This is a genomic window from Methylobacter sp. BBA5.1, assembly GCF_000746145.1.
Taxonomy (GTDB): domain Bacteria; phylum Pseudomonadota; class Gammaproteobacteria; order Methylococcales; family Methylomonadaceae; genus Methylobacter; species Methylobacter marinus.
Genome location: NZ_JQKS01000007.1, coordinates 115343 through 172082 on the forward strand (window position 1 = coordinate 115343; position 56740 = coordinate 172082).

Below are 56740 nucleotides of genomic sequence, written 5' to 3' on the forward strand. Positions count from 1 at the left end.
GCCTGCGGGGTCAGGCTTACTTTGAGCTGGTGGATAAATTCGTCAGCGCCGTGAGGAAAAAATGGCCGAAAGCCATTATTCAATGGGAAGACTTCGCCAAAAATGTCGCGTTTGACGTGCTGGAGAAATATCGGGATCAGGTCCCCTGCTTCAACGACGACATCCAGGGTACCGGGGCCGTGGCGCTCGCGGGACTGTTGTCGGCCTGCCGTAAAAAAGGCGAGTCGCTGGCCGACCAAAAGGTGGTTGTGGTCGGGGCCGGCGCGGGCGGCGTCGGCGTCGCCCGCGCGATTCAGGAAGGCATGGTGCGCGACGGCCTGAGCCGCGAGCAGGCGCGCCGGCAGATGTTCGTCATGGACGGGCGCGGACTGGTGGTCGAGGAAATCACGACCGATGCCTATAAACTACCGGTCGCGCAATTCAAAGACGTGTATGAAAACTGGGAGATCCGTGGCGAAATACCCGATCTCATGGAAGTCGTCAGCCACGCTCAGCCCACGGTACTGATCGGGCTTTCGGGCATCGCCGGGCTGTTTAACGAGCCCATCATCAAAGCCATGGCCAAAAGCACCCGGCAGCCGGTGATCTTTCCGCTGTCGAACCCGACCGCCAACTGCGAAGCGATTCCCGAAGACATCCTTGCCTGGACCCAAGGCCAGGCGATCGTCGCGACAGGCAGCCCGTTCGGCGACGTCGACTATAACGGTCACCGTTATCCTGTCGGCCAGGGCAATAACGCGTTTATCTTTCCCGGCCTGGGTTTTGCCGCGGTATTGGGGGAATGCTCACGCATCAGCGACGCCATGGTGCTGGAATCGGCCTATGCGCTGGCCGATTACACGGCGGAGCACTACCTTGCCGCCGGCCAGATTTATCCCCCCATTGCCGATCTGCGGAAAGTCAGCATCGTTGTCGCCACGCGTGTCCTTGCCAAAGCGCTGGAAGATGGCTCATCCAGTCGCCAGGAACTTAAAGGAACCGATCTTGAAGCCTATGTGCGCGCCAGATTCTGGAAAGCCGAACATCTGCCTTTCAAATACTCGCCTCCGAGCACACCGTCACGTGGCTGCCAGGAGGCGTCCTCACGTTGACCCCATTCTGTCAGGTTACCGTGAAACTGCAGGATGCCCGTGGCATCATCCTATTTATCATGCGCTTTCAGGGCGATGAAACCTTCATGGCGCTGTTACGGCATCGCCCTGCTGTTCCTGCTCGGCAGCGGGGTGCGGCGCGGCTGGCGCATCATCAAGCCGCGCGGCCGTTAGGCATCCTTGTGCAGGTCAAGCTCGATTCAATCGATCGCTCATGGGATCAAATAGAACAAATTTTTCCGCGCCCTGTCCAATTTTATATTTTCAAGACGAAGGTAACGGCTATGGCAACACATCACGCGGTTCCGGGGGAAATTGTCGACCTTGCCAGTTGGGCCAATGATCTGCCCAACGAAAAGACCAAGGTCATCATAAAAACAGATGAAATGGAACTGGCGCGCCTTGTCGTGCCCCAAAACAAGGAATTTCCCAATCACCACGTTCCAGGGGCCATCGTCGTTCATTGCGTGCAGGGAAAAATCGAGTTGACCGCCATGGGCAAGACGCAAGAATTACAAGAGGGCCAGTTGCTCTATCTCATGCCGGGAGAGCCGCATTCGCTCAAAGGCATTGAGGATGCGGTCATCGTCCTGACCGTCTTTCTTAAAAGAGTGGTTCACTAAGTAATGGGCATGGAATAAATTAGGGAATGTAGGTGCGAATGCACTTGTGCCCTTCAGGGTATTCGCACTGTGGGGATACCCTATAGGGCACAAGTACCCATAGGGTATAAATAAATCCGCACCTACAACGGAAATTCATCCGCGCACTTGTGGAAGTTATTTTATGCGCGTTCCTAAGCCTCATCCCTCCGGAACACAAGGGCATGAGGCGCACGAAAGGCCGGAACTTCAATCCCGGCTGCCGGACTCATCATCCATGGGATGACCATTGATAACCTTGCGTCCGGAGAACATCGCGGAAATAATGCCGCCCCCTTCCCTCAGCTCAGTGATGATTACCGCCGCCACGTGCAGAACAATGACCGCGATCAGCGTATAAAAACTGTAAAGATGCACCACTGCCACAGGTTTGCGGTAAGCGCGCATGGCTTCATAGGCGGCCGCATCGTACATTTCCGGCGCATAGGGCGCCAGTGTTTCCGGAGCGGTGCCGGGGGCCGCCACCCATTGCGCGACCCATTGGCCAAAGGGCGGATAAAACAGATCAGTGCCGGCCAGCACCAGGCCGGTGATCGCTTGCGCGGTCATGAGCAGCAGCATTAACGCTACCGACATCCGGCCTAGCGGATTGTGACCCACGTATTGTTCGGGCTGAGCGGAGAAGAAAGCCGCGGCATAGCGGCGCAACGCCCGGAAATAGCCCCTGCCGCCCGGAAGGATCGCGGACCACCGGGCATAACGGTTGCCGAGAAAAGCCCACAGGAAGCGCCAAAGCAGGTTGAATACGAAAACGTAGCCGATCCAGACGTGAACCGTCTTAAGGGTTATTTTGCCGGCCTTGTCGACTCCCAGATCGCCGGCATTGAGAATCACAACCCCGACAACCGCCAACGCCGTGACACAAAGCACATTAATCCAGTGAAACCAACGGGTGCCTGCGTCCCACACCATATAATATTTCAACTCAGACATAACCATTTCCTATCCTGCACCCGGGAAATACATTAACCACGGGCTGTTCGCAAATGAATGCCTGATTTACATTCATGACCTTATCCCACATCGATTCATATCCTCCAAACAATTAAATAACCAATACCGCATAGTTTATCTATCAATCATCGTTTATTGCCAATTAAAACCCTGCAAATCAAATTTTATGCCGCTGAAATTTAATATTGGCTGTTGCCGGGGAACGTGCAGTCGACAATAGAGACTGTGAAAGAATTAATGAAAACCTTATTCACCACGAAGATCACGGAGAATATTCATACGAATAAATTTGTAGAATACTCATAAAGTGCGAATGAATTCGCACCTACAAATTTCCGATAGCGAAACGGCATGAAAAGGCGCTTGTAAAATCGCCACTACAGCCTTATTTTGATCTATTCGAAAAAAACAGACTGGAGCATAAGCCAATGCTGGAGATCATTCAACTCCCCGCCCTGAACGATAATTATATTTACCTTGTCCACGACCCCGAATCGGGTGACACGGCGGCCGTGGACCCGGCCCTTGCCCGGCCGGTTCTGGATGTTCTGGAGGAAAAAGGCTGGCGCCTGAAATACATTCTCAATACCCATCATCATGGCGATCATGTCGGGGCCAACCTGGAATTGAAGAAAAAAACCGGCTGTACGATTATTGCCGGGCTTTCAGATCAGAATCGTATTCCCGGCATGGACATCGGTGTCAATGAAGGCGACCGGATTTCGCTCGGCCGCCACGCCGCCGAGGTGCTTTTTACGCCCGGCCATACCCGGGGGCATATCGTCTATTACTTCGCTGATAATAGCGCGCTGTTTTGCGGCGATACCTTATTCGTGATGGGATGCGGGCGCCTGTTTGAAGACACGGCCGAGCAAATGTGGCTTTCATTGCAGAAATTGAAAGCCTTGCCCGCGGCTACACGCATCTATTGCGCGCATGAGTACACGCAAGCCAATGCCCGCTTCGCGTTAAGCGTCGAACCTGATAACCGGCAGTTAGCGCAACGCATGGACGAAGTGAATCGATTGCGTGCCCAACATCTGCCGACCGTGCCGTCGACAATAGAGCAGGAGCTGGCGACCAATCCGTTTTTCAGGGAAAACAGCCCGGCATTGCAAAAGACCATCAACATGCATGGGGCAGCGCCGGTACAGGTGTTTGCAAAAATCCGGAGCCTGAAGGACCACTTTTAAAACGCAAAAATCGCGTATTCATGGCGGCTCTCAGGCTCAGCTGAATAGAGCATGGGGCCGATATATCCTATAGTCTCAGGCCGGTCGCCCTGAGACTCATCCCCTACTCCTCGGACCAGTAGAACGCCAATGAGGCTCTCTTTCCGCCGCTTATCCTGGCATTCTGGCGCACGACATGGCCGTCTTTTTCGGCCAGCACTGCATAACGACCGGGCTTGAGTCTGGCGAATAGAAACGGTCCGTCGGCAACGGTTTCTACAAGCGTGTTGCCTTGTGCATCGGCAATGCGCACATTGACATCGGCGACAAATTTGCCTGTTCCTTTAACGGCGAACAACAGGTCCAGATTGTAATCGCTTTTCATGGCCTCCATGGCATTACGCTCGGTTTCGCCAACGCCGCCGCTGACGAAAGTCACATCGTTTTGCGTCTGGGGTTCGGGCATGAACTCTTGTGCAAACGCCTGCACACTGATCAGATAACAGGAAAGCCCCAGGATATAAAGTAATCGTTTCATGAATAAATCTCCTTAATCACCGGAAGATGCAGGACGCAAAGGCGTTTTTAACGCTAAGGATTTGGCTAAAAACGACTTCCTGAAATTATCGTGAATGATGCGCCGCCTGTCGTCGGCGCATCCCATGTTTAAACAGGGAACTTATTTACGGCCAAATCCTAAGCATTAAAATTAACACCTATAGCGGATTTTCCCACGCTGGTCTGCTCGGTATCGTACAGACTTGACTGGCCGCTAGTGTATTTATAGTCACTAATAAAAGCACATCTGTGTTTACCGATAGACCCATCGCTTATGAATGACGAGTGAATAAATTCGATTCGAAAATCGGAGGCAAGTCATGGCTTTAACCGTACCCAATGTAATTTTCAAAACCCGCGTCCGCGATGAAAGTATCGGCGGCGACAACCCCTTCCGCTGGCAGGACGTCAGCACGGATGACATTTTCGCGGGTAAAAAAATCGTACTGTTCGCATTGCCGGGCGCGTTTACACCGACCTGCTCCAGCACGCATCTTCCCGGCTACGACGCCAAATACCAGGAACTGATCGATCAGGGCGTGAATGAAGTGTACTGTTTAAGCGTCAATGACGCCTTCACCATGTATCAGTGGAGCCGGCATCTGGGCATCAGGCATGTAAAAATGCTGCCTGACGGTAATGCGGATTTTACCCGGAGCATGGGCATGCTGGTCAAAAAAGAAAACCTGGGCTTCGGCTGCCGCTCCTGGCGTTATTCGATGCTGGTCGATGACAAAAAAATCGTCAAACTGTTCAGCGAACCGGGTCAAACCGATAACTGTCCGGATGACCCGTTCGGCATCAGCGGCGCCGATACCATGCTTGACTATTTGAAACAACGGCAACAGCGGCCCCGGGCCTGAATCAACGTCGGGTCTATCGCTTCTTCAGACTCAAGAGAAGGCAAATGAATCATTATGATATTGATCTGTTCGTAATTGGAGGGGGCTCGGGGGGCGTTCGCGCCGCACGCACGGCCGCCGGTCTCGGCGTACGTGTGGCCCTTGCCGAAAACCGTCATCTCGGAGGAACCTGCGTTAACCTCGGTTGTGTACCCAAAAAGCTGTTTGTTTACGCATCGCATTTTCGGGAAGACTTTCTGGCTGCAAAAGGATTCGGCTGGTTTATCAACCAGCCGCAATTCGATTGGCCTCGCCTGTTGGCGCAAAAAAACCATGAGATAGAACGGTTACGAGGCATTTACCAAGATTTGCTCAATGATTCCGGCGTCATGTTGCTGGAAGATCGGGCGCATTTGCTCGATGCCCATACCGTGCGCGCGGGCGAGCGGCAGTTCCGTTGCGAGCGCATCCTGATCGCCACCGGCGGCTGTCCGTTCATACCCGACATTCCCGGCAAGGAGCATGCCGTGACTTCGGACGAAATGTTCGCACTCGATCGACTTCCGAAGCGGATTCTGATTGTCGGCGGCGGCTATATCGCCGCTGAATTTGCCGGCATCATGCACGGTTTGGGCGTTGAAACGACTATTTGTCACCGCGGTGATAAATTATTGAAGGGATTCGATGAGGATGTCAGAACATTCGCTGCGCGGGAAATGTGCAAAAAAGGTATCGCCATCCGTTTCAATACCCAGATTGACGCAATCGAGAAAACCGGAAATGGCTTTGCCGCACATACTGATCAGGGACATCGGCTCGAATCCGGCCTGATTTTGTATGCAACCGGGAGGACACCGAATATTTCCGGTTTTGGACTGGAAGCCGTTGGCGTGGAACAGGATGACGTGGGCGCGATAAAAGTCGATGAGCATTACCAGACCAATATCCCTTCGATTTATGCGTTGGGCGACGTGACTCATCGCTTTAACCTGACTCCGGTAGCCACGGCTGAAGCGATGGCCCTGGTATACGGACTGTATACCGACAAACCCGCGCCGGTGGATTATGACAACATTCCAACCGCCGTCTTCAGTCAGCCGCCTGTCGGCATGGTGGGATTAACTGAAGCCGAGGCGAAAAACCGTTATCCGGATATCGATATTTACCAATCCGTATTCACGCCGATGAAACACACGCTGTCCGGTCTTGATGAGAAAACACTGATGAAAATGATCGTCAGGCGCAGTACCGACAGGGTACTTGGCGTCCATATGGTCGGGACCGATGCCGGAGAAATCATCCAGGGCATGGCCGTGGCGATTCGGGCCGGAGCGACAAAAGCAGTTTTTGACTCGACTATCGGCATTCACCCCACCGCCGCGGAAGAGTTTGTCACGATGCGGAAAGCGGAGCTGTAATGTACGCGGCCCGGCTTTTAGACTGTAGGATACGCAGTGCGTACCTTTTCAAAGCTGCGATGAGTCGGCAAATTTTGAAAAAGGTATGCAATGCATGCCCTACGGGCTAATCCTGCATCTTTCTCGACAAAAGTCGCCTGAGATCGTAATGATAAATGAAGCCCGGCAAAGCAAAGACTAAAAACAGGCACAGCGTCGTGACGTAAAACTCCCAGCCCTGATCATGCCGGGTTCCGGTCAGCTTATACTCCAGCGCGACGGACAGGGCGCCTGTCAGCGCATACATCACCAGCCATTCCAGCCAGCGCAACCAGGCGCTCTTGTCCCGTTTGAAGACCAGCAGGAACCGGTCGCTAACCCACGGCAGATTGGCCGCGAAGACGGCGGCCAATATCAGCAGGCTGTAGAGCCCTGATGGTGTCATCAGGCTTTCGGTCTCATGTGCGGGAACAGCAGGACATCGCGGATGGACGGCGCGTCCGTGAACAGCATGACCAGACGGTCGATTCCGATGCCCTCGCCCGCGGTCGGCGGCATGCCGTGTTCCAGCGCGATGATATAATCGGCGTCGAAATGCATGGCCTCGTCGTCACCGGCCTCTTTTTCCTCGACCTGTTTCTGGAAGCGCGCCGCCTGATCCTCTGCGTCATTGAGCTCGGTAAAGCCGTTGGCGATCTCGCGGCCGCCGACGAAGAACTCGAAGCGGTCCGTAACATGCGGGTCGTGGTCATTGCGGCGCGCCAAGGGCGACACCTCGACCGGGTAAGCGGTGATGAACGTCGGATTCATCAGGCGATGCTCGACGGTTTTCTCGAAGATCTCGATCTGTATCTTGCCCAACCCGTAACCGTCCTTGACCGGGATTTTCAACTTTTCCGCGACCTTAACGGCCGCCTCGCGGTTATCGATATCGGCCGGCGTCAAGTCGGGATTGAAATGCAGAATCGAGTCGAACACGGTCATGCGGTCGAACGGCTTGCCGAAATCGTACTGCTCGCCTTGATAGGTGATGACCGTCTTGCCTAGCACGTTTTCGGCCAGACCGCGCAGCATCTCCTCGGTCAAATCCATCAGATCGTGGTATTCGGCATAGGCCTGATAGAACTCCAGCATGGTGAACTCGGGATTGTGGCGCGTCGACAGGCCTTCATTACGGAAGTTGCGGTTGATTTCAAACACGCGCTCGAAGCCGCCGACCACCAGACGCTTCAGATACAGTTCCGGTGCGATACGCAGATACAGGCCCATGTCCAGCGCATTGTGATGAGTCATGAAAGGCCGCGCCGTGGCGCCGCCCGGGATGGCCTGCATCATCGGCGTTTCCACTTCCAGGAACTGTCGCTCGATCAGAAACTGGCGAATGTAGGCGACGATTTTGGAACGCATCAGGAAGGTCTGGCGCGATTCTTCGCTCATGATCAGGTCCAGATAGCGCTGACGGTATTTGACTTCCTGATCCGTAAGGCCATGGAATTTTTCCGGCAGCGGGCGCAGAGCCTTGGTCAGCAGACGGATATCATCGACCTTGACGCTGAGCTCATTGGTCTGGGTTTTGAATAGCACGCCTTCCGCGCCGACGATGTCGCCGATGTCCCACTTTTTGAACTGCTCGTTGTAAAACCCTTCCGGCAGCGCATCGCGGGTCACGTACAGCTGTATCCTGCCGGACATGTCCTGAATATGGCAGAAGCTGGCCTTGCCCATGATACGGCGCGTCATTATGCGGCCGGCGATCTTGATGCGAACAGGTTCCGCTTCGAGTTCTTCCTTTGATTTTTCGCCGTATTCCGCCAGCACTTCGCCGGCAACCACGTTGCGGCGGAAGTCGGTGGGGAATGCGACGCCGTTTTCACGCAGTTCATTCAGTTTGCTGCGGCGTTGTCTGATTTGTTCCTGTTCGTCCCGTTCAATTTCTGACATGTTTATTTTGACTCTTATCGTTATAGGATGAGCGCAGACTTCGCGCCCAGCCGGTGTATTTTCTGTTTGCTATAAATTTTTGATGACTTACAGTCCGCTTTTCAGGCTGGCTTCGATAAACTGATCCAGATCGCCGTCCAGGACCGCTTGCGGATTGCCGGTCTCGACGCCGGTGCGCAGGTCCTTGATACGCGACTGGTCGAGCACGTAAGAGCGAATCTGGCTGCCCCAGCCGATATCCGATTTGGTATCTTCCAGCGCCTGCTGGGTTTCGCTGCGCTTGCGCATTTCCAGTTCATACAGTTTGGCTTTCAACTGTTTCATGGCCGTATCACGGTTTTTATGCTGCGAGCGGTCGCTCTGGCACTGCACGACGATGCCGGTGGGGTTGTGCGTGATACGCACGGCCGACTCGGTACGGTTGACGTGCTGGCCGCCGGCGCCGCTGGCCCGGTAAACATCGACGCGCAGGTCCGCCGGATTGATGTCGATGTCGATATCGTCATCGATCTCGGGCGAAACGAACACCGATGCGAACGAGGTATGGCGGCGATTGCCCGAATCAAACGGCGATTTCCGGACCAGCCGGTGCACGCCCGTTTCAGTGCGCAGCCAGCCGAACGCATAGTCGCCTTCGAATTTGATCGTGGCGCTCTTGATGCCGGCGACATCGCCTGCCGACTCTTCGATCAGCTCGGTCTTGAAGCCCTTGCGCTCGCCCCAGCGCAAGAACATGCGTTCGATCATCGAAGCCCAATCCTGCGCCTCGGTGCCGCCGGAGCCGGCCTGAATATCCAGAAACGCGTTATTGGCGTCCATTTCGCCGGAGAACATGCGCCGGAATTCAAGGGCGGCGACTTTTTTTTCCAACTGCTCCAGATCGTCCGCGACCGTATCGACGGTTTCCTCATCATTTTCTTCGACAGCCATGGCCAGCAGTTCTTCCGCGTCGGCCAGGCCGTGTTCCAATTCGTTGATCGTATTGACGACCGCTTCCAGCTGGCCGCGCTCCTTGCCCATGGCTTGCGCCAGGTCCGGGTTATCCCAGATTTTCGGGTTTTCCAGTTCCCTTAAGACTTCGACCAGGCGCTCGCTTTTGGTTTCGAAGTCAAAGATACCCCCTAAGGGCTTCACCACGGCTTTTCAGGTCGGCTATTTTATGCTTAATCGGATTTATTTCTTGCATGGAATGTTTTTAACCAAGGCGTTCGAAACCGGAAGCTATCGACAAGCTCCGGCCAGTGAAAATTCAAATAAAAGGCGGAATTATAAACTATAACGCGGTTCTGTTCATGCAGAACTTAGCGGCTGACGTTATGCAGCTTCAGGCGAATGAATTCATTGTGATCGGCAGCATCAATCCCAGCGGTTATCCCTGACCTGCACTCTGCCGTTCTCGATGCGCACCGGAAAAGTGTCGATATCTTCATAAGCGGGCGGCGCCTTTACCGCGCCGGTCTTTACGCAAAAGCGCGCGCCGTGTCGCGGACAGACAATTTCGCAGCCGTCCAGCTCGCCGCTGGCGATTTCCGCGCCGTCATGCGTGCAGACATCTTCAATGGCATAAAACCGGCCTTCGATTTTGAAGACGGCCACATCCGTTCCGTCGACATCGACGACGATATGCTCGCCATCAGCCAGTGCGTTTTGATCGATTACATCTATCCAGTCGGACATTTTTCACCTTAATTGTTTATAAAGGCTATTAAGCAGATTGATTAATTAACCACGAAGAACACAAAGTTCACGAAGAAGAATATAAAAATTCGTGTCCTTCGTGTTTTTTGGCTTGTTGATACGTATTCAATCGGTCCTATTGAGATGCCCTATTTTAAATACACATCGAACCGGAGCAACTTGCCCTGAAAGCTCTCGCTCGGCTTGCCGCCCAAAGGCTCGGCATAATCCGGACTTTTCACCACGACACGTTTTCCAGCCACCTTCATGGCCGCCTCAAAAAGCTGTTCCTTGTCCTGATCGTCGCCCAGCAGATCGCGCAGCACCACCATCGATTTTTTCGCTAGCGCCGATTTTTTGCGCTTGGGCGGAAACATCGGGTCCAGATAAATACAGTCGGGCGGCGTTTCCAGAGCCGTCAGGATTTCAATGGCGTTGCCGGTCAACAAACGCGGCGGCTCCAGGTTCAGGCGCTGCATCCAGTCCAGTCCGGCCAATCGCCTGAAACCGTCAGCCAGCAATTCGGCCATGACCGGCGAGCGCTCTATGCACAACAGCTCATAGCCCATGCGGAAAATATGCAGGCTGTCCTGAGCCCACCCGGTCGTGGCATCGACAACGGTTCGGGTCTTGCGCCCGAGCGCGTGCGCCAGGGCGTCCTGTTTCGGCGCCGGCCACGAGCGCTGTTCGCCGTTGCGCGGTTCAATCTCGACGAACAAGCCGCCTTTTTTGAACAATTCCCTGTCGAGCAGTTTCAGTATGCCGTCGCGCCAGGTCAGCAGGAAGGCTTCGGGAATCTCTTTCGGAAGCCCCTGATAAAGCGGCACGCCCAGCCGCGCGGCCAGTTGCTGAAACGGCAGCGGATCGCCATGGCCTTCATAAAGAACGGCAAGCTGACCGACATAGAGCTGGTTGATTATATTCATGCCTTGCAAAGAACTGGTAGAGAGCACTTGGCCGGAAGGCGTATCCTCGATACATCCCAAAGCTGTAGGGTCGAATTAATTCGACCCTGGAACGCAACGGTCAGCCGACCGGTCGCACCCGAGGGTTGTCATGTGGCCAGGTCAGACGCTTCACATCCTGGCTTATTCCGTGGAAATCGATTTTTGCTCGTTCTTCAGCGCCGCATCGAGCGTGTGCCAGGCCAGCGTCGCGCACTTCACGCGCGCCGGATATTCGCGCACGCCGGCCAGCACGGCCAGCTTGCCGACCGCGGCCAGACTGGCCTGCTCGCCCTTGCCGGTGGTCATCTCATGGAACTGCTTGAACAACTCCTCGGCTTCCTGCTCGGTTTTGCCCTTGATGATTTCGGTCATCAGCGATACCGAAGCCGTGGAGATGGCGCATCCCGAGCCCTGGAAACTGGCATCCGCGATCACATCGCCGTCCATTTTCAGGAACAAGGTCAGGCGATCGCCGCACAGCGGATTAAAGCCTTCCACCTGCCGGTCCGCATTTTCAATGACACGGAAATTGCGCGGGTTTCTGTTGTGGTCAAAAATAACCTCTTGATAGAGGTCGCGTAAATCATCAAACATAGGTGTTCTCAGTTAAATTCGGTATATCAATCGGAATAAAGCGCTTCTGAACTAACGAGGGCGCGAACAAGCTTCAGCCAAATACCTCGATCAGGGATTTTATCCCCTGCATCAAGACATCGATTTCTTCTTTGGTATTGTACATGGCAAATGAGGCTCTTGCCGTGGCCGGAACCTCGAAGAAATCCATCACCGGCATGGCACAATGGTGCCCGGCCCTGACCGCGATGCCCAGACTGTCCAGCATGGTGCCGATATCGTGCGGGTGGATTTTATCGAGCACAAAAGACAGGATCGCGCCTTTGTGTTCGGCCTCGCCGATAATGCGCAGCCCCTTGATCTGCCTGGCCTGTTCAGTGGCATAATCCAACAGCTCGGCCTCGTAAGCGGCAATGGCATCCATGCCGATTTCATTCAGATAGTCGATGGCGGCGCCGAGACCGATCACATCGGCAATGCTGGGCGTGCCGGCTTCGAACTTGTACGGCAACACATTGTATTCGGTTTCTTCAAAGGTAACTTTGCGTATCATGTCGCCGCCGCCCTGGTATGGCGGCATGGCTTCCAGCAGCGCCTGTTTGCCGTACAGAACACCGATGCCGGACGGGCCGTACAGTTTATGACCCGAGAAAGCGTAAAAGTCGCAATCGAGTTCCTGCACGTCCACCGGCATGTGCGGAATGGCCTGCGCGCCGTCCAGTAATACCGGAATGCCCCTGCCGTGCGCCGCGGCAATGATCCTTTTGACCGGATTGACCGTGCCCAGGGCATTGGACATGTGCACGATGGAAACCAGCTTGGTTTTTTCGTTCAGCAGTTTCTCAAAGCCGTCGTAGATCAACTCGCCTTTATGATTGATCGGTGCGACTTTTAATACCGCGCCGGTCTGCTGGCACAGCATTTGCCAGGGTACGATATTGGAGTGATGCTCCATGCCGCTGATCATGATTTCGTCGCCGGCCTTGATATGGGTCCGGCCGAAGGTCTGGGCGACCAGGTTGATGGCTTCGGTCGTGCCTTTGACAAAAATAATCTCTTTGTCGCTGGCCGCATTGATAAATTCCTTGACCTTGATGCGCGCCGCTTCGAACTGATCGGTGGAACGCACGCTCAAGGTGTGCACGCCGCGGTGCACATTGGCGTAATCGTGGCGATACAGATGCGAGATGCTGTCGATCACCCTATTGGGCTTCTGGCATGTAGCGGCATTGTCCAGGTAAACCAAGGGCTTGTTGCGGATTTTCTGCTCCAGGATAGGAAAATCGGCCCGAATTTTTGCTACAGGGAAATTGGTCATAATATTAATGTTTCGAAAATTTACGCGTCGCTTAATCAGCAATGCCACATATTTAACTTAATCAACTGAATGCTGCTGTCTCTGCTTACAGCCATTCTTTCTTAACGCCTTCCTGAGGGAAGCGCGCCAATAACTGTTCCAGCAATCTATCGTGCAGGTCTTTGATTTTGACCTTATCGACCATCTCGTTGGCAAACGCGAAAGTCAGCATGTTACGGGCTGTTTCTTCATCGACGCAGCGCGATTGCAGATAAAAAATCGATTTTTCATCGAGCTGGCCTACCGTCACGCCATGGCCGCACTTGACGTCATCGGCATAGATTTCCAGCTGCGGCTTGGTGTCGATTTCGGCATCATCGGACAGCAGCAGATTACGGTTATTCATTTCAGAATCGGTATTCTGAGCATCCTGCGCTACAATCACGCGCCCCTGGAACACGCCGCGCGCCCTGTCATCGAGCACGCCTTTATAAACTTCGCGACTACTGCCGCGCGGCTCTAGATGATTGATGCGCGTATGGTTATCGATGTGCTGGCGTTTGCCGCCCACGAACAAGCCATTCAGCTCACATTCGGACGCATGGTCGAGATCGGCATGGATATCGTTGCGCGCCAACAAGCTGCCAAAAGCAAAGTTATGGTGCCTGAAACGGGCATCACGCGCCTGTTTAACGTAGATGCCGCCGAAATGGTAGGCTTTATCGGACTCGCTTTGCTGTTTATACAAGGTCAGCTCCGCGTTAGGCCCGACGAACACTTCGGTAACGGCTGCCGACAGATAAGCCTGACCCAGACCGACAAAGGTCTCTATGACTTGCGCTTCAGCCGAGTCATAGAGAATGATGACATGGCGCGTTGCCGCCAGCGTCTCGGCCTGCGTGACGACATGCAGCAACTGCACCGGCTTCGCCAATGCCTGTCCGGCCGGCACATGCACAAACAGCCCATCGGTAAACCAGGCGGTATTGAAGGCGATGAAACTGTTGTCTTCGCCCGCCACGGCACGACCCAGATACCGCTCCAGCAGCGCAGATTGCGCATTCAGCGCCTCGGCCATGCTCATCACCGAAACCGATTCCGGCAGACCGTCCAGCACTGACAGTTCAGCTGAAAAATGCCCGTCAACCAGCACGATCGACCAGGCGTCTTCCAGCTGATGCTGTCTCAGCCAGTCCGCGTCAACCGTACCCGCCGTTAAACCGGCAACCGGTTTGAATAGCTTTTTCTCGATCGCGGACACGTTCGTATAGCGCCAGTCCTCTTCGCGCAGCGAAGGGAAACCATGCACTGAAAAACTGGCCAACGCCTCGCTTCTTAACTGTTGCAGCCAGGTCAACGACTGACCCGGCAAGGCTGGCGCTATGCTTTGATATTCAGCCGTATAACGGCTTGCTGTTGCCGTAGTCATTACGCAGCTCCGCCAGCAACCGCTCCCTGCATTGCTTTATCTCCGGCATCCATGCGGTCGACCCAACTGTAACCTTTCTCTTCCAGCTCCAATGCCAGCTCGGGACCGCCGGATTTGACGATTTGCCCGTGCGCCAGTACATGCACGAAGTCCGGTTTGATGTAACTCAGCAAGCGCTGATAATGCGTCACCATGACAAACGAGCGGTCCGGCGAACGCAAGGAGTTGACGCCGTCTGCGACGATTCTCAGCGCGTCGATGTCCAGACCCGAATCGGTTTCATCGAGGATGCACAATTTAGGTTCCAGTATCGCCATCTGCAGGATCTCGTTGCGTTTCTTTTCACCGCCCGAGAAGCCTTCGTTGACGGCGCGGTACAGAAACCGTTCGTCCATTTCCAGCAGGCGCACCTTGTCCTTGACCAGGGTCAGAAAATCCATCGCGTCGACTTCCGGCTGGCCGTGATGCTTGCGGATGGCGTTCAGCGCCGCTTTCAGCAAGTAAATATTGCTGACGCCGGGAATTTCGACCGGATATTGGAAAGCCAGAAACACACCTTCGCGCGCGCGGATTTCTGGCGCCATGTCCACCAGATTCTTGTTCTGATACGTGATGGAGCCTTCCGTCACGGTGTAGCCGCTCTTGCCTGACAATACATGCGATAACGTGCTTTTGCCGGAGCCGTTCGGCCCCATGATGGCATGAATCTCGCCGGCATTGATCTGCAGATTGATGCCTTTAAGAATGGGCTTGTCGCCTACGTTGACGTGAAGATTTTCTATGCTGAGCATATTTGTTTTACCTAACTATAAAAATTATTTGAATGGTTTACGCCAAAGCTATGCAAATCATTGATTCGCGCTGATTACGCATACAATAAGCGCCCTTTCGGTTCCGGAATAGAACGCCCTAACTCCCTGGCCGTTTCTATCCATTCATTGATCACTTGTTCAGCATTCCGGACGGCCTCTTGGTAACTATTGCCGTCCGCCATACAGCCCGGCAATTCAGGAACCTCAACAAGATAAGACTGATCTTGCTCACTCCAGTAGATAATCATTTCGTACTTACTGGTCATATTCCAATCCCAAATGATAATTCACAATAATTTGCCTCACTTGTTTGACCTGATAGGCTTTCGCCATTGCGCCTCTAGGTTGTAAATTCAGAATTTCAGCAATACCGTCACGAGTAAATATATGATGATCGCCGTGTATCCTGACATCAAACTGTAACCGTTGCAGCAACTGCGTAAGTTCCAAAAACGAGATATTATTATCGGAACGTCCGTTCAATATCCTGGTGAGTAATTTATCGTATTTACCCACTAGCCAACCGAGCCTTCCAGACTCAACCCCAGCAAAGCTTGCGCCTCAACCGCAAACTCCATCGGCAGTTCCTTGAACACTTCCTTACAAAAACCGTTCACTATCATGGACACGGCGTCTTCCGCCGATAGGCCGCGCTGCTGACAGAAGAACAGCTGATCTTCGCTGATCTTGGACGTCGTCGCTTCATGCTCGACCTGCGCCGAAGGCTGTTTGACCTCGACATACGGGAACGTATGCGCGCCGCATTTATCGCCGATCAGCAAGGAGTCGCACTGGGTGTAGTTGCGCGCGTTCTCGGCGCTTTTCAACACCTTGACCAGGCCGCGATAGGTATTCTGCGCGCGGCCTGCCGAAATGCCCTTCGAAACAATCGTGCTGCGGGTGTTTTTGCCGATATGGATCATCTTGGTGCCGGTATCGGCCTGCTGGAAATTATTGGTCAGCGCCACCGAGTAAAACTCGCCGACGGAATTGTCGCCGCTCAGAATGCAGCTCGGGTATTTCCAGGTGATCGCCGAACCGGTCTCCACCTGCGTCCAGGACACTTTGGCATTTTCGCCGCGGCAGTCGGCCCGCTTGGTGACGAAATTGTAGATGCCGCCTTTGCCTTCCTTGTCGCCCGGATACCAGTTCTGCACGGTGGAATATTTAATCGTCGCGTCCTTCAAGGCGACCAGCTCGACCACGGCCGCATGCAGCTGGTTTTCGTCGCGCATGGGCGCCGTACAGCCTTCCAGATAGCTGACATGGCTGCCTTCGTCGGCAATGATCAGCGTTCTTTCAAACTGCCCGGTATTGGCGGCATTGATGCGGAAATAGGTCGACAATTCCATCGGGCAGCGCACGCCTTTCGGAATGTAGACGAATGAGCCGTCGGTAAACACGGCCGCATTGAGCGCGGCAAAGAAATTGTCGGTATGCGGCACGACCGAGCCCAGATATTGCTGGACCAGTTCCGGATAGTCGCGCAAGGCTTCCGAAATCGGACAAAAAATAATACCGGCCTCTTTCAACTTGCCCTTAAACGTCGTCGCCACCGATACGCTGTCAAACACCGCATCGACCGCCACACCGGCCAGCCGTTCCTGTTCGTCCAGCGGAATGCCCAGCTTTTTGTAGGCTTCCAGCACTTGCGGATCGACTTCGTCCAGGCTTTTCGGACCGTCTTCCTTGCGTTTGGGCGCCGAATAGTAGCTGATCGACTGATAGTCAACCGGCTCAAACTTGACGAACGCCCAGGTCGGCGACTGCATGGTCTGCCAGTGGCGAAACGCTTTCAGCCGATATTCGAGCATAAACTCGGGCTCGTTCTTGACCTTGGACAGCTTGTGAATAACATCTTCATTCAATCCGGGCGGAAACGTGGTGGCTTCCAGTTCGGTCACAAAGCCCTGCTTGTATTCACGACTGATCAGGTTCTCGATTTCTTTCGCACTTGTTGACATAAACAACTCTAATTTAACGATATAAACTGGCAACCGGAATAAAAACCTCTTCCGGCACGACGGCAGGTCTGATCATATCCGCCAGAGTCACGGACTCCAGGGCGTTATGAATCGTCCGGTTAATCAAGCTCCAATTACCGCGAATATCGCAGCCCGAAGCCTGTTCACAGCCCTGATGGGAAATACTGCATTCGGTCAGCGCAATCGGCCCTTCCAAAGCGCTGATAACCGTCGCCACACTGATTTTCTCAGGCACCCGGGCTAATGCATAACCGCCCTTGGCGCCGCGCGTGGATATCAGCACCCCCGCTTTCACCAGCGACTTCAGGATTTTGCTGACCGTAGGCAAAGCTATTCCTGTGGCTGCCGCTATTTCCATAGCCGCATGCACATGCGTTTCATCCTTCGCCATAAAACTCAGAATGACCGTTGCATAATCAGTTAATTTGCTCAACCGTAACATACCTACCTCTTTAATTGAGGACCATTTTAGTCCTATTTAATTCCGTAGTAAAGAACTTGGTTATTACTAAAACGAAAATCTTGCATCAGCGACTGTTCCAATATCGGCTTTCGCGCCCCCGCATGGTTTGCACGGCCAGCGAATCGGTTTCGGCATCGACAAAAATCGCGCCTTGCTCGGCAATATTCAGCCATTGCGCAATGACAGCCTGATAGCGCTGCAACACGGACTGATGAGGAAATCCAAACTGATTGCGGTAGCCGGCCGGAATCAGCACATAATCAGGCTGAACGTTTTGCAGAAACGGCCGGGTCGATGAAGTTTTGCTGCCATGATGAGGCGCAATCAGCACATCCGCCTTCAGTTGCCCGCCATAAGCCTCGACCAGCCAGGTTTCGGCCGAAGCCTCTATATCGCCGACCAATAACACAACCCCTTTTTCAGACTGAATTTTTAACACACAGGAATTGTCGTTTTCCGAAACAAAACCCGACGGGGCTGGCGACAACATTGTGAACATCACGCCATCCCAACGCCATGACTGCCCTGCCATGCAAGCGACCGGCGCATGACTGCTCAGCTGTTGCGGCACGCTGGTAAGCACCTGCCCGGTCTCGATGCCTTTCATCAATGATTCAGCGCCGCCGATATGGTCGTTGTCGCCATGACTGATGATCAGACTGTCAATCTTGTCGATGCCCTGCTTACGCAAAAAAGGCAGCACCACGCTACGGCCCATATCGCTTTGCTGGGAAAATTTCGCGCCAGTGTCGTACACAAGCACATGACCGGATGTTTGCACGACCGCCGACAAGCCTTGGCCGACGTCCAGCAAGGTCATCCTGAAGCCGCCCGGCTCAGGCCGGTTCGGTTCCGTAAAGGCCAGCGGCAAAAACATCACCAGCCCCAGCCAGCGAGCCGGCATGCCGACAGGTGCCAGCATGATCAAGATGCCCGGTATGGCGAAACATAATGCCCAGCCCGGAGGCTGCGCATGATTTATCACGGATAACGGCGTGTCCGCCAGCGCACTCAATAGCCACCACAACCCCTGCAGCACGACATCGACGAGAACAAACAGATTCCCGGCCAGGGCCGGCGAGACCCACATCACCAGCACCGACAGCAATGATAACGGCACAACCAGAAAACTGACAACAGGCACCGCAATAAGATTAGCCAGCGGAGCAATCAATGAAACTTGCTGGAAAAAGAACAGCAACAATGGCGACAAAGCTATGGTCGTGGCCCAATTGATCTTCAGGGTTCCTTCAAGATAGCCGGGCTTGCCAAAGCGTCCGGCAACGGCATAAACAATCACCGCCACCGCCAGAAAAGAAAGCCAGAATCCTGCCGACAGGACCGCCAAAGGGTCCAGTAACAGCACCGCGAACATGGCAGTAGCCAAGGTATGAAAGGAACGGGTATTACGCTGCAGAATAATGGCGACCATGACAACAGCCAGCATAATGACCGAGCGTTGCGTCGGAATGGAAAAACCGGCCAATGCCGAATACAGGATGGCGACGGCTAACGCCGATAATGCAGCAACTTTTTGAGGAGACCAGGTCAACAGCCCTGTCCATGCCCACAATCTGAGTACGGCAAAATAGACCAGTCCGGCGACCAATCCGATATGCGCCCCGGAAATCACCATCAGGTGAAGCGTGCCGGTTTTACGAAAAACCTCCCATTGTTCCTGACGGATTTCATTGCCGTCACCAATCGTAATTGCTTTTACAAGCGGAAGGCTCTTGCCATCGCCCAGCAATTGCGACAACTGATCGGCTATACGCTGCCGCCCCGCCGAAATACTGTACCAGGCCGGATCATCCGACAGCATGACAGGCGCCGGATGATTGCGCACATAGCCTGTCGCCCCGATACCTTCCGTGAACAGCCAGCGTTCATAGTCGAATCCGCCGGGATTCATATTACCGTGCGGCCGCTTCAATTTGACGGTAACCGACCACTGCTGACCCGCCCTGACCTCATGCTTGGGATAATACCAGCTTAACCGTATTTTCGAAGGCAGGCCTCCACCGGATTCAGAAACAACCAAATCAAAGCGTACACGCTTTTCGTCCTGTTCCGGCAAACCGACCACAACGCCTTTGACTGGGATATTGATCCCTTCCAGCGACTCGGGCAGCCTGTCCGTCAGTCTGTTCATTGCGAACAGGATCGCCCACAACGCGCCCAATAGAAAAAACAACACCCGCCATAACCGCAACCCGGCCACCAAACCGGCAATGAGGCCGCCCGCCATCAGCCATTCGCCGGCAGGCAATGCCGGCAACTGCTGAGCCAGCAGAGCTCCAGCTAAAAATAACAGTGTAAAAACCAGCATTCGACTTCCGGTATTTTGAGGTCAACAAAAACCTGATAGACTTAGGTGATTAAGTGACTTTTGATATAACCACAATGCCTAAAAAACTGATACAAAAATACCTGCCCAAATCTGAAGCGATTAAAAACCACAAGAATCTTCAGTTTCTCGGCGACAAACTGCATGACCCCAATCTCTGGCATTTAAATCGCCGATCAGTCTCCATGGCCGCCGCCGTAGGTCTTTTTGTAGCCTGGATTCCAACACCTGGACAAATGGCGATTGCAGCCGTGCTGGCGCTGTATCTCAGATCCAACCTGCCTATTTCCGTCGCCCTGGTCTGGATAACCAACCCTCTGACCATGCCCCCGATGTTTTATTTTGCCTATTTGGTTGGGCTTCGGGCGCTAAATCAGCCTTTACCCAGCGAAGGCTTTGAGTTTTCGATGGATAGCGTCATGTCGGGGCTCAGTCAGGCCTGGGAACCTTTTCTTCTGGGCTGCCTGATGATCGGCATTATTACTTCCGTCGTCGGCTATTTCGGCGTCAAGGAATTATGGCGCCATCATGTCGCCAAGAAATGGGCCGCAAGAAAGGCAAGATAAAACGCGAGCGCCAGGGTTAAACAGCATGCGCTGTCTAACCCTGGCGGGGACTCACCCGACAATCACTCCGTCTTCCATATGCAGCACCTTGCCCATCCTTGACGCCAGATCATGATCGTGCGTCACCACCAGAAAACTGACATTCAGCTCCTGATTCAGCTCCAGCATTAACTGGTAAACCTGGTCAGCCGTTTTACTGTCCAGGTTACCGGTCGGCTCGTCGGCCAAAACGCATTTGGGATTATTGATCAGCGCCCTGGCTATGGCCGCGCGCTGCCTTTCTCCGCCTGACAACTCGCCCGGCTTGTGTTCGATACGATGTCCCAGCCCCACCCGCTGCAATAAATCTATGGCACGGATACGCGCCTGTTTTACCGAAAGACCGGCAATCAGCAATGGCATCGCCGTATTCTCCAACACGGTAAATTCACCCAGTAAATGATGCGATTGATAGATAAAGCCCAGGGAACTGTTTCTTAACCTGGCCAGTCTCGTTGCGCTGACTTTATTCAAATTGACATTATCCAGCACCACTTCTCCGCCGCTGGATTTTTCCAGTCCGCCCAGCAAATGCAGCAACGTGCTTTTGCCCGACCCCGAGGCGCCCATAATGGCGACGCGCTCGCCGATCCCGATCGTTAAATTAACGCCCTTGAGGACCTCAACGTCCAGCCCGCCCTGATTATAACGCTTGGTTAATTGCCGGCATTCCAGAATGCTAGATTTATTCATATCTCAGAACTTCCGCTGGATTTACTTTGGACGCCTGCCAGGCAGGATAAATTGTCGCGGCCAGCGACAGAAAGAAGGCCATGCCCGCGATCGCATAAACATCCGACCATACGAGCTTGGAAGGCAGTTGACTGATGTAGTAGACATCGGCCGCCATGAACTGAACCTGAAATAATTTCTCAATCGCCGGCACGATGGTTTCGACATTTAACGCCAGCACGATGCCGCCCATGGTACCCAGAAGCGTACCTACAGCGCCAATGACAGTGCCTAACACCATAAAAATACCCATGACCGAACGTGCCGTCAGTCCCTGGGTTTTCAGGATAGCGATATCGCCGCGCTTGTCCGTGACCACCATGACTAGCGTCGAAACGATATTAAAGGCCGCCACGGCCACTATCAGCAGCAGGATAATGAACATGACCCGTTTTTCAGTCTGAATCGCGCGGAAGAAGTTGCTGTGCGCCAGCGTCCAGTCACTGACCCGGTATTCATGAGAAAAATCGGCCGCCATAGCATGCGTGATCCGCGGCGCATTAAACAGATCATCCAACTTGATCCTGAGCCCCGAAACGGCGTCCCCCAATCGGAATAATTTAGCCGCATCATCGATATGAATGATGGCCATATTACGATCATATTCATACATGCCGACCTGGAAAATACCGATCACGGTAAAACGCCGCATCCGGGGCATGATACCGGCGGGTGTCGAATTGACCTGCGGACTGATGACAGTGACCTTGTCGCCGACGATAACGCCCAGGTGACCCGCCAGCTCCGCGCCCAGGACAATGCCGAATTCACCGGGAACCAACTGGGACAGCCGCCCTACCTGCATTTTGTTAACGACATCCGAAACAGAGGACTCGTATTCAGGCAGAATTCCGCTCAGCAAGGTACCGCTGACGCGTCTGCCGGCATTAATCATGACCTGTCCGTCGATGAAAGGAGCAGCCGCCTCTACATGCGGATAGTCTTTGACGCGCGGATGCAACTCCCGCCAATTATTCAACTGGCCCTGGTTGCCGGTAATCGTGGCATGCGATGTCATGCCGAGAATCCGCTCGCGCAACTCGGCTTCAAAACCGTTCATGACCGACAGGACCGTAATCAGCGCCGTGACCCCCAGGGCTATCCCCAGAACCGAAGTTAAAGTAATGAAAGAAATGAACTGCGTACGGCGTTTAGCTCGCGTATAACGCAAGCCAATATAAAAAATAAGAGGCTTAAACATGAAGTCTGTAAGTTAGGGGGAATCAGGATTTTCTGCAGGCAGAACAATAGCCATATAAATAAAGGCTGTGATCGGTTAACTCATAACCGAGTTTTTCCGCGATTTCTCGCTGCCGCGCTTCAATGAGCTCATCGGTGAATTCATCCACTTTGCCGCATTTCATGCAGAGAATGTGATCATGGTGATCACCTTTAGCCAGTTCAAAAACAGAGTTCCCTCCCTCAAAGTGATGCCGCGTTACCAGTCCCGCTGCTTCAAATTGGGTCAGAACCCGATAAACCGTGGCCAAACCGATATCCTCATCCTCGCTCAACAGGATTTTATAAACCTTTTCAGCCGTTAAATGATGCTCATCAATCTGGTTTTCTAAAATTTGCAGAATCTTGACCCGAGGCAACGTGACCTTCAGTCCTGCATTCTTTAAATCTTGCGTTTCCAACATAAATCTCCGCTTTTGCCGATTAACTGTCGGCTATCTATAGGGTATCGCACATTGTAGCTTTTTTTTAGCATGAAGCGCATGACTGTTTAATAGGATAATCGCTTAACATCGGGTATGATTTTATCTTTTTTCAAACTATTCCGTCGCCTCAAATGGGAAAGCCGCTTTTTTCTTTGACTTTGCTGGCAAGCCTGACGCTTGCCTCATGCTCCACCATTCTCAATAATTTACCCGGCGTCTACAGCATAGACATTCAGCAAGGCAACATGATCGATCAGTCCATGATCGATCAGATCCGCCCCAACATGAACAAGCGCCAGGTGCTGTATATCATGGGCTCCCCCATGCTGACGGATGCTTTTCACCCAAACCGCTGGGATTACCTTTACTCCAATCAACCCGGCGGCGAACCCAGAATGCAGAAAAAAGTCTCGCTGTTCTTCGACGGTGATCGAGTCATCGGCATTCAAGGCGATTTTAAACCCAGCGCCTTGCCCGTGATCAAAGAATCGGAAGAAACAACGGTGGATTTGCCGCCGCGGGATCTCGAAAAAACCATGTGGGAAAAAATCACCAACCTGTTCGGCATCGATGACATTGATCGTTCGACTGAATCCGATCGCTTGACGGAACCTGGCCCGGCAACTTCGGAACCCACGATAAACTATCCCGACGACTCGATGCCTCGCTGAATTAAGTCCGCCCTGCATCTCCCCACACTAATGGCGCTGCAAATTTTAACCTCTTGCCGCCCTTCGCCGCCTCGCATCCTTGGGATCAATCAGCAAAGGCCGATAAATTTCTATTCTATCGGCCTGCTTTAACACCTGATCCATCCCGCAGACGTTGCCAAAAATACCGACTTTGTTGCTCCCGGACAGATCAATTTCCGGAAACCGGGCCAACACTCCGGAAGCTTTTATCGCCTGCTCGACGGACGAGCCTTCAGGCAGTTTAAGCACCAAAATCACTTGCTCTTCCGGCTTGGCATAGGCAACTTCGATATCAATCAGCACATCAGCCATAGATTTCCTTGGCCCGCTGAGTAAAAGAACTGACCATGGTGTTGCATATCTGGTTAAATACCGCGCCAAATGCCAGATTCGCCAGTACGCCCGGCATCTCGAATTCCAGATTCAGGGAAATTTTGCTGGCATCCTCGCGCAACGGCATGAAATCCCATGTTCCTTCCAGATAGGAAAAAGGCCCTTCCAACAAGGACACCGTAATCCTGCCGCCTTCATCAATTTTATTTCTTGTCGAAAAGGATTTTTTGAATCCGCCTTTGGAAATCACCAGCTCCGCTTCAACCATATCGTCTTCGCGCTTGAGGATTCGACTGCCGCTGCACCACGGCAAAAAGCGCGGATAGGCTTCGATATCATTGACCAGATCGAACATCTGCTGGGCGGAAAACTTCACCAATGCGCTTTTTTCTACAACGGTCATTCAGATAACCCCAACCACATTCAGAAAAACCAAAAAAACAGCCGCGGGAGAAACGTAACAGACTAAAAATTTCCATACCTGATAACCCTGTGTGCCAGGTATTTGCAGTTCTTGCTCGCTGTGTTGCTGCTTCATGATCCATCCGGCAAACACCGCGACCAAAAAACCGCCGATAGGCAATAATAGATTGGCCGTCAGATAGTCCATTAATTGAAAAATATTTCTGCCGAAAATCGTAAAATCAGACCATAAATTAAATGAAAACACGGTCCCTAAACCCAACAGCCATGTCACCAAGCCTGCCCAGATACAGGCCTGTTCCCTGTCTAAATCCCTATTCTCCACCAGCCACGTAACAGCCGGCTCAATCAGGGAAATGGACGACGTCAAAGCCGCGAACACCAACATCACAAAAAAAAGAATACCGAACAGCCAGCCGCCGCTCATATTGCCGAAAGCGATCGGCAACGTTTGGAAAATAAGGCCGGGGCCGGAACCCGCTTCCAATCCGTTAGCGAAAACGATAGGGAAAATGGCAATGCCGGCCAATAAGGCCACAATCGTATCGGAACCGGCAATTAAAAACACCGTTTTCGTAATAGACACATCCTTGGGCAAATAAGATCCATATACCATTATGGCTCCCATGCCCAGGCTCAGAGTGAAAAACGCGTGGCCCATCGCGGTCAACACGGAATCGCCGGTAATCTTGCTAAAATCCGGACTAAACAAAAATTCAAGACCTTGTTCATAAGCGCCCGTCGTCATGGCATAGCCGACCAGCAAAATCATCAGCACAAACAGCCCCGGCATTAAAAATTGCACGGCTTTTTCCAACCCGCTCCTGACGCCGCGCGCCACAATCAGCATCGTGGCCAGCATAAACAAAGTATGCCAGAAGATCAGTTGCGCGGGACTGGCGACGAAACCGTCAAAAAGCGCTTTTATTTCGGTCGCGCCCGTACCTGAAAAACTGCCGGTAAACGCTTTCAGGACATAAGCCGAAGCCCAGCCGGCGATAACGCTGTAATAAGAAAGAATCAGGAAACCGGCGATAACGCCCATCCAGCCCACATAGTGCCAATTGGTATCCGCCTCAGCCTCGGCGGCCAGCGTTTCCATGGTGTTGATAGGGCTCTGCCTGCCCCGGCGCCCGAGCATCGTTTCCGCAATCATAATAGGGATACCGATGAAGGCTATGCACAGTAAATAAACGAGAACAAATGCTCCGCCGCCGTTTTCGCCTGTGATATAAGGGAACTTCCAGATATTCCCCAGGCCAACCGCCGAACCCGTAGCTGCAAGGATAAATGCCAAGCGTGATGACCATTCACCATGAATCGATTTTTTTGTATCCGTCATTTGAGTGCCTGTTATCTCTATTAAAAAACTCAATTTTTTCAGTAAATCGAGTAAAATAGCAAAATTATACCCTTCCGTCAGTCTAAAAATCTCAACCAGCACACTATGGCCGATAAAAAGTCCAAGAAAAATAAGAAGCAGCAAAACAACACAATTGCCCAGAATCGCCAGGCCACTCATGAATATTTTATTGAGGAGCGGTTTGAGGCCGGTCTTGTTTTGGAAGGCTGGGAAGTAAAAAGTCTGCGCGACGGTCGCGTACAACTGAAAGAAAGCTATGTCACATTAAAGCGCGGCGAAGCCTGGCTGTTCGGCGCGCATATTTCCGCCCTGAACTCGGCATCGACCCATGTCAAACCGGAAGCCATCCGTTCAAGAAAGCTGTTATTGAACCGTCATGAACTCAACAAGCTGATCGGCGCCGTGGAACGTAAGGGTTACACGATCATCCCGCTGTCCATGTACTGGAAAAAGGGCCGCGCCAAACTGGAAATCGGCCTGGCCAAAGGTAAACAACTGCACGATAAACGCGCCTCTTCAAAGGACCGCGACTGGCAGCGGGAAAAAGCACGCATTATGAAGCACGCCTGAGGTAACAATGTCCACACACCCTGATCTCCTGTCGACGGACAACAGCCTGCTGGTCGTTGTCGACCTGCAAGCCAAATTATCGGCCGCCATGCCTGAACCGGATGCGGAACTGATGACCGCTAATGCCGGCAAACTGATTGAAGCCGCTGGCCGGCTGAACATTCCCGTACTGGTCACCGAGCAATATCCCAAAGGCTTGGGCCCGACCCATGCGTCCGTCGTGGAAAAACTGCCCGAAACCGCACAGGTCTTCGAAAAAACCGGCTTCTCCTGCTGCGCCGCCAACGGCTTTAACCAGGCACTGCGGGACAGCCAGCGTCAGCAAATCATACTGGTTGGCCAGGAGACCCATGTCTGCGTTCTGCAGACCGCCCTTGAACTGCTGCACCAAGGCTATCAGGTCCATGTAGCCGCCGATGGTGTCTGTTCCCGCAAAGCCGAGCACAAGCTCTACGCCTTGCAGCGCATGCAACAGCACGGCGCCGCGATTACCAATTACGAATCGGTCCTGTTCGAATGGCTTAGAGACGCCGCGCACCCCGATTTCAAAAGCCTGTCAAGCCTTCTTCGTTAACTAAATAAATATTGACCATGTCACTGACTACATTTATTGAAAAAATCACCAGCAACAGCCCCGTCAGTTTTGACGAAACCATCGCCGTCATTACCGAAAACTACCATTACCAACCGACGGAATTCAGCAACGGCCAGAATGGCGACGCCTTAACCAATGCCGCCGGCACCAACGAAGGCTCCTGCAAGATTTTCGCCTTCGCCCGGCTTCACGGGCTTGACCAGCAGCAGACGCTGAACCTGTTCGGTGACTACTACCGTGTTGATGTTCTGAACGACCCTGACGGCACAGGACATCAAAACATCAGAAATTTCATGAAATACAGCTGGGGCGGCATTAGTTTCAATGGCGAAGCGCTGACCGCGAAATAACACTTGCCTGGCAATCGGCGATAACCCTCTCCGCTGTTTTGCGGATTGACAGCAATGCTGTCAATCCCTATAGTAAAAATTTCCTACTATCGAAAAAATAGCCATGCCGACACTAACGATACGCAATTTGCCCGAAAACGTCCATGCGGCATTACGCATTCGCGCTGCCCAAGACGGACTGAGCGTGGAAGCCGAAGTGCGCAATATTCTGACCGAAGTTTGCCTGAACACTAAAAAACCTGTCACCAGCCTGCAACAATTGGTTGACAAGCTTTATCACGGAAAAAAGCCGGATAATGTCGTTGAGCAATTGATTCAGGACCGAAGAAAGGCAGCGGAAAGAGAATGATTGTACTCGATGCTTCGGCATTGTTAGCCTTCCTGTTCCGTGAAACAGGACATGAGATGGTAGAACAGTATATTGAAGACTCCTGCATTTCCACCGTGAACTTAAGCGAAGTGGCGGGCAGATTGATTCGTGACGGCATTGATGCCGCACCGCTAATGGAGCAAATAAAGGAAACTTCAATAGAAATCATCCCATTTACTCAAGCCCATGCCCTGCATGCGGCTAACTTTATTCCCCGAACCCGGCGCTACGGACTTTCGCTAGGCGACCGGGCTTGCCTGGGATTGGCGCGCGAACAGCGCCTGCCCGCTTTAACCGCGGATATTGCCTGGTCCGACTTGACGAATATTGATGTCGAAATCATTCAAATACGCTAAACAGACACGCTATTTGAAACAACTCAAGACCAGCATTAACAAAGATCATCGGCCTTAATCGCATCATGAATATCGACTTTCTGATCATCGGCCAGGGACTGGCCGGCAGCCTGCTCGCCTGGGAACTGATACAGCAAGGCCGCACAGTCGTCATTATCGATAACGGCCGGGAGAATGCCTCGCAGGTGGCCGCGGGACTCATCAATCCCGTTACTGGCCTGCGCTTCGTAAAATCCGCCGATGTCGACAGCTTATTGCCGGCAGCGAAACAGTATTACTCGAATTTATCCGATTTTTTTCATCAGCCTTTTTATATTGAAAAGGCCATGCTGCGGCTTTTTCGTAATGAAGCCGAGTTAAATCACGGACGGAAGCGGCTTGACGATCCCGAGTATGAGAATTACTTAGGCGCCATCACAACATCCGACAACGCCATATCCTCTCTGAAAACGCCTTTCGGTTTTATAGAGCAAAAACAGACCGGTTATTTATTGACCCGACCGTTATTGCGTTGCCTGAAAGAGTTTTTTATCGCCAGCGACTGTTACAGATTGGCGGAATTCGATGACCACGATATTCAACTCGAACCGTCCTTGCGCTGGCAGGATATTTCGGCCAGACAAATCATCTTCTGTACCGGTTATCACGCAAGCCGGGGCCCCTGGTTTTCCTGGCTGCCCTTTCAACCGGCAAAAGGCGAGATACTAACGCTGTCGCATACCGGCCAACTGCCCGCTAAGATCCTTAATTACGGCAACTGGCTGATCCCGCTCAATGACAGCCAGATCCGTATCGGCGCCACCTTCGAACGCGACTCTTTAAACACCGACATCACCGATACGGCCCGAAACGCTTTATTGGCCGCACTGCAACAACGGGCCCCCGTGCTTAAAACCACGTTAATCAATCAGCAAGCCGGCATCCGGCCTTGCACCAGAGACCGCTATCCGTTTATCGGCCATCATCCCCGGTATCCGCGCATCGCCATTTTCAATGGTTTCGGCGCCAAAGGCAGCTTACAGATTCCCTGGTACAGCCAGCGCTTTGCCGATTGCCTGCTGAATAACACGCCCTTGCCCTTATCCTGCGACATCCAACGCTATCATGAAACGCATTTCCCTGGTTAAAGAAGCCCATAATCTTATTAAAGACAAACTCCAGCCCGGCAATATCGCCATTGACGCAACGGTAGGCAACGGCCACGACACCTTGTTTTTGCTTGAACACATAACGCCGACCGGCCGGGTTTACGGTTTCGACATTCAACAGGCGGCGCTGGATTGTGCCCGGGCAAGATGCGAGCAATTCAGCCGTCCCGACTGCCTGACATTAATTCATGCCAGTCATGCGCGCATGACTGAAAAAATCCCCGGCCAACAGCATGGAAAAATCAGCGTCATTATGTTCAACCTGGGCTATCTGCCGGGCGGCGACAAGAGCATTATCACCCAAACCGATTCGACATTACAGGCCTTGCACGGCGCGAGCAGGCTATTGGCGCCCGGAGGGCTTATCACGATCCTCGCCTATCCGGGCCATGCGGGCGGCGACCGGGAAACCGAACAGGTCGAGCACTGGTGCGGGCAACTGGGCAAACAGGCATTCAAAGTCGATACGATTTACGGCGCGGAACACAAGGACTCGGCCCCAAGGCTTTTTGCCGTCCGCAAGACGTAATAAAACCCGCTTATCGATATGGCAAAAAACTACGGCTCGAATTTTATCGCTATGCCGCGCACTCTATTTAACGGGACGGCCCGGTAACTGCGGGAAGCGCCATTGATGGCCGAATCGATGGGCACATGCACCTGGCTATGTTGGAAGGCTGGCCCGATGACTATCGCATCCGCCCCCATTTCCCTGGCCTTCTCCACCAGAGCATCATTGGCATGATCGCCCGCGCTAACCTCAAGTTCCGCTATTTGCCGGTACTTGCGATCGCGCGGCCAGGTATCCAAAACCTCGACGTTAGCCGTCGGCTCGAACGTATCCCTGGTATATCGCACCTCCTGCACTGTGGGAGGGCCGCAAGCCGCCAGTGAAAAAAACACAACCAACAGGACTGATGCATACTTCATGGCCAGGCCTCCATAGAGTGTCTGGCTGAAACTACACCCTTTTCCCGCCTGACGCCATAGGCACAAACACTGACCGCGAGCCATGCAAACAACGCAAGCCCGGACGCGTATCCAGAGACCCGGACCTGAAACATACGCGAAATCAAAACAACGGCGAGACAATCTGTTATCATTGCGGTCTTTTTTTATCTTTATCCAGTATCAACTTTAAGGACAGAAAATGTCAGAATTCAATAATGTATCGGTTGTTAAAAAAGCCAATGTCTACTTCGGCGGCAATGTCAGCAGCCGTACCATTCGTTTTGCCGACGGCTCGACAAAGACCCTGGGCTTCATACTGCCGGGCGAATACACGTTTAATACCGCCGACAAGGAAGTGATGGAAATCCTTGATGGTGATCTGGATGTACTGCTGCCCGGAACCGATGAATGGCAAACCGTTAAAGGCGGTCAATCATTCGATGTGCCGGCTAACGCGCAATTCAGCATAAAGGTTAAAACACCCACCGACTACTGCTGTGCGTATATAAAATAGCGATATGGAAAAAGTCGCCATCTTTGTCGATGTGCAGAATATCTATTACACCGTCAAGCAAAGCTATCAGCGCCATTTCGACTACCATGCATTCTGGAATCGCGCCACGGCCGACAGAGACGTGGTTGCAGCGTTCGCTTATGCCATAGACAAAGGCGACAGCAAACAGCAGGGGTTTCAGCAAATACTCAGAAATATCGGTTTTGAAGTCAAACTGAAACCCTACATTCAGCGCAGCGACGGTTCAGCCAAAGGTGACTGGGACGTTGGCATTACGCTCGATGTCATCGAATATGCGCCCAAAGTCGATGTCATCATTTTATTATCGGGCGATGGTGACTTTGACCTGCTGCTCAATAAAGTCCGCGGCAGTTATCCGGTAACCACGGAAGTCTATGGCGTGCCGGCACTGACGGCGCCATCGCTGATTTACTCGGCCGACCGCTTTATAGCCATTAATGACAAACTGCTGTTGTAAACAAGCAGTCGCTCGATAAAAAGCGGCCGACCGGCCACCCTACTCTTTAGTCCATACACATTCTCGGAACAAAATCTTGATCTCTACAGCTAACATCACCATGCAGTTCGGGGCCAAACCCCTGTTTGAAAATATTTCCATCAAGTTCGGCGACGGCAACCGCTACGGCCTGATCGGCGCCAACGGCTGCGGCAAATCCACCTTCATGAAAATATTGAGCGGCGAACTGGAACCCAGCTCCGGCACCGTCTCGATCACGCCCAACGAACGGGTGGGCAATCTGCGCCAGGATCAATTCGCGTTCGAGGAATTCAGCGTCATCGACACCGTCATCATGGGCCATAAAGAGCTCTGGCGCGTCAAACAGGAACGTGACCGCATCTATTCGCTGCCGGAAATGTCCGAGGAAGAAGGCATGCAGGTCGCCGAACTGGAAGTCGAGTTTGCCGAAATGGACGGCTACAGCGCCGAGGCCAGGGCCGGCGAATTGCTGCTCGGACTCGACATCCCGCTGGAACAGCATTACGGCCTCATGAGCGCCGTCGCGCCGGGCTGGAAACTGCGCGTCCTGCTGGCCCAGGCCCTGTTTGCCAATCCCGACATCATGCTGCTTGATGAACCGACCAACAACCTCGACATCAACACGATCCGCTGGCTGGAAGGCGTGTTGAACGAGCGCGACTGCACCATGATCATCATCTCCCATGACCGCCATTTCCTGAACAGCGTCTGTACGCACATGGCTGATCTCGATTACGGCGAACTGCGCCTTTACCCCGGCAACTACGACGAATACATGACCGCCGTGACCCAGGTGCGCGAGCGCCTGCTGGCCGACAACGCCAAGAAAAAAGCCCAGATTGCCGAACTGCAAACCTTCGTCAGTCGTTTTTCGGCTAACGCCTCGAAAGCCAAGCAGGCCACCTCGCGCGCCCGGCAGCTTGAGAAGATCAAGCTGGACGAAGTCAAGCCGTCGAGCCGGGTCAATCCGTTTATCCGTTTCGACCAGACCAAGAAACTGCACCGCCTGGCACTGGAAGTCGAAAACCTGAGCAAGGGCTATGGCGAACAACCGCTGTTCAAAAACCTGAATCTGATGGTCGCCGCCGGCGAACGCGTGGCCGTCATCGGTCCTAACGGCATCGGTAAATCGACGCTGCTGCGCACGCTGGTCGGCGACCTGACGCCCGACACGGGCGAAGTCAAATGGGCGGAAAACGCCGAGGTCGGCTACTTTGCCCAGGACCATGCCGACGATTTCGCAGAGGACATGGGCCTGATCGACTGGATGGGCCAGTGGCGCAAGGAAACCGACGACGACCAGACCATACGCGGCACACTGGGCCGCTTGCTGTTCTCTCAGGACGAAATCAAGAAATCGGTCAAAGTCATTTCCGGCGGCGAGCAGGGTCGCATGCTGTTCGGCAAGCTGATCCTGCAGAAAAACAACATCATGGTCATGGACGAACCGACCAACCATCTTGACATGGAATCGATCGAATCGCTGAACCTGGCCCTGGAGAATTATCCCGGCACGCTGATCTTCGTCAGCCACGACCGCGAGTTCGTCTCCTCCCTGGCGACACGCATTATCGAACTGACGCCGAACGGCATCGTCGATTTCAACGGCAATTATGAAGATTATCTAAACAGTCAGACTGTTTAAAAACTCGGAGCAGGACAGCAAAAGCGGTTCTGCTCCGGTTAACCGAGGCGGCGCAAGCAGTTCCAATGCGGGGATTTTGTTATTTTTAATACAAATTAACGGTTTCCTGTATTTCTGTCTCGCTTTTGGTTAAAATAGCGCCCTTTCGAATCTGGACGAGTGAGCGGTGACAGTGACTTTAACAACGCTACCTCACTTGGCCTTGAGCAATCTGTAAATATCCTGCGCGTTTTATCCAAACCAATGGTTTTTCTGCGGCTGCGGAGTAAATTGAACATCTGCGGCAGGTCGCTCTTGCGCCCCGGTACGAACCCTCTTGAGTAATTTATTTAAGAGTAGTCACGGCAAAAGTTTTTTATACAACTAGAGTACAAACATGACTGATTTATCGCTTTACAGAAATATCGGCATCTTCGCACACGTTGATGCTGGTAAGACAACCACTACAGAACGTATTTTAAAGCTCACAGGAAAGATCCATAAACTGGGTGAGGTTCACGAAGGCGAATCAACCATGGACTTCATGGATCAAGAAGCCGAACGCGGTATCACCATTCAGTCCGCTGCGACTACCTGTTTCTGGCCAGGTAGCAAGAACCAGTTTCAACCCCACCGCTTTAACGTCATCGACACCCCGGGGCACGTTGACTTTACGATCGAAGTTTACCGTTCATTGAAAGTACTCGACGGCGGCATCGGTGTATTCTGCGGTTCTGGCGGCGTAGAGCCCCAATCGGAAACCAACTGGCGTTATGCCAACGACTCCAAAGTAGCGCGTCTGGTCTACGTCAACAAGCTGGATAGGCTAGGCGCCGATTTTTTCCGTGTTGTCAAACAAGTCCAAGACGTGTTGGGTGCCGTGCCAGTCGTGATGACCCTGCCTATCGGGCGCGAAGACCAATTCTGCGGCGTGGTTGATCTGTTAACCCGCAAGGCTTGGATTTGGGATAATTCCGGAGACCCGCTGAAATACGAAATTACGGACGTGCCTGCCGATATGGAAGCAGATGTGGAAGAATGGCGTGCCAAGCTGATCGACCAGGTTGCCGATCAGGATGACGAAATCATGGAAAAATATCTGGAAGGCGAAGAGCCCAGTATTGAGGAGATCAAGCACTGCATCCGCAAGGGCACCATTAACATGGATTTCTTCCCGACTTTCGGCGGTTCTTCATTCAAAAACAAAGGCGTGCAGCTGGTACTGGACGGCGTTGTTGATTATCTGCCCAGCCCTACTGAAGTCAATCCACAGCCCGAAGTCGATCTGGAAGGCAACCCGACCGGCGAACACGCGATCGTCGATGCCGACCGTCCATTGCGCGCATTGGTCTTTAAAATCATGGACGACCGCTTTGGCGCTTTGAACTTCATCCGGATCTATTCAGGCCGTCTGAAAAAAGGCGATACCTTGTTGAATACCTATACCGGCAAAACCGAGCGAGTCGGCCGGATGGTGGAAATGCACGCCGATACCCGTACCGAAATTGAAACGGCACAAGCCGGCGACATCGTCGCGTTGATCGGCTTGAAAAACGTTCAGACCGGGCATACTTTGTGCGATCCTGATAAACCGGCTACTCTGGAGCCGATGGTATTCCCTGATCCCGTTATCTCTATCGCCATTTCGCCTAAAGACAAGGGCAGCAACGAGAAAATGGGCATTGCCTTGGGCAAGATGATGCAGGAAGACCCTTCATTCCGCGTCGAAACCGATGAGGAAAGCGGTGAAACCATCATCAAAGGCATGGGCGAGTTGCACCTGGATATTAAGGTGGACATCCTGAAGCGTACTCATGGCGTTGAAGTGAACGTCGGCAAGCCGCAAGTGGCTTACCGCGAAACCATCACCAAACGCGTGGAAGACGAATACACCCACAAGAAGCAGTCCGGTGGTTCTGGCCAGTACGCGAAAATTAACTACATCATCGAGCCGGGCGAGCCAGGCAGCGGTTTTGTATTCGAATCGACCGTGACCGGCGGTAACGTACCGCGCGAATACTGGCCAGCTGTTGAAAAAGGCTTCAAAGGCAGTATCGAGAAAGGTGTGCTGGCAGGTTTCCCATGTCTGGATTTCAAAGTAAACCTGACCGACGGTGGTTTCCACGCAGTTGACTCGTCAGCTATCGCTTTCGAAATCGCCGCTCGCGCAGCGTATCGTCAGTCCATTCCTAAAGCGGCTCCGCAATTATTGGAACCGATCATGAAAGTGGACGTGTTTACGCCTGAAGCGAACGTTGGCGACGTGATCGGCGACTTGAACCGTCGCCGCGGCATGATTAAATCGCAAGATGCCGGTGTTACCGGGGTGCGTATCAAAGCCGACGTGCCGCTGAGCGATATGTTCGGCTATATCGGCGACTTGCGTACCATGACTTCCGGTCGCGGCCAGTTCTCGATGGAATTCTCACATTACATGCCATGCCCTAAAAACGTGGCAGATGAAGTGATTAAAGAAGTCAACGAACGCAACAAAAATAAATAATATTTTCTTTTAGGAACGAAAATGAAACAGGACCCGCGTGAGGCAGGATTTCGGTTCCTGTTCAATGACTGCATGGACAGGAAATGATCCCGTCATTTCTCTGCATTCACCCCATCCACGGGGTGAATGCAGGAGGTAGGTAGAAAATTCACGTTCCTAAGGCACGATGTTATGCGGTCGACTTGCCCATGCTTCGTGCCCGCAGGGTCGAACTGATTCGACCCAAGGCAGTATGTCTGTAGAGTGAGTTCCAAAGGCCCGCTCTACTGACATTGCTTTGCGTAGACCTTGTTTGTAGCCGGGTGGATAGGCTTGCCCGGCTACATTTCCTTTCAATAATCCAATCAGTTTCCCCACCCTGATCGGGACAGGCTTTCCGATCCCAAACCGCGTTAAATGCACCAAATTAGTCCATTAGCACCATATCGGTGCAAACAAGCTCCCGTCAAACCCGGCTATTTCATAACACCCCAGCGATCGCGAAGAATACGAAGAAAATCAAGGTATTGTCATTTGCTTCCCGTCAGTTCATGAATTGCCTACGGAAACATTAACAAGCATTTGAATTTCAAAGCCTTCGTGCCCTTCGTGGTGAAATACCCAGGTAAACCTCTCCATCCCCTTATTAAGCCGCATTCCCACTCCTTACCGCTTATGGCATGACTTATGCTTCAGCGCGAAGATGAGCCTAAAAGCACTCTTGATTGAAGACAAAGTCACCGAACCGTCACTAGCGGAAACGCTCGTGCGGCATGGATATTCGGTAATTAACAGGGGCTCGGGCGACCCTATCCCTACCCTGGCGGCCATCAGCCAACCCGACCTGGCTATTTTCAATATATACAGCCCTCAAAAGTATTTTCAGACCATCGAACAACTTGGCGCCCTGCCCGTCATTATTTTTGCGGATGATGACAGCGTTCATGCGATCGACCAAATCATGAAAGCCGGCGTCAGCGCTTATGTGGTGAACGGCTTTGAAACCAGCCGCATTAACAGCATCATCACTATCGCCATCGCCCGCTTCAGGGAACAACAAAGGCTTAAAAAGCAATTACTGGAAACAAAATGCAGGCTTGAAGAACGTAAATTGGTAGACCGGGCAAAAAGACTCTTAACCCAACACCAGGGACTGACAGAAGATGATGCTTATCACACCCTTAGGAAACTGGCTATGAACAGCAACATAACGATAGGCGACGTGGCAAAAAATGTTATCTCAATGGCAGAACTCATTAAATAAATTCAGCCAAGTGAATCCGGAAAAAATACTGTTCCCTTATTTTCAACCCATTTTCTGCATCGCCAGCGGGCTGATTGTCGGCTATGAAGCATTAGCCCGACAATATGATGAACAGGGTCAGGTTATTTCCGCCGGCAAATTGTTTTCCTCCCCCTCCATACCTGAAGAGCAATTGATAGCCTGGGATCGCATGGTTCGCCATCAGGCACTAACACAATTCAGCCAATTAAATTACAAAGGCTATCTGGCGATCAACATCTCGGCGTCATGGATCGATCACGTCACGGACCTGAAGGCATTGCCCACCCTGCAAATGCTGGACAAACTCAATATAGACAGAAGCCGGATTATCATTGAGATTACTGAATCCCATTGCGACCTGGATAAGATAGCCGCCGTGGTCAGGGAATATCGCAAGCATGACCTGAAAGTCGCCATCGATGATTTCGGCGCCGGCTTCTCGCAATTGGAAAGGATCATGGCTATCCGGCCCGATATTCTCAAGCTGGACATGCGTCTGTTCAAACAGGCCGTCAAGGGCGGCATTGCCAATGAGGTGGTGCACTTGCTGAACCGCTTGAGCATGCGTACCGCGTGCCGCATCGTCTGCGAAGGCGTGGAAACCGACAATGAATTCTTTTATGCATTGAGCTGCGGCACCCAATATGTGCAGGGCCACTTGTTTTCGCCGGCCGAAGCCGTGTTCAAGGCCCCGGACCACCATCGGCGGCATATCGAATCGCTCAGGCAGAAATTCCTGAAAAAGACATTGCTCAGGGAACGCCAGAAAATGCAATCCACCCGCAAAATCAAGGCGCTGGTGGAAATCCTCCGGCAGGCATTGGTCAGCGACTTCAACCTGGACGAATTGTCGGCACATCCATTCGAAGAAAGCGGCGTGCTCCGGTTTTACTTATGCAATAACGAAGGCAACCAGATTTCATCGAATTTTAATTTCGCCGGCGGCAAATGGTTTGAAGAACCCAGGGAAATCGGCTTCAACTGGTCCTGGCGGCCTTATTTCTACCATTTGTTGGCACTCGAACATGCCAGCACCAATAACCGTCTGGTCGCGTCCGAACACTACAGGGATTTTCATACCGACCAGCTGTGCAGAACGCTGTCTCTCAGGCTCGACGAAAACCGTATTCTATCCATCGATATTGTCGCGGAACCGTCATAGCGCATCACTTTACGAACGGAATAAAAGCCAAAGCCCGGGATGATGCCTGAAATAAGCCTCTTGCTTTAACAAGTTCGCGAAACACGCTGGCCGGATGCATCACGGCGGCCGCCAGCTGTTCCGAGGCCCACGCGAATGTCTCATCACTTCCCTGCCATGAAATCAAAGCGCTAATGAAGGCAATGGCTTGCGGCGCCCTGAACGATAATCACCCTTAAAATTTAACACAAGAAGTCATTTATCACCGCGGCCGTACCGGTACCGCTTAATAAGAAAAATATCACTCGCAGAAGGAGAGCCCTCATAATGTTTAAAAATATCGCAGGCTTGAACCAGTTAACCCTTAAAATGCGCTTCACGGTCATTGTCACCGCCCTGGTTATCGGCTTTGCCGTGTTCGGTATTTGTACATTCCAGGCCATGACCACGCTCAATGTCAATGGCCCTGTCTATGAGCGCATCGTTCAGGGCAAGGATATTATTGCCGATGTCCTGCCGCCGCCCGAATACATCATTGAATCCTATATGGTGGCGTTGCAATTATCCCAGGCCGTCTCCCCCACTGAAACCGATGCCTTGACAGCGCGTTTTCAAACCTTGAAGGCCGACTATGAAACCCGTCACCGCTTCTGGCAGGACCAGCATCTGGAGCCGGAATTGACCGTTCCCTTACTCGAGCGCTCTTATCAGGCCGCGCAAAACTTTTACCACGAAGCCGAACAGCGCTTTTTGCCGGCCATCAAAACAGGCCAGCGCGATCTTGCCACAGCCAGTCTCCGGAATCTGCGGCACGCATACGAACAGCACCGCCTGGCCATTGATGACGTAGTGCGTTACGCGAATTCGCGCAATCTGGCGGACGAAGCACAGGCGAAAACCACCATCCGCCACTACAGCATCGGCCTGATCAGCATTTTTGTCTTCAGCGTGGCGCTGGCCCTCGCCTTGACGCTGGTAATCAGCCGGGGCATTTTGCGCTCGATCAACACCGCGCAACAAGTGGCGAACGCCATTGCGGTCGGCGACCTGAGTTCAACGATTGAAACCGATCAAAAGGATGAGATCGGCGCGTTGTTACTCGCCATGAAAACCATGCAGGACGCCATCAATGCCTTTGTGACCGCTCAAGGCATCATGGCGCAAAAACACGCGGAAGGCTGGGTCAAGGAGCAACTCGACGCGTCCCTTTTTCCCGGCACTTTCGGCAGGATGGCGCAAGAAGTCAATGAACTGATTCAATCCCGGATAGCGATCAATAGGCGACTGATCCATATTATGACCCAGTATGCCAAGGGCGACTTTTCCATCGACATGGATGTCCTGCCCGGCGAAACGATCATCATCACTGAGACGATGAATAACGTTAAAAGCACGCTGCTTGAAATCAACGGAGAAATAAAACGACTGGTCGAAGCCGGGGTAAAAGGCGATTTCTCACAGCGCGGCAATGCCGACCGATTCGAATTCATGTTCAAGGACATATTGACCAATCTTAACGGCCTGATGGAAACCTGCGACACCGGCTTCAATGATGTACTGCGCGTTTCCAACGCTTTATCCAAAGGCGACCTGACTCAAACCATCAACCGGGACTACCTCGGCACCTTTAATCAGATGAAAATTGGCGTCAACGACACCGTCACCCATCTCAGGAGCCTGGTGAGCGAAGTCCAGGAAGCATCCGGCATCATGGACACGGCGGCCAAGGAAATCGCCAGCGGCAACAACAACCTGTCGCAACGCGCCGAACAGCAAGCCGCGAGCCTGGAACAGACGGCCTCCAGCATGGAGGAACTGACCTGCACCGTCAAGCAAAACGCCGACAATGCCAGACAGGCCCACCAGGTGGCCGATTCAGCGCGGCAACTGGCCGAAAAAGGCGGCAGCGTCGTTGAAGCCGCGATCACGGCCATGCGGGAAATCAACGACAGCAGCACCCGGATTGCCGAAATTATCGGCGTCATTGACGAAATCGCCTTCCAGACCAATCTTCTGGCCTTGAATGCCTCCGTGGAAGCCGCCAGAGCCGGCGAGCAAGGCCGGGGATTCTCGGTCGTGGCGACGGAAGTCCGCAATCTGGCACAGCGCAGCGCCACTGCCGCCAGACAAAGCAGAGAGATGATCCAGACCAGCATTCAAAAAGTGCGGGCCGGATCGGCATTCGTCAATGAAACGGGCGACGCGCTCAGCGAAATCGTCAACAGCGTCAAGCAGGTCAGCGATATCGTCGCCGGAATTTCCACAGCCAGCACCGAACAGTCTGCCGGCATCGAGCAGGTCAACCAGGCGGTCGCGCAAATGGATGACATTACCCAGCAAAATGCCGCCCTGGCCGAACAAGTCTCGGCCGCCAGCATTTCCATGAGCGAACAGTCGACCGCCATGACCCATCTGCTCGCCATGTTTAATGTGGCCCACGCGGAAACCGCCACAGCCAGGCGACCGATCGATAACCCTGGCCTACAGGCGTCGGCATTCATCAAAGCCATGACTTCGCAACCGGTACCCGCCGCATCGGCGGTCCATGACCACGAATGGGAAGAGTTTTAAACCGAATCCGCCTTATAATAGGCATCGCGGCAATGCATTATCTTGTCATGCCTGCAACAGGCGCAGTTATCCGCCTTGTGCGCCAATGCGCCGGCATGACGATAACATCGACCATTGCTGCCTATACCTATAATTATTACTTTCAAACAGCCAATGAATATCACCATCACCACCCCGGCGCTTTTATTTCCTGCCATTTCGGTCCTGTTTCTGGCATACGCGAACCGTTTCCTGGCCATCGCCAGCCGCATTCGCGAACAGCATAACCTGTTTAACAAAACCCAAAGTCCAGTAGCCAAAAAACAAATTGAAAGCCTGAGAAAACGCATACGCTTTATTATCGCCATGCAATTGCTGGCGGTGATCGGCATAATCAGCTGCATAATCGCCATGGGATTGATTTTTTTCGGATTGCAAACCTACGGCAACATAATGTTTGGCCTCAGCATGGTATTCATAATCCTGTCGCTGCTGGCATCGGTCAGCGAGCTGCTGATCTCGACCAAAGCGCTCAATATTGAACTGGAAGATATGGAAGCGCGTTAGCCTGAATATTTCACCACGAATGACTACAGGGACAGATATTTGCTCCTCGACAACTGCTGAATTACAGGGATGTAATGAATGCAGAAAATGCATAACGCCATGGATGGCGTGTAGTAGAGTAATGCAGGAGCAATTACCGAGGAGCATTTTTCTGCCCTGCGTCGCCTAAAACGCCTACTGTTGGTGCTAAGCCACAGTAGCAGGTAGGCTGGGTTGGAGCCTTGCGGAAACCCGGCATAAGGCTGGAAATTCATCCGCGCACTTGAGGAAATTATTTTATGCGTGTTCATAAGACATTGACTATTAATCTGTTTATTCACATTAATCAGTTGCAATGCGATGATTTTGCCAAATTATTCCAGAGCATCGACAATTGTTTGCACTCGGACTGAGCATCCTCCCTGCGATATTGCGTAATGTTGCCCCTGCCGGCGTTTAGTCGTTATAATCCGCCCCCATAGGTTGAATGTTAATCGGCCCCGGTTCTCCGGCAAAGGAGTTTCAGCCAATAAGTTCACGCTTATCCCGGGCGCAACAAATAGATCAACCTGACGCCCGATTGCGCAGGTCATTGAGGATTTAGGAAATATCAATGAAAAGGTTTTTCATTCAGGCATTCTGGATTGCCGCGTTTACAATCATCTTGAACCTAATCGCCGGATGGCTCTTCACCGTCTTTTTCCCTGATGCTGATCACCGGGCATTAGGGCAGCTTATGTTCATGCCAACCCTCATCATATCCGTTTTAATGGTCGTCATTTACTCGCGAATGGGCAAGGCGTCACTAACGCCGCCATAGCAGGAGATTGTTAGCCTCTTGGAGCCCGTTACCGCCACGCCGGTCAATCAGGACGCGCTATCGCGCAGCTCACACGTCAGGTCTAATTCATCACGCTGGATTTTTATTGAATCAAGGAGAAGAGAAATGAGTGAAATCTTATTGTGCAATCAGCCATTGGATGCAAATCATATACGGAATACCTGCGACATTCCCATCGACACCCTGACCGGTCAGGGCTGCTCCAACCCCGACACGCTGCAGGCTTATACACCGTACCTGATGGGCGGAAGCACATTGGCTGGCCAAAGCCTGTTATCCCAGCTCGCGCCCAGGCCGGTCGCCAAGGAACTGACCGATCTTTCATTATCGTTCGGTGAAGACAATGTTCTCGTGCTTTCTGAAATCACCAAAAAGCTGCAGGAATACAATATTGGCTTAATGGGCGCCGCAACCAGCGTATATGCTGACCGCATTGGCGGTTTTGCGGGAGCAGTGAAAAATTATCAGGATGCACTCATGGAATATCGGGCGGCGATAAAGTCGAATTCAGCCACAAAGGCTTTGGCCAGACAGAAGGCGCATGCCGCCTTTGAAAGACTGCAGATACAATTTCGTCATGAGCTTAACGCCGTAACAGCGAAGATCAAGTCGAATAGAGGCACGCCCTTGACCAGTTCGCAAAGAGCCGTCAACATTGCCGGAAGCAGCCGGAACGTCGCCAGGCTCAAAGTTACCAGCCAGATACAGGCCAGTGATCTGGTCAGGTTCTCTAAACATGCCAGTTTTTTGGGCAATGGCCTTGCCGTAATCGATTTCACCAGCCGGGCGGGTAACATTCATAACAGTTATCAAGCAGGCGAGAAATGGGAGCGGGAGCTGTTTATTGAGTCCAGTAGTTTTGCGGCCAGTGCTGGAGTGGGTCTGGCTGTTACAAAAGTAGGATTAGTGCTTTTGCTGGCTGCCACGCCAGCAGGCTGGGTTGGACTCATTGTTGGAGGAGCGGCTGTTGCGGGTGCTGCAGCTGGATCATCGATGTTAATAAATAGTATATTCAAGGAGTTTAGCGGCGGCTGGTATGATTCAATAATGACTTCACTGGATATAAGATGAGTTTATTTTCAAAACTTTTAGCTTTGGGTGGCATTGGAATTTTCTTCTCCTGGATTTTATATGTGTTGTTTGGTCAATTGACGGTTCGCAAACTCAGGAAGATCCCAAACATGAAAGGGCGACTTGGTGTCGAGTTTGTAAGTGGCTATGACATTCTTAATGTAGCTAGCGCATTATCTGCTCCTAAATGGTTTAGAGAAAGAGCTAGCCGCTCTACCTTGTCATTCCTGGCCGCTGATTACCAAGCGCTATATCAAAATACTACCCTTTTTGATCGGATATTCGCTAGAGTTTTCTGGGGAAGTTTCCTGGCATCCAATTTATATACATTGTTACTCGTAATTTTATACAAAATAGGTGTATTTGACTGAGGCGTTTAATAAACGCATCCAGCCGATGCCTGGACTGATCCGGATATATCATCAGCCAACCATTCGGTTATCAGGCTGGTGGGAATTTGGAGCGTGAGTTGTTTATTGAGTCCAGTAGTTTTGCGGCCAGTGCCATCGCTGGTACAGCCGTAGTAAATATAGGTAGTGTTGCGCTGGGGCTTTTGGTAATCGCAACTCCAGTAGGATGGGTAGGATTGATAGTTGGTGGTGTTGCAGTGGCGGGCGTAGCGGCTGCTACTTCTACGTGGGCTAATAATGTTACAAAGGATAATGCCGGAAATGTTTATGATTCCATTGTGAACGGGATAGGCTCCTTATGAAGATAATGACACTGCTTGTTGGAATCCTGATTGGGATGTCGGTTATTGTAATGATACTTTATGTTGCGTTTGGACAAATAACTGTTTGCAAACTAAGAAGAAATCCTAAAACCAAGCATGCGCTTGGTATCGAGTTTGTGAGTGGCTGGGATATTATTAACGTTGCACAAGCTTTAGCATTACCAGAATTCATAACGAAAAAACTTAAACGCAGCTCATTATCCTCACTTTATGCGGATGCTGAATTGCTTCAATGTAATACCAGTAGATTCGATAGGTTGTTAGCAGGTTTTTTTTATTGGTTGCTTATGCTTACAGGGCTTTCTTTTCCGTTTCTTGCTCTTTTCGATAGTTTGGGACTATTGGAATAGTGTGATATTTCATAGTTATGACTTAATCAGGCAACCGGGATGTTTAACTTCTTGTTCCCATGCAGCCCTGAGCGCGGCTCATCTACCTAAGCGGTTCATTAAGTAATAGGCATGGAATAAATCAGGGAATTGTAGGTACGAATTCATTTATGCCCTATGGGTACTTGTGCCCTTCAGGGTACTCGCACTATGCGGATACCCTGAAGGGCACAAGTAAATCCGCAACTACACCGGAAATTCATCCGCGCACTTAAGGAAGTTATTTTATGCGCGTTCCTAATTCACTATTGGAACTGATTATCAGCAAAATCCCAGGGAGCCATCATGCGCCTTATTTTTTGCGCGGCAAGCCGAAGAACCGTGGCAAAGCCTTAAAGATAGCCTGTCGGCGACGGGATATCCTGCCGCCGACCTGACTCCAGACTGCACGCCGAGCATTTATTCCTCCAGCGCTGAACATCAATAATGGACAACCGGCACGCTTCTTGGTCCTGATCTTGCTTTATATCCCTGGTCCTGCCAAAATGCGCCACTAATATAAAAAGTGTCAATTAATAAGGAGGACATGGTTTTGATTTACGGAATAATAGCCACACTTAAACCTCTCCTGTGCTTCAATCGCGATAAAAAAATACCAGGCATTGAGTCCCCGTACTTTCATTAGAATCGGGGCGACTTGCCGTGGTTAATCCCCACCAGCTTTTCGCACACCTGCTCCGTCAGTTATACAGGCGCGCGGCGCCGGCTTTTGCCGTCCATTGCATCCATGTCACCCTGCTCGCCGTTTATCTCTGGCGCGAACTGCCTCTTACCCTTTTCCTTACCTGGCTCGGCATCGCCATGATCGGCGGCATCTGGCACTGGATTGCCAGCCGTCGGGCATCCCGGTATATCGCCGAGAACACCTTAAAAAGGGGCTCCATCATGCCGGATGTACTGGCTGCCGGCGCGGCGGGGCTAGGCTTTGGACTGACGGCATTGCTGTTCCCTTATTTATCGCTGACGACGCGTTTATTCGTCATCCTCATGCAGGGCGCCATCGCCACAAGCGGACTGACACGTCTTAGCGCACTGCCATTAGTCTACGCCGCCTTTCTATCCGGCATCGTGGTGCCGCTCGTGTCCGTGCTCATCGTGGTGGACGGCGAACCGGGCTGGAACGCTATCCCGGCCGTCTTGCTGACGGCCATCAGTCTGCTTTATTCGGCACAACTGCTGCACGCCGATTTGCTGGATAACTTGCTGTCGCGCTTTGGCCTTGAAAACGCCGCCGGGGAAGACAAACTCACGCATCTTGCCAACCGCCGGCGCTTCGACATAACCCTGGAACAGGAATGGTCGCGCGCGCGCCGTTCCGGAACGCCGATATCGCTGATCATGGTGGATGTTGATCTCTTTAAGAAATTCAATGACCGTTATGGCCATCAGGAAGGTGATCAATGCCTGGAGCAAGTAGCACGGGCCCTATCCCAGTCGGCCAGGCGATCCATTGATCTGGTCGCCCGCTACGGTGGCGAAGAGTTCGTGATATTGCTTAGCCAGACGACGCGGGACGACGCCTACGCACTCTGCGAGCGCACGCGCATGGCTGTCGAGAATCTGGATATTCCCCATCAGGATTCGGCATTAGGGCGCGTCACTATCAGCATGGGTGGCGTCACGCTGTATGCCGGTGAGGACATGAAAGCCGTGGAACTGGTAAGAACCGCGGACAAGGCCTTGTACCGCGCCAAAGCTACCGGACGCAACAAGGTCGCCTGGTACGATCCGAGCCTTGATGAAGAAGGCGAACAATGAGATTTACCGCTCATGAAGGCCGGGTTGCCAAACCCGGCCTAAAGCTAAGAATCAGGCTAAAAATGACTTCCTGAAACTGGAATCTTGCATAGGATGCGCTGAACAAAAGCAGGCGCTCCAGGCGGCGCAGTGAAGCGCATCGCTCGCGAACGATGCGCCTCCTGTCGTCGGCGCCTCCTATGTTTAAACGGTGAAATTATTGACGACCAAATCCTAAGCTTGAGTTTAAACCAGCAAGGTGGGGCGGTGGCTGTCGACATCCAGCATAAATAATTGAACATCCAGCTTGCCAACCTCGATTCCCAGCAGACGCAACAGGGGGTCGAGAATCGTGACGCTCAGTTGCGTCAGCAAAGGAGAAAGCAACTGATCCAGCAGACTGCCGACCAAATCGCCCAATAACACGTCCAGCAAAGGTCCCAAAATAAGGCGGTCAACCAGGCTTAATGAGAGCGGAATAACCCTGAGCTCCAGGCTGTCGGCAAGACCGCCGAGACCATTGCCAAGACTTCCGCCGGCGCTGCTTGATGCGGTCTGAAGCTGCGGCAACGGATTATCCGCATTAACCAGGTACTCCAGATCGGTCTCACCCGGTGACTCAAGAGGTAAATTCAAACCCACTTCCACATCGGCGACGTGAATACCTAACAACATGACGCTGATAGCCGCCGCGGAGGCGCTGGGGTTTGTCGCCTGTGTCAAGGCAATCGATGCAATCCCGGGCTGCGCGCCGATAGTAACGATGGAGCCGGCGTTTCCCTGATTGCGGCACTGGATGCTTTTCAGCCACGCCCGGCCCTGAGCCACCTCGACCTTTAAAGCGAGATCCACTTCAACGTCCAGCAAGATCGAAGGGCCTCCATGAACGGCGGCGTCCAGGCTCACCTGCGCGGTCTTTATCTGAGTACGCCATTCGCCCTCCTCGCTCTTCCCGGGCGGACCAATGGCAATTTGCGGCGGTTCAATCACTTTCAATATTGTATTCACTTCCAGTCCCAACAGGTTAAGTCCTGGAGACAATGTCAGCGCATTTTCACCATTGGCAACCAGGGCCGTGGTGGTGATCAAGTCGAGCAAATAGACGCTGGCGGAGGCGGCCTCATCCGGGCTGTCTGTCGCCACGGCCAGAATCTCGCCGAGCGTGACCGGCAAATCGGAAACATTAGCATTGATCAAAGTCTGCATTGCGGCAATCACATCAGCGTTTACCACCTCCTTGGCATTCACCGCGTCCGCATAGATTTGCAGCAATTCTCCCAGGGTCAACTCGGAACCCAGCAACTCGTCCACGGTACCTACGCCTGCCGCGGCCTCAACCAGGTCCGCAAGCGCCACATCGGTCGCGGCAATACCTTGATAGGAAACCAGGTCGAGAGCCACATTCGAACCGAGAACCCCGCCGAGCAACGAATTCAGAAGCGCCGAGTCCTCGCTGTTCAGCGACACCAGCCCGCTGCCGGCGGAGAAACCGGCCAACGCCTGCCGCTCCGCCACGGCTCTTGCCTGAAGCGTCGCCTGCTCACCGAGCATCCCGCCGGCGAACAGGCTTGCCGGCACCGTGTTGCCTGCAATGACCTCCACGGATGTGGCGGCTTCAGGGTCGCTCGCGGCAAATACCCTGACGCCATCCGCTCCCGTTGAAGTGTTCCCCAACGCCACGGCCAGAGTCCGCGTGCCGCCCACGGGATGATGATTACGCGCGGCGCTGGCTTCCGCTGCCGCTTGTGCTGTTGACAACTTACCATCGCCGCAACTGCCGGATTGGGAAGAGGCATCCAATGCGGCCATGTCCCCGACGGATTGCAAGCGCCGCTGCTCCAGCATCAGGCGCCCGGTATCCACGGCCAAGGCCGTGAAAAGCACCGAAAGCAGCAGCGTCACCGCGCCCAGAATGCCCAGGGCGCCGCGCTGGCAGGCCGGCGACTTTCTGGACAGGCCGCCACGCGCTTGCCGTCCAGCCCTCAAAGGATTGTTTTCAACCGTCATGCCCGCCCCTTTGGTAATACGCACAGCGTTACTGCGAGAAGCCGCCGCTGCCGCCGTTTTGCTCGCTTTTGTAGAATTCCGGAATCGGATGTTGGAAACTTTCAACATAGCGCTTGTATATGGCATCGGCAACCGGCCCCGAGACCGTCTGGCGGGTTTCCGAGGCGGCGGCGCCGCTGCGCTGCAATTCCAGCCAGCGCCGCGTTTCCTCGCCCACGGACTGCTCCAGGGAATCCGCCGCCGCGATCTCGGCGACAAACAGCAGGACCAGCGGCAATAGCGCCGCGATTGATTGATGAGACATGATTTGAGCTCCCATGGGATTATGTTGAAAATTCGTTAATAACAAACACCTGCACAAGACTTCAGCCCCGCGTAGGTCGGGTTAGGCCCAAGCCGTAACCCGACATTGACGCCGGAAATGATCCGCTACGGTTTATGGCGCACCGAGCGCGGACCGCGCCCCTGCTTGTCGATCGCGGCCTTGATCTCCTCGGCCTGGGCGCGAAGCTGGGTTAGGGTTTCCGGATCCATGTTCATATGTAGGGCGAAAGCCTGCATTTCCCGCTCCTTTCCCGTTACCGCCAGCAATAGCGCCATGTTGGTCGCGGACAGCGGATCGCTGCCGTCCAGCTCAAGCGCCGTCAAAAACTCGTTGCGTGCCGCCTCGAATTGCCCATCCAGCAACAGCGCGTAGCCCAGATCGTTGCGCACCTTCACGTCGATCGGCAATTCAGCTTCGGCTTTATGCAAATACGCCAGCGCCTCGGGAATTTTGCCGTCCCGGCCGGCAATCAGCCCGAGTCCGTGATAGCCTTTACCCGCCAGACAGCCACCGAGCAATTCTCGGTACAACGGCTCGGCCTGTTCCGTCCGCTCCGTCTGGCGCAGGATTTCGGCACGCAGATAGGTCGACCGCGGGGACTTCGAGCGTGTGGCCTCCAGATGGGCCAAGGCCGCGTACAGCTTGCCGCTGTCCATGAGCTTGCGTATCAGGTCCAGCTTGACGTTTTGCTCGGGATCGGCATCGGCTTCACAGGCCGGCGCCTGACGCGGCGGCTCATTATTCAATCCCAGCAAATCCGTATGCCCCACCGTCCGGCTGCAACCGGTCAGAAGCGCGGCCGCCATAGCCAGCAAAACACACCGTGCAGCCAACCTAGCCATAAACACTGACCAAGCCCTTGGCAAGGGCAAGAAAACCCGGTCCGGCGAGAAAAATCAGCAGGGCCGGAAACAGAAAAATCATCATCACCACCGACATTTTGCCGGACAGCTGATTGACATATTCGCGTATGGCCGATTGCTGTCGCTCTTCCATCAACTGCGCGAATTTCGCCAGGGAATCGCGGATGCTGCCGCCGTGCCGGGTCACCTGCTTAAGAATGGCCACGGTATCGGTCAGTTCGGCGACTTCCAGGGGCGCGGCCATTTCATTCAGGGCATCGGCGCGGTCGTGCCCGGCGTCAATACGCTGCAGCGTGCCGGCGATTTCCTCGGACAGATTCGGCATCAGCACCCGCCCCTCCTCATGCATCACGCGCAAGGCGTGCTCAATGGACAGGCCCGCGTCGAACAGCATGCGCAGCAAATAAATCGCGGTGGGCATTTCCCGGGCCAGGGCATTACGGCGCGCGTTCGCCCGGTAACGCAAGACGTAGCGGGGAGCGAGAAAGCCCAGGGTGAACGCCACAAAAATCCCGGCCAGTTTTTGCGTGCCGGACACGTCGCCGGCACTGGCCATATAGGCGCCGCCGAGCGCCACCGCGACCAGCGGCGTCAACCATGAGCCCAGCATGAACAGCGTCCGCTTCCTGACCGCGTGCCAGCCGGCCTGCTTCAGCAACCGTGTCATCTCCTCCTGATCCGAACTCGAGAACAACTTGCCCATGCCGCTGCCGCTCATGCGCTCAATGGCTGAAATCAGCCAGCCCTCATCGGCGCCGCCCGTGGCCACGCCCGTTTTAAGCAGGTCGTGAAAACGGCGCTGCGTCGCATAAGCGGCGCCGTCCGAACGAAACGACGACCACAGCAACAAGCCGCCCGACAGGGCCAAAAGCAACGCCATGATCAAATACAGCCACAACATGATAACGATATCTCCTAAATACTTTTGATCATGCGCCAGAGCACGAAAGCGCCGGCTATCTGCAAAACCACGGCGATGACCAGCATGACCTGCCCCGACGGATCCTGCCACATGCTTTCCAGGTACTTGGGATTCATGGCCATGATATAGATCGCCATGCCCGGCGGCAGCAGGCCCAGCACCCAGGCGGTGACCCGGGTTTCGCCGGTGAGCGCGCGCAATTCCCGGCGCGCCGCCTCGCGATCATGGATCATTTTGACCACGTTCTGCAGCAAATCCCGGACGCTGCTGCCGTAGGTACGATTGATTTTTATCGCCAGCGCCAGCAGGTACAACTCGTTGATCCGATAGAGATCGGCCGTCTCCTGGATCGTCGCCCCCAGATCGGCGCCCAACTCGTTTGCGCGCAGCACCCGGTCGATAATTTCCTTGAGCGGCACCGGTGTTTCCTCGGCCGCCAGCCTCAACGCGCCCTCCATGCTGCGACCGGTGCCAAGCCCGCGCAACACCTGATCGAGAAACAAGGGCAGCTGGGCCAGAATCAGGACGATGCGCTTTTTGGCCTGGCGCAAAAGCCACAGGTAAATGACCGCCACGCCGATGACCGGCACGGACAATCCGAAGCCGAAACCTTTCCACAAGCCCCCGAGAATCGCCAGAAAAACCAGGCACAAAAAACCGATGGACAATTGCCAGCCGCTCACGTCGATACCGGCCCGCCAGAACAGATGCTCGATCATGGGCGCGGCATGCTGTTCATGGTGCAGCAGAATTTCGGACTTGATCCCGGATGATTCGGCCATGCGTCGGCTCACTTTTTCAATGAACGCTTCCCGCTGGCTGCGCAGGTATATCAGCAGCGCCACGGCCAGCAGGGCGACGGCCATGGCATAACTCAGAAACTCCTTGCTAACCAAGGGGTTTTCCTCCCTCGCCCAGATATAGCGGAACGGCGTCGGATTCGAATTTCTGCCCGGACGGGCGCGCGGTGCCGGCCACAAAAGACCGGCGGGCTTTATCGTAGCCGAATAATTCGTTCAGCATGAACTGGCCATCGCGCAATGCCGCCACCTCGACGATGGAGGTAATGCGGCGCGTGCCGTCGGAAAAGCGGGCGATCTGGACGATGATATCGATGGCGCAGCCGATCATTTGCCGCAGTATGTCGATGCCGCCCTGAAAGTTGGCCAGGGCCGACAACATCTCCAGGCGCACCAGGGCATCGCGGGCGCTGTTGGCATGCACCGTGCTCATCGAACCGTCGTGGCCGGTATTCATCGCCTGCAGGACATCCAGGACTTCCTCGCCGCGCACTTCCCCCAGAATGATCCGGTCCGGCCGCATACGCAAAGCATTGCGCACCAGATCGCGCGCCCTCACCTCGCCGGCACCCTCGACATTGGGCGGCCGGGTTTCAAGCCGTACCACATGGCTGTGCCCGAGCTGCAGTTCGGCCGCGTCCTCGATGGTGACAATCCGCTCCCGCTCCTCGATGAACCGGCTCAGAATATTCAGCAGTGTGGTCTTGCCGGAGCCGGTGCCGCCGCTGATCAGAATATTGCAGCGCACCGTCACGGCCCGCCTGAGAAACTCCAGCATGGCTTCACTGGCCGAGCCGTAAACCAGCAGATCCGACTCGCGCAGCGGGTCCTTGCGGAATTTGCGCACCGAAAGGCAGGGGCCGTCAATGGCCAGCGGCGGAATAATGGCATTGACCCGACTGCCATCGGGCAAGCGCGCGTCCACCATGGGGCTGGATTCGTCCAGCCGGCGCCCGAGCGGCGCGATAATCCGGCGAATCACGCGCAACACGTGATCGTCATCGATGAACCTCAGATCGGCTTGCTGCACTTTGCCGTTGCGTTCGAGAAAAATATGCCGGGCGCCATTCACCATGATGTCGCTGATCTGATCGTCGGCCAGCAGGGACTGGAGCGGACCGTAGCCCGTGAGCTCATTGACCATCTCCTCCGCCAGGTCGTCAAGGTCGTAGCTGGTCACCGCCAGTTGCCGGTGGCTGGCGTAGCGCGTGACATGCTCATGCACGTAGCGCTGAATCTGCTCGGGCGTCCATTCGCTGAGCGGAATGTTGTCCTCCTCGACGCGATCGATCAAGTAATGGTGCAGGGAATATTTGAGATCCTGATAAGTTTCCGTGTGCTTCAGGCTGTAGTCGTAGTGAGGAAATTTCAGTCCCATGGCCTTACCCCTCACGACCGCCGAACCAGGCGGCGATAGCCTTGAACAGCCCCTTCTTGGCGCTCGCGCCTTGGGCATGATCGGCGTCGTTGTCCAGTATCCTTTTCGCCAGCTTCCGGATCGCCAGCGTGTAAGGATCGCGCGGCGCGCACTGAAACAGGCTTTCTCCGGAATTCATCATGCTCAGGCGGGCCATGCCGGAAGGCGGCAACGTCGCCTGAAGCGGCAGGCCGAATCCCCTCGAAAGGCTCTCGGCATCCGGGGGCAACTGCGGAAGATAACGGTCGACGACCAGTTCTACCTTATCCATCACGATTTTATGCTCGATCATTTTTCGCACCATTTGCATGTTTTGCTTACAACTCGGAACGCTTTGCTCGACCACCACCAGGGTATTGTCGGCATTGCTCAGCAATAAATACAGAAAATCCGACTGCGGCACGCCGCCCAGATTGATGACGATACGGGAAAAATAACGCCGCAGCATGCCCAGCAGCACATAAATATCGGCGGAGGTGATGTCATTCATCGCCCCCTGCTCTTCCGGCAATGCCAGCAGGCTGAGTCCGCTTTCATGCTTGGCGAAAGCGCTGTCGATCAGCATGGAATCCAGGCGGCGCAGGCTTCTTACCGCATCGATAAAACTGTAAGGGGAATTGAGCCCGAGATAGGTCAAGGTGTCGCCGGCCGGATTGCCCAGATCGAGCAGCAGCGTGTTCCGTTCCTTGTTCTCGCCTTGCATGGCCAAAGCCAGATGCAGGGCCAGCATGGGCGTATCCGAACCGGGGCGGGCGCTGACCAGCGCCGTGATTTTGCCGACCGATGCGGAGGAGATATTGGGAGCGGGCGCGCGGCTCTGCAAGCGCTGGACCAGACTGATGACTTCGCCGGGCCGGCTGCCGGCGGTGATGAAATCGCGCGCGCCGGCCCGCATCGCAAAAAGCAGCATTTCATTATCGATCTGATCCGCCATGGCGATCACCGACAGCAAGGGCTTGACGGTTACCAGGCCCTCGATCAGGGCGGTATCCTGCCGCAGCGTCTGCGTCGTCAGTGCCACGAACACGACCTGAGCGCCGGTCAGGTCAAGTATTTGGCGCACACGCTCAAGCGTGGGCAAATCGGCGATAACCAGCTCGCCCTCATCCTTGAATACCGCATTCAGCCAGCGTATGTGCTCCTGATTGCTGGTGATGGCAACAACACTTTGCTTGCGTGTAATAGTCATGTCATTATTTCGAAAATCCTGATTGGGTAGAGGGGCCGGAGCGAAACTTGCCGGTTTCGAGAAAGAAGGCCCGGAAGAAATTCGGATCGTAGCGCCGGTAATTTTCCCCCGGCATGGGCGGCAAAGGCGTGCCCTTGGCCAGCGGCCGGACCAGGTGCGGCGTCACCACCATGATCAGTTCCCTGTTGTTGCGGTCGATGTGCGTGGAACGGAAAAAGGCGCCGAGAATCGGAATATCGCCGAGCCCCGGCAACTTATCCACGCTGGCCAGGGTGTCCTGGCTCACCAGCCCGCTGATCACGAAGCTCTCGCCGTCGCCCAGGGCAATGCTGGTATCGGTGCGGCGAATGCGCAATGCCGGCACGGCGGTACCGCCGCTTTGCGTACCGGCGGTAAAATCCAGTTCACTGACCTCGGGGGCGACTTTCAAGGCAATCCGGTTCTGGTCCAGCACGGTCGGCGTCAGCGATACGCGCACGCCGAATTCCTTGAATTTGATGGTAATGCCGCCGGTCTGCGCGCCGCCCTGCGGCACCGGAATTGGAAATTCGCCGCCGGCCAGGAAACTCGCGCTTTGCCCGCTCATGGCCACCAGGGAAGGTTCCGCCAGCGTGTAGGCGAAACCGTTGTTCTCAAGCACGGAGATTACGCCAAGAATACCTTCGCTGGCGTTGCCGTAGATAAAATTGAACGCCTGGGCATGGGGAAAGAAGCCGCTGCTGAGCAGCGAGAAAGCACCCGCTCCAGCGGATTCAACTCCCGTCAGATTACCCGGCGTGGAAAGCCCCAGCGTGGTGTTGGCGCTGTTTTTCCCCAGAAACAGACCGGCGTTCTGTAGCCGTGTCCGGTTGATCTCGACAATTTTGATGTCGATCTGGACCTGCGAGTCGAAGCCCAGTTGACTGGCATCCACCACCGTGGCTTTATTTTGCTCGTCAGTGGCCTTGCCGGCCTGGTCATGGCTTTCCAGCGAAGCACTTTGTCCGGAAAGCTTGAGTTTGTCGCCGGCCGCCGAAACCTGGAGCTGATCATCATCCAGGCTTTTGACGGCATGCCGCTTCAGGCTTTCGCCCGCCGTGATCAGCAAATCGGCATGAAAATCGGGCGCTCCGACATCGGAACCGCTCCAGACCAGCAGACTCGTCGCGCCGGTTTTTTTGGGGGTGATCAGCACCTGCCGGTCACCGATCATGGAAACATCGGCGATTTCCGGATCGCCGACGGCGACCCGTTTAATGGCATTGCCGTACCGGTAGCTGAATTGTTTGCCCATCTCGATGCTGATGGAGTCCTCGTATGCGTTTGCGCAAAAAGTTGTCGCAAAAAGAGCGCAGAGCAACAGCGCTTTAAAGTAATTCATATTAATGCTTGTCAGGTCTATCGTTATTATTGTTGATGGCTTCCCGTGAAAGCCGCCACAGGATGGCTGGCGAGATACGATGCGCATCGTTCGCAATCGATGCATCGCCTCCATCCTGCGCCAGTTTCATTTTCCAGGTATTAACACCCTCTTCACGATCATCGGAATGACGGCTCAAGTCAGCGCCCCATCGTCGAGATTTCAGTTGAACTTCCCCTATGTATAATGACCTGCCGGACCAACTCTTTTTTTTCCATGTAGTGTTTATCCTGGCCGCCCTCCTTTGATTCAAGAGGGGAGAAAGCGGCCGGCATCACGTGCGCCTCGCCGGTTTCCAGGATGTTCTCCGGCCGCTCGGCGCCGTGGAGCGCGAGCCTGAGCTTGCCGCTGGACTCGGCCAGCATGAGCTTCGAGGTATCGGCTTCGGCAATGGCCAGCACGGCGGTTTTGCTTTTTTTTCCGCTGGCTTCCTCCGGATTCTTGCGTTTACCCGATGCCTTGGTCCCGCCGGTTTTGGCCTTTTCCAGCAAGTCCGTCCGCCCGTCGTCGGCCGCCTGTTCATCCGGCGCTTCCAGCATATTGCCGAAGGCCAGCACCCGCACTTGCGATAAAACCACCTGGGCCGAACTGTCCCTGCCTATTTCCTGATCGGCCTTCAAGTAAAGCAGCACATCCACCCGATCGCCGGGCTCGATAAAACCGCCGGCGCCGATGACTTCGTCCACTCTGACCGCCATCGCCCGCTCGCCGGGACGGAGACTTAACGCTAACTGGCTGGAGGACGGAAAATGGCTGGACAATATCATTTCCCCGCTGGCGATACCGATTCCGGGCTTGCGGCCGATGAGTTCGGCGCTGACCGCGTAGGAACGGGCCGGCCGGGCAGGAACGAATCCGGTGACCAGATCTTCTTGGGCGATAACCCGGCCGGCCGGGATATCGTGCACGGCAAACACTACCGGGTCGCCTTTCGGAGTAGGCGCCTCCTCGACATGCGCCGGTTCCGGCATGGGCGGCTGTTGACTTGCCTTATAACCGAGATAACCGATCGCCATGGCGCCTATTGCGAGTACTACCGCGAATATGCGCAGAACTGAACTACTCATTGCTCCCCCTTGCCCCTGAGTATATTTATTATAAGTATAGGTGCTTAATATTTAGGATTTGGCTGAAAATGACTTCCTGGAATCAGAGTCCTGCATGGGATGTGCCGGCTAAAAGCAGGTGTTCCAGACGACGCAGGGAAGTGCATCGCTCGCGAACGATACCCTAAAGGGCACAAGTGCGCCTCCTGTCGTCGGCACATCCTATGTTTAAACAGGAAAATTATTTATGGCCAAATCCCTGATATTATAGTTACCCAAAGACTTTTTGTCGTTGTCTCAATACCTTATCGCAAAGATATCGATAAATTCTCTTGAATGCCTTGTAAACGCCATTGCGCCGGCAGTCCTTGTCCTCTCACCGACTCGGAAGTGATTATTCCATGTTGCGCCCTGTTTCGGCTGCACAACGGGTTATCGGAGAACCGCTGGCCAAAGGCGAACCGCTGGCCAAAGGCGAACCGCTGGGCAAGGGCGAACACACAGGTTCGCCCCTACGTGTTGCGGTATCTAGGCATCGATCCGTAGGAATTGCCAGATTAAAACGCCTGGGAATCAAGGAAAATGAGCATGGAATAAATCAGAAAATTGCAGGTGCGAATTTATTTATGTCCTATGGGTATTTATGCCCATAGGTTATTGGCGCGGACCTTAAGCCGCGTCCTGCTTGAGTCCAAGGCTTATAATTGTACGACAGCGCGGGCAATGAGGTCTGGGGGCAGCTTCGGCACATCGCCCACCAGGGGGAATTTCAAAATCGGTATCAGTGGATTCGTCGTGTATCCAGGGAACTGGACGGTCACAGTCAGCATGCCGGAGCTTGGCTGGTCGAATTGCACCAGCACTTTTGCATTCCCTTCTCCCAGCACGGCACTATGGGCGGCCGGGGGCAGCCAGTCCAGCAATTCGCCTACAACCATGCGCACCCTGCCTGCCACGGCACCTTCATAATCAGCCGTGTCAGGATCAACCCCCACCGCCGCTCTTGCTCCCGATGACGCCGCATGGTGAAACGCCTGCATCATCAAAAGCGGCATCGAATA

Annotated in this window: 64 protein-coding genes (2 of these 64 cut by a window edge); 30 read left to right on the plus strand and 34 right to left on the minus strand. The window is 53.7% G+C overall.

Annotation, left to right across the window (positions count from 1 at the left end):
* Positions 1 to 1091, plus strand: partial view of an NAD-dependent malic enzyme gene (locus EK22_RS06485; RefSeq protein WP_036249133.1) — the 3' portion only. The gene continues 676 nt to the left of window position 1, outside the view; the window shows 1091 of its 1767 coding nt (coding positions 677–1767); the start codon falls outside the window, past its left edge; it ends in the stop codon at positions 1089 to 1091.
* 20 nt (positions 1092 to 1111) lie between these two features.
* Complete coding sequence (locus tag EK22_RS25210; protein WP_020160801.1) at positions 1112 to 1714, plus strand: cupin domain-containing protein; 603 nt, start codon at positions 1112 to 1114, stop codon at positions 1712 to 1714.
* 228 nt (positions 1715 to 1942) lie between these two features.
* Here EK22_RS25210 and EK22_RS06495 read toward each other — a convergent pair whose 3' ends face one another.
* Positions 1943 to 2686, minus strand: coding sequence for a cytochrome b/b6 domain-containing protein (locus EK22_RS06495; RefSeq protein WP_152565013.1), 744 nt, complete (start codon positions 2684 to 2686; stop codon positions 1943 to 1945).
* 449 nt (positions 2687 to 3135) lie between these two features.
* On the opposite strand from EK22_RS06495, the gene gloB reads away from it, so the two are divergent.
* Complete coding sequence (gene gloB / locus EK22_RS06500; RefSeq protein ID WP_036249137.1) at positions 3136 to 3900, plus strand: hydroxyacylglutathione hydrolase; 765 nt, start codon at positions 3136 to 3138, stop codon at positions 3898 to 3900.
* Between the two features lie 103 nt (positions 3901 to 4003).
* Here gloB and EK22_RS06505 read toward each other — a convergent pair whose 3' ends face one another.
* The gene (locus EK22_RS06505; protein WP_020160798.1) at positions 4004 to 4417 is read right to left on the minus strand and encodes a carboxypeptidase-like regulatory domain-containing protein; all 414 of its coding nucleotides are present in this window, start codon (positions 4415 to 4417) and stop codon (positions 4004 to 4006) included.
* Positions 4418 to 4757: 340 nt separating this feature from the next.
* On the opposite strand from EK22_RS06505, the gene EK22_RS06510 reads away from it, so the two are divergent.
* Both EK22_RS06510 and gorA read left to right on the plus strand, forming a co-directional pair.
* The gene (locus EK22_RS06510; protein WP_020160797.1) at positions 4758 to 5300 is read left to right on the plus strand and encodes a peroxiredoxin; all 543 of its coding nucleotides are present in this window, start codon (positions 4758 to 4760) and stop codon (positions 5298 to 5300) included.
* Between the two features lie 44 nt (positions 5301 to 5344).
* Positions 5345 to 6697: a glutathione-disulfide reductase gene (gene gorA / locus EK22_RS06515; protein WP_036249139.1), complete on the plus strand. Its 1353-nt coding sequence runs from the start codon at positions 5345 to 5347 to the stop codon at positions 6695 to 6697.
* A gap of 106 nt (positions 6698 to 6803) precedes the next feature.
* Here gorA and EK22_RS06520 read toward each other — a convergent pair whose 3' ends face one another.
* From EK22_RS06520 to EK22_RS06585, 14 genes are all read right to left on the minus strand, one after another.
* Positions 6804 to 7121, minus strand: coding sequence for a DUF2818 family protein (locus tag EK22_RS06520; protein WP_020160795.1), 318 nt, complete (start codon positions 7119 to 7121; stop codon positions 6804 to 6806).
* Entirely contained in the window at positions 7121 to 8617 is a 1497-nt protein-coding gene (gene lysS / locus EK22_RS06525) for a lysine--tRNA ligase (protein ID WP_020160794.1), read from the minus strand. The genes EK22_RS06520 and lysS overlap by 1 nt, the downstream gene beginning before the upstream one ends.
* 87 nt (positions 8618 to 8704) lie before the next feature.
* Positions 8705 to 9803 (minus strand): peptide chain release factor 2 gene (gene prfB / locus EK22_RS06530; RefSeq protein ID WP_152565014.1). Its coding sequence is split into 2 segments (ribosomal slippage): positions 8705 to 9727 and positions 9729 to 9803, totalling 1098 coding nucleotides; the frame shifts between segments, so codons are not numbered across the junction.
* A gap of 170 nt (positions 9804 to 9973) precedes the next feature.
* A complete protein-coding gene (locus EK22_RS06535; RefSeq protein ID WP_036249141.1) occupies positions 9974 to 10294 on the minus strand; it encodes a non-heme iron oxygenase ferredoxin subunit in 321 nt (106 codons plus the stop codon).
* A gap of 149 nt (positions 10295 to 10443) precedes the next feature.
* The gene (locus EK22_RS06540) at positions 10444 to 11220 is read right to left on the minus strand and encodes a class I SAM-dependent methyltransferase (RefSeq protein ID WP_036249144.1); all 777 of its coding nucleotides are present in this window, start codon (positions 11218 to 11220) and stop codon (positions 10444 to 10446) included.
* Between the two features lie 162 nt (positions 11221 to 11382).
* Positions 11383 to 11835 carry a Fe-S cluster assembly sulfur transfer protein SufU gene (sufU, locus tag EK22_RS06545; protein ID WP_036249146.1) on the minus strand — a complete coding sequence of 151 codons (453 nt, stop codon included), beginning with the start codon at positions 11833 to 11835 and terminating at the stop codon, positions 11383 to 11385.
* Positions 11836 to 11908: 73 nt separating this feature from the next.
* On the minus strand, positions 11909 to 13132 hold the full coding sequence (locus EK22_RS06550; protein ID WP_036249148.1) for a cysteine desulfurase: 1224 nt from the start codon (positions 13130 to 13132) through the stop codon (positions 11909 to 11911).
* Between the two features lie 85 nt (positions 13133 to 13217).
* Entirely contained in the window at positions 13218 to 14540 is a 1323-nt protein-coding gene (sufD, locus tag EK22_RS06555; protein WP_036249151.1) for a Fe-S cluster assembly protein SufD, read from the minus strand.
* Complete coding sequence (sufC, locus tag EK22_RS06560) at positions 14540 to 15331, minus strand: Fe-S cluster assembly ATPase SufC (protein WP_036249154.1); 792 nt, start codon at positions 15329 to 15331, stop codon at positions 14540 to 14542. Before sufC ends, sufD begins: the two co-directional genes overlap by 1 nt.
* 74 nt (positions 15332 to 15405) lie before the next feature.
* Complete coding sequence (locus EK22_RS06565) at positions 15406 to 15618, minus strand: type II toxin-antitoxin system HicB family antitoxin (RefSeq protein WP_020160785.1); 213 nt, start codon at positions 15616 to 15618, stop codon at positions 15406 to 15408.
* A complete protein-coding gene (locus EK22_RS06570; RefSeq protein WP_020160784.1) occupies positions 15608 to 15868 on the minus strand; it encodes a hypothetical protein in 261 nt (86 codons plus the stop codon). The genes EK22_RS06565 and EK22_RS06570 overlap by 11 nt, the downstream gene beginning before the upstream one ends.
* A complete protein-coding gene (sufB, locus tag EK22_RS06575) occupies positions 15868 to 17316 on the minus strand; it encodes a Fe-S cluster assembly protein SufB (RefSeq protein ID WP_020160783.1) in 1449 nt (482 codons plus the stop codon). The genes EK22_RS06570 and sufB overlap by 1 nt, the downstream gene beginning before the upstream one ends.
* Before the next feature lie 13 nt (positions 17317 to 17329).
* A complete protein-coding gene (locus EK22_RS06580; protein ID WP_020160782.1) occupies positions 17330 to 17779 on the minus strand; it encodes an SUF system Fe-S cluster assembly regulator in 450 nt (149 codons plus the stop codon).
* An 85-nt stretch (positions 17780 to 17864) separates the two neighbouring features.
* On the minus strand, positions 17865 to 20129 hold the full coding sequence (locus EK22_RS06585; RefSeq protein ID WP_036249157.1) for a DNA internalization-related competence protein ComEC/Rec2: 2265 nt from the start codon (positions 20127 to 20129) through the stop codon (positions 17865 to 17867).
* 53 nt (positions 20130 to 20182) lie between these two features.
* On the opposite strand from EK22_RS06585, the gene EK22_RS06590 reads away from it, so the two are divergent.
* Positions 20183 to 20713 carry a DUF2062 domain-containing protein gene (locus EK22_RS06590; protein WP_232216392.1) on the plus strand — a complete coding sequence of 177 codons (531 nt, stop codon included), beginning with the start codon at positions 20183 to 20185 and terminating at the stop codon, positions 20711 to 20713.
* 51 nt (positions 20714 to 20764) lie between these two features.
* On the opposite strand, the gene lolD is transcribed toward EK22_RS06590, so the two are convergent.
* Genes lolD through fur form a run of 3 tightly spaced genes read right to left on the minus strand, consistent with a single transcriptional unit; the run spans position 20765 to position 23127 of the window.
* Positions 20765 to 21445 (minus strand): lipoprotein-releasing ABC transporter ATP-binding protein LolD, encoded by a 681-nt coding sequence (gene lolD / locus EK22_RS06595; RefSeq protein ID WP_020160779.1) that lies wholly within the window; start codon positions 21443 to 21445, stop codon positions 20765 to 20767.
* A complete protein-coding gene (locus EK22_RS06600) occupies positions 21438 to 22685 on the minus strand; it encodes a lipoprotein-releasing ABC transporter permease subunit (RefSeq protein ID WP_020160778.1) in 1248 nt (415 codons plus the stop codon). The genes lolD and EK22_RS06600 overlap by 8 nt, the downstream gene beginning before the upstream one ends.
* A gap of 22 nt (positions 22686 to 22707) precedes the next feature.
* Positions 22708 to 23127 carry a ferric iron uptake transcriptional regulator gene (gene fur / locus EK22_RS06605; protein WP_020160777.1) on the minus strand — a complete coding sequence of 140 codons (420 nt, stop codon included), beginning with the start codon at positions 23125 to 23127 and terminating at the stop codon, positions 22708 to 22710.
* 173 nt (positions 23128 to 23300) lie between these two features.
* Between fur and EK22_RS06610 the strand changes: the two genes are divergently transcribed.
* The gene (locus EK22_RS06610) at positions 23301 to 23819 is read left to right on the plus strand and encodes an outer membrane protein assembly factor BamE (RefSeq protein ID WP_369798188.1); all 519 of its coding nucleotides are present in this window, start codon (positions 23301 to 23303) and stop codon (positions 23817 to 23819) included.
* 45 nt (positions 23820 to 23864) lie between these two features.
* Here EK22_RS06610 and EK22_RS06615 read toward each other — a convergent pair whose 3' ends face one another.
* Genes EK22_RS06615 through EK22_RS06625 form a run of 3 tightly spaced genes read right to left on the minus strand, consistent with a single transcriptional unit; the run spans position 23865 to position 25938 of the window.
* Positions 23865 to 24137: an RnfH family protein gene (locus EK22_RS06615; protein WP_235209236.1), complete on the minus strand. Its 273-nt coding sequence runs from the start codon at positions 24135 to 24137 to the stop codon at positions 23865 to 23867.
* A 7-nt stretch (positions 24138 to 24144) separates the two neighbouring features.
* Positions 24145 to 24576 (minus strand): type II toxin-antitoxin system RatA family toxin, encoded by a 432-nt coding sequence (locus EK22_RS06620; protein ID WP_036249161.1) that lies wholly within the window; start codon positions 24574 to 24576, stop codon positions 24145 to 24147.
* Positions 24577 to 25938 (minus strand): sodium-dependent transporter, encoded by a 1362-nt coding sequence (locus tag EK22_RS06625; protein WP_036249163.1) that lies wholly within the window; start codon positions 25936 to 25938, stop codon positions 24577 to 24579. It abuts the gene before it with no gap.
* Between the two features lie 105 nt (positions 25939 to 26043).
* Here EK22_RS06625 and smpB point away from each other — a divergent pair, with 105 nt between their 5' ends.
* The 7 genes from smpB (at position 26044) to EK22_RS06660 (ending at position 29877) form a co-directional block, all read left to right on the plus strand.
* Entirely contained in the window at positions 26044 to 26529 is a 486-nt protein-coding gene (smpB, locus tag EK22_RS06630; RefSeq protein WP_020160772.1) for an SsrA-binding protein SmpB, read from the plus strand.
* Between the two features lie 7 nt (positions 26530 to 26536).
* Positions 26537 to 27103, plus strand: a complete 567-nt coding sequence (locus EK22_RS06635; RefSeq protein WP_036249166.1) for a hydrolase — start codon at positions 26537 to 26539, stop codon at positions 27101 to 27103.
* Positions 27104 to 27120: 17 nt separating this feature from the next.
* On the plus strand, positions 27121 to 27474 hold the full coding sequence (locus EK22_RS06640) for a HopJ type III effector protein (protein ID WP_036249169.1): 354 nt from the start codon (positions 27121 to 27123) through the stop codon (positions 27472 to 27474).
* Positions 27475 to 27577: 103 nt separating this feature from the next.
* A complete protein-coding gene (locus tag EK22_RS24890; RefSeq protein ID WP_020160769.1) occupies positions 27578 to 27823 on the plus strand; it encodes a FitA-like ribbon-helix-helix domain-containing protein in 246 nt (81 codons plus the stop codon).
* Positions 27820 to 28200 carry a type II toxin-antitoxin system VapC family toxin gene (locus tag EK22_RS06650; protein WP_036249171.1) on the plus strand — a complete coding sequence of 127 codons (381 nt, stop codon included), beginning with the start codon at positions 27820 to 27822 and terminating at the stop codon, positions 28198 to 28200. The genes EK22_RS24890 and EK22_RS06650 overlap by 4 nt, the downstream gene beginning before the upstream one ends.
* 65 nt (positions 28201 to 28265) lie before the next feature.
* Complete coding sequence (locus EK22_RS06655) at positions 28266 to 29327, plus strand: NAD(P)/FAD-dependent oxidoreductase (protein WP_036249173.1); 1062 nt, start codon at positions 28266 to 28268, stop codon at positions 29325 to 29327.
* Positions 29305 to 29877: a tRNA 5-(aminomethyl)-2-thiouridylate-methyltransferase MnmM gene (locus EK22_RS06660; protein WP_036249176.1), complete on the plus strand. Its 573-nt coding sequence runs from the start codon at positions 29305 to 29307 to the stop codon at positions 29875 to 29877. The genes EK22_RS06655 and EK22_RS06660 overlap by 23 nt, the downstream gene beginning before the upstream one ends.
* 29 nt (positions 29878 to 29906) lie before the next feature.
* On the opposite strand, the gene EK22_RS06665 is transcribed toward EK22_RS06660, so the two are convergent.
* Complete coding sequence (locus EK22_RS06665; protein ID WP_020160765.1) at positions 29907 to 30278, minus strand: hypothetical protein; 372 nt, start codon at positions 30276 to 30278, stop codon at positions 29907 to 29909.
* 220 nt (positions 30279 to 30498) lie between these two features.
* Between EK22_RS06665 and EK22_RS06670 the strand changes: the two genes are divergently transcribed.
* From EK22_RS06670 to EK22_RS06735, 15 genes are all read left to right on the plus strand, one after another.
* Positions 30499 to 30813 (plus strand): pyrimidine/purine nucleoside phosphorylase, encoded by a 315-nt coding sequence (locus tag EK22_RS06670; RefSeq protein ID WP_020160764.1) that lies wholly within the window; start codon positions 30499 to 30501, stop codon positions 30811 to 30813.
* A 4-nt stretch (positions 30814 to 30817) separates the two neighbouring features.
* Complete coding sequence (locus EK22_RS06675) at positions 30818 to 31291, plus strand: LabA-like NYN domain-containing protein (RefSeq protein WP_020160763.1); 474 nt, start codon at positions 30818 to 30820, stop codon at positions 31289 to 31291.
* 76 nt (positions 31292 to 31367) lie between these two features.
* On the plus strand, positions 31368 to 32957 hold the full coding sequence (locus EK22_RS06680; RefSeq protein WP_081917781.1) for an ABC-F family ATPase: 1590 nt from the start codon (positions 31368 to 31370) through the stop codon (positions 32955 to 32957).
* Between the two features lie 376 nt (positions 32958 to 33333).
* Positions 33334 to 35439: an elongation factor G gene (gene fusA, locus EK22_RS06685; protein ID WP_036249179.1), complete on the plus strand. Its 2106-nt coding sequence runs from the start codon at positions 33334 to 33336 to the stop codon at positions 35437 to 35439.
* 682 nt (positions 35440 to 36121) lie between these two features.
* Positions 36122 to 36682 carry an ANTAR domain-containing response regulator gene (locus EK22_RS06690; RefSeq protein WP_036249181.1) on the plus strand — a complete coding sequence of 187 codons (561 nt, stop codon included), beginning with the start codon at positions 36122 to 36124 and terminating at the stop codon, positions 36680 to 36682.
* Positions 36651 to 37865, plus strand: coding sequence for an EAL domain-containing protein (locus EK22_RS06695; RefSeq protein WP_051954556.1), 1215 nt, complete (start codon positions 36651 to 36653; stop codon positions 37863 to 37865). Before EK22_RS06690 ends, EK22_RS06695 begins: the two co-directional genes overlap by 32 nt.
* A gap of 306 nt (positions 37866 to 38171) precedes the next feature.
* Entirely contained in the window at positions 38172 to 40415 is a 2244-nt protein-coding gene (locus EK22_RS06700) for a methyl-accepting chemotaxis protein (protein WP_036249185.1), read from the plus strand.
* 153 nt (positions 40416 to 40568) lie between these two features.
* Positions 40569 to 40961, plus strand: a complete 393-nt coding sequence (locus EK22_RS06705; RefSeq protein ID WP_020160756.1) for a DUF2721 domain-containing protein — start codon at positions 40569 to 40571, stop codon at positions 40959 to 40961.
* Between the two features lie 592 nt (positions 40962 to 41553).
* Positions 41554 to 41760 (plus strand): hypothetical protein, encoded by a 207-nt coding sequence (locus tag EK22_RS06710; protein ID WP_020160755.1) that lies wholly within the window; start codon positions 41554 to 41556, stop codon positions 41758 to 41760.
* Positions 41761 to 41778: 18 nt separating this feature from the next.
* On the plus strand, positions 41779 to 42852 hold the full coding sequence (locus EK22_RS06715) for a hypothetical protein (RefSeq protein ID WP_235209233.1): 1074 nt from the start codon (positions 41779 to 41781) through the stop codon (positions 42850 to 42852).
* A complete protein-coding gene (locus EK22_RS06720) occupies positions 42849 to 43223 on the plus strand; it encodes a hypothetical protein (protein ID WP_036249191.1) in 375 nt (124 codons plus the stop codon). Before EK22_RS06715 ends, EK22_RS06720 begins: the two co-directional genes overlap by 4 nt.
* 98 nt (positions 43224 to 43321) lie before the next feature.
* A complete protein-coding gene (locus tag EK22_RS06725; RefSeq protein ID WP_198014549.1) occupies positions 43322 to 43564 on the plus strand; it encodes a hypothetical protein in 243 nt (80 codons plus the stop codon).
* Positions 43561 to 43935: a hypothetical protein gene (locus EK22_RS06730; RefSeq protein WP_020160751.1), complete on the plus strand. Its 375-nt coding sequence runs from the start codon at positions 43561 to 43563 to the stop codon at positions 43933 to 43935. Before EK22_RS06725 ends, EK22_RS06730 begins: the two co-directional genes overlap by 4 nt.
* Before the next feature lie 266 nt (positions 43936 to 44201).
* Positions 44202 to 44351 (plus strand): hypothetical protein, encoded by a 150-nt coding sequence (locus tag EK22_RS24645; RefSeq protein ID WP_020160750.1) that lies wholly within the window; start codon positions 44202 to 44204, stop codon positions 44349 to 44351.
* A gap of 265 nt (positions 44352 to 44616) precedes the next feature.
* Positions 44617 to 45732, plus strand: coding sequence for a GGDEF domain-containing protein (locus EK22_RS06735; RefSeq protein WP_020160749.1), 1116 nt, complete (start codon positions 44617 to 44619; stop codon positions 45730 to 45732).
* Between the two features lie 225 nt (positions 45733 to 45957).
* Here EK22_RS06735 and EK22_RS06740 read toward each other — a convergent pair whose 3' ends face one another.
* The 10 genes from EK22_RS06740 to cpaB form a co-directional block, all read right to left on the minus strand.
* Complete coding sequence (locus EK22_RS06740; RefSeq protein WP_152565015.1) at positions 45958 to 47742, minus strand: TadG family pilus assembly protein; 1785 nt, start codon at positions 47740 to 47742, stop codon at positions 45958 to 45960.
* 4 nt (positions 47743 to 47746) lie between these two features.
* Positions 47747 to 48022: a DUF3613 domain-containing protein gene (locus tag EK22_RS06745; protein ID WP_235209234.1), complete on the minus strand. Its 276-nt coding sequence runs from the start codon at positions 48020 to 48022 to the stop codon at positions 47747 to 47749.
* Between the two features lie 125 nt (positions 48023 to 48147).
* On the minus strand, positions 48148 to 48885 hold the full coding sequence (locus tag EK22_RS06750; protein ID WP_235209235.1) for a tetratricopeptide repeat protein: 738 nt from the start codon (positions 48883 to 48885) through the stop codon (positions 48148 to 48150).
* Complete coding sequence (locus tag EK22_RS06755; RefSeq protein WP_020160745.1) at positions 48878 to 49807, minus strand: type II secretion system F family protein; 930 nt, start codon at positions 49805 to 49807, stop codon at positions 48878 to 48880. The genes EK22_RS06750 and EK22_RS06755 overlap by 8 nt, the downstream gene beginning before the upstream one ends.
* A gap of 14 nt (positions 49808 to 49821) precedes the next feature.
* Positions 49822 to 50724: a type II secretion system F family protein gene (locus EK22_RS06760; protein ID WP_081917782.1), complete on the minus strand. Its 903-nt coding sequence runs from the start codon at positions 50722 to 50724 to the stop codon at positions 49822 to 49824.
* Complete coding sequence (locus EK22_RS06765) at positions 50717 to 52006, minus strand: CpaF family protein (protein WP_020160743.1); 1290 nt, start codon at positions 52004 to 52006, stop codon at positions 50717 to 50719. Before EK22_RS06765 ends, EK22_RS06760 begins: the two co-directional genes overlap by 8 nt.
* Positions 52007 to 52010: 4 nt before the next feature.
* Positions 52011 to 53234, minus strand: coding sequence for an AAA family ATPase (locus tag EK22_RS06770; protein ID WP_051961724.1), 1224 nt, complete (start codon positions 53232 to 53234; stop codon positions 52011 to 52013).
* Positions 53235 to 53238: 4 nt separating this feature from the next.
* On the minus strand, positions 53239 to 54594 hold the full coding sequence (locus EK22_RS06775) for a type II and III secretion system protein family protein (RefSeq protein ID WP_036249204.1): 1356 nt from the start codon (positions 54592 to 54594) through the stop codon (positions 53239 to 53241).
* Between the two features lies 1 nt (position 54595).
* Positions 54596 to 54772, minus strand: a complete 177-nt coding sequence (locus EK22_RS24650; protein ID WP_161786387.1) for a hypothetical protein — start codon at positions 54770 to 54772, stop codon at positions 54596 to 54598.
* A gap of 1 nt (position 54773) precedes the next feature.
* On the minus strand, positions 54774 to 55700 hold the full coding sequence (gene cpaB, locus EK22_RS06780) for a Flp pilus assembly protein CpaB (protein ID WP_051961726.1): 927 nt from the start codon (positions 55698 to 55700) through the stop codon (positions 54774 to 54776).
* A gap of 380 nt (positions 55701 to 56080) precedes the next feature.
* On the opposite strand from cpaB, the gene EK22_RS24145 reads away from it, so the two are divergent.
* Positions 56081 to 56332, plus strand: coding sequence for a hypothetical protein (locus tag EK22_RS24145; RefSeq protein WP_152565016.1), 252 nt, complete (start codon positions 56081 to 56083; stop codon positions 56330 to 56332).
* Between the two features lie 45 nt (positions 56333 to 56377).
* On the opposite strand, the gene EK22_RS06785 is transcribed toward EK22_RS24145, so the two are convergent.
* On the minus strand, positions 56378 to 56740 hold the 3' portion of the coding sequence (locus EK22_RS06785; RefSeq protein ID WP_036249206.1) for a TadE/TadG family type IV pilus assembly protein. The gene runs 141 nt beyond the window's last position; 363 of the gene's 504 nt are visible here — the last part of the coding sequence; its start codon lies beyond the right edge, outside the window — the gene reads right to left on this strand; it ends in the stop codon at positions 56378 to 56380.

Bases quoted from the DNA above. Each gene is read 5' to 3' on its own strand.
- EK22_RS06495 (WP_152565013.1), bottom strand. From the start codon at position 2,686: ATGTCTGAGTTGAAATATTATATGGTGTGGGACGCAGGCACCCGTTGG.
- gloB (WP_036249137.1), top strand. From the start codon at position 3,136: ATGCTGGAGATCATTCAACTCCCCGCCCTGAACGATAATTATATTTAC.
- EK22_RS06505 (WP_020160798.1), bottom strand. From the start codon at position 4,417: ATGAAACGATTACTTTATATCCTGGGGCTTTCCTGTTATCTGATCAGT.
- EK22_RS06510 (WP_020160797.1), top strand. From the start codon at position 4,758: ATGGCTTTAACCGTACCCAATGTAATTTTCAAAACCCGCGTCCGCGAT.
- gorA (WP_036249139.1), top strand. From the start codon at position 5,345: ATGAATCATTATGATATTGATCTGTTCGTAATTGGAGGGGGCTCGGGG.
- EK22_RS06520 (WP_020160795.1), bottom strand. From the start codon at position 7,121: ATGACACCATCAGGGCTCTACAGCCTGCTGATATTGGCCGCCGTCTTC.
- lysS (WP_020160794.1), bottom strand. From the start codon at position 8,617: ATGTCAGAAATTGAACGGGACGAACAGGAACAAATCAGACAACGCCGC.
- EK22_RS06535 (WP_036249141.1), bottom strand. From the start codon at position 10,294: ATGTCCGACTGGATAGATGTAATCGATCAAAACGCACTGGCTGATGGC.
- EK22_RS06540 (WP_036249144.1), bottom strand. From the start codon at position 11,220: ATGAATATAATCAACCAGCTCTATGTCGGTCAGCTTGCCGTTCTTTAT.
- sufU (WP_036249146.1), bottom strand. From the start codon at position 11,835: ATGTTTGATGATTTACGCGACCTCTATCAAGAGGTTATTTTTGACCAC.
- EK22_RS06550 (WP_036249148.1), bottom strand. From the start codon at position 13,132: ATGACCAATTTCCCTGTAGCAAAAATTCGGGCCGATTTTCCTATCCTG.
- sufD (WP_036249151.1), bottom strand. From the start codon at position 14,540: ATGACTACGGCAACAGCAAGCCGTTATACGGCTGAATATCAAAGCATA.
- sufC (WP_036249154.1), bottom strand. From the start codon at position 15,331: ATGCTCAGCATAGAAAATCTTCACGTCAACGTAGGCGACAAGCCCATT.
- EK22_RS06565 (WP_020160785.1), bottom strand. From the start codon at position 15,618: ATGACCAGTAAGTACGAAATGATTATCTACTGGAGTGAGCAAGATCAG.
- sufB (WP_020160783.1), bottom strand. From the start codon at position 17,316: ATGTCAACAAGTGCGAAAGAAATCGAGAACCTGATCAGTCGTGAATAC.
- EK22_RS06580 (WP_020160782.1), bottom strand. From the start codon at position 17,779: ATGTTACGGTTGAGCAAATTAACTGATTATGCAACGGTCATTCTGAGT.
- EK22_RS06585 (WP_036249157.1), bottom strand. From the start codon at position 20,129: ATGCTGGTTTTTACACTGTTATTTTTAGCTGGAGCTCTGCTGGCTCAG.
- lolD (WP_020160779.1), bottom strand. From the start codon at position 21,445: ATGAATAAATCTAGCATTCTGGAATGCCGGCAATTAACCAAGCGTTAT.
- EK22_RS06600 (WP_020160778.1), bottom strand. From the start codon at position 22,685: ATGTTTAAGCCTCTTATTTTTTATATTGGCTTGCGTTATACGCGAGCT.
- fur (WP_020160777.1), bottom strand. From the start codon at position 23,127: ATGTTGGAAACGCAAGATTTAAAGAATGCAGGACTGAAGGTCACGTTG.
- EK22_RS06620 (WP_036249161.1), bottom strand. From the start codon at position 24,576: ATGACCGTTGTAGAAAAAAGCGCATTGGTGAAGTTTTCCGCCCAGCAG.
- EK22_RS06625 (WP_036249163.1), bottom strand. From the start codon at position 25,938: ATGACGGATACAAAAAAATCGATTCATGGTGAATGGTCATCACGCTTG.
- smpB (WP_020160772.1), top strand. From the start codon at position 26,044: ATGGCCGATAAAAAGTCCAAGAAAAATAAGAAGCAGCAAAACAACACA.
- EK22_RS06635 (WP_036249166.1), top strand. From the start codon at position 26,537: ATGTCCACACACCCTGATCTCCTGTCGACGGACAACAGCCTGCTGGTC.
- EK22_RS06640 (WP_036249169.1), top strand. From the start codon at position 27,121: ATGTCACTGACTACATTTATTGAAAAAATCACCAGCAACAGCCCCGTC.
- EK22_RS24890 (WP_020160769.1), top strand. From the start codon at position 27,578: ATGCCGACACTAACGATACGCAATTTGCCCGAAAACGTCCATGCGGCA.
- EK22_RS06650 (WP_036249171.1), top strand. From the start codon at position 27,820: ATGATTGTACTCGATGCTTCGGCATTGTTAGCCTTCCTGTTCCGTGAA.
- EK22_RS06655 (WP_036249173.1), top strand. From the start codon at position 28,266: ATGAATATCGACTTTCTGATCATCGGCCAGGGACTGGCCGGCAGCCTG.
- EK22_RS06660 (WP_036249176.1), top strand. From the start codon at position 29,305: ATGAAACGCATTTCCCTGGTTAAAGAAGCCCATAATCTTATTAAAGAC.
- EK22_RS06665 (WP_020160765.1), bottom strand. From the start codon at position 30,278: ATGAAGTATGCATCAGTCCTGTTGGTTGTGTTTTTTTCACTGGCGGCT.
- EK22_RS06670 (WP_020160764.1), top strand. From the start codon at position 30,499: ATGTCAGAATTCAATAATGTATCGGTTGTTAAAAAAGCCAATGTCTAC.
- EK22_RS06675 (WP_020160763.1), top strand. From the start codon at position 30,818: ATGGAAAAAGTCGCCATCTTTGTCGATGTGCAGAATATCTATTACACC.
- fusA (WP_036249179.1), top strand. From the start codon at position 33,334: ATGACTGATTTATCGCTTTACAGAAATATCGGCATCTTCGCACACGTT.
- EK22_RS06690 (WP_036249181.1), top strand. From the start codon at position 36,122: ATGAGCCTAAAAGCACTCTTGATTGAAGACAAAGTCACCGAACCGTCA.
- EK22_RS06695 (WP_051954556.1), top strand. From the start codon at position 36,651: ATGTTATCTCAATGGCAGAACTCATTAAATAAATTCAGCCAAGTGAAT.
- EK22_RS06700 (WP_036249185.1), top strand. From the start codon at position 38,172: ATGTTTAAAAATATCGCAGGCTTGAACCAGTTAACCCTTAAAATGCGC.
- EK22_RS06705 (WP_020160756.1), top strand. From the start codon at position 40,569: ATGAATATCACCATCACCACCCCGGCGCTTTTATTTCCTGCCATTTCG.
- EK22_RS06710 (WP_020160755.1), top strand. From the start codon at position 41,554: ATGAAAAGGTTTTTCATTCAGGCATTCTGGATTGCCGCGTTTACAATC.
- EK22_RS06720 (WP_036249191.1), top strand. From the start codon at position 42,849: ATGAGTTTATTTTCAAAACTTTTAGCTTTGGGTGGCATTGGAATTTTC.
- EK22_RS06730 (WP_020160751.1), top strand. From the start codon at position 43,561: ATGAAGATAATGACACTGCTTGTTGGAATCCTGATTGGGATGTCGGTT.
- EK22_RS24645 (WP_020160750.1), top strand. From the start codon at position 44,202: ATGCGCGTTCCTAATTCACTATTGGAACTGATTATCAGCAAAATCCCA.
- EK22_RS06745 (WP_235209234.1), bottom strand. From the start codon at position 48,022: ATGTCTCATCAATCAATCGCGGCGCTATTGCCGCTGGTCCTGCTGTTT.
- EK22_RS06750 (WP_235209235.1), bottom strand. From the start codon at position 48,885: ATGGCTAGGTTGGCTGCACGGTGTGTTTTGCTGGCTATGGCGGCCGCG.
- EK22_RS06755 (WP_020160745.1), bottom strand. From the start codon at position 49,807: ATGTTGTGGCTGTATTTGATCATGGCGTTGCTTTTGGCCCTGTCGGGC.
- EK22_RS06765 (WP_020160743.1), bottom strand. From the start codon at position 52,006: ATGGGACTGAAATTTCCTCACTACGACTACAGCCTGAAGCACACGGAA.
- EK22_RS06770 (WP_051961724.1), bottom strand. From the start codon at position 53,234: ATGACTATTACACGCAAGCAAAGTGTTGTTGCCATCACCAGCAATCAG.
- EK22_RS06775 (WP_036249204.1), bottom strand. From the start codon at position 54,594: ATGAATTACTTTAAAGCGCTGTTGCTCTGCGCTCTTTTTGCGACAACT.
- cpaB (WP_051961726.1), bottom strand. From the start codon at position 55,700: ATGAGTAGTTCAGTTCTGCGCATATTCGCGGTAGTACTCGCAATAGGC.
- EK22_RS24145 (WP_152565016.1), top strand. From the start codon at position 56,081: ATGTTGCGCCCTGTTTCGGCTGCACAACGGGTTATCGGAGAACCGCTG.